This is a genomic window from Mycobacterium bulgaricum (assembly GCF_041287165.2).
Classification (GTDB): domain Bacteria; phylum Actinomycetota; class Actinomycetes; order Mycobacteriales; family Mycobacteriaceae; genus Mycobacterium; species Mycobacterium bulgaricum.
The window spans coordinates 57,672-115,342 of sequence record NZ_JBGGKV020000010.1; the positions used below are offsets into that span (position 1 = coordinate 57,672).

A 57,671-nucleotide genomic window follows, 5' to 3' on the forward strand; every position below is an offset into this window, starting at 1 on the left:
GCAGTACGAATTCGGTTGCAAGCGCCCGACTTATTCGAACTCGTACTACCGGATGTTCACCAAGCCGCACGTTCACCTGCAGGCCGCCGGTATCGAACGGGTCGAGGAGGACGGCATCGTCGCGTGCGACGGCACCAAAACCACGATCGACACTCTGGTGCTGTGCACGGGATTCGATTTGTGGGAGGCGAACATCCCGGCCATCGAGATCATCGGCCGCGATGCGAGGAACCTCGGTAAATGGTGGCGTGACAACGGCTTCCAGGCCTACCAAGGCGTCACCATTCCGGCATTCCCGAACTTCTTGAGCCTCGCGGGCCCCTACGCGTCCAGCGGCCTGTCGTTCTTCAACACCGTGGAATACCAGATGCGTCACATGGACCGGTTGTTCGGCGAGGTGCAGCGCCGCGATGCGACGACCTTCGAGGTGACGCCCGAAGCCAATGCGGCTTTCCGCGACCGGATGTCGAAGCTGTTGGGCAAGACGGTGTTCGGGCTCGGAGACTGCTCCCGGTCGCGGTCGTACTACTTCAGTCCGAGCGGAGAGACGCTGGTGCGGCCGGCTTCGACCAATCAAACGAACCGCGAGAACGACAACTTTCCGCTCACCGATTATTCGTTCAACTGAAAAGGCCAGCTCAGGGTCGGTTTTCGCGGAGTACTTCCAGCGATGTGACAGCATGTATTCATGCGGTTGAGGCGGATGTGGAGCGCGATCGGCGCGGCGGCTATGGCAGTCGCCGCAACCATTCCGACGGCAGCCGGGATTCCGTCGGCGAGTGCGCAGCCGTGCCCCGACGTCGAGGTCATCTTCGCGCGCGGAACCGGCGCTCCGCCCGGTCTCGGTTGGCTCGGTAACGCTTTCGTCGACTCGCTGCGAGCCAAGATGGGTGGCAGTTCCGTCGGCGCCTACGGCGTGAACTACCCCGCGAGCTTCGACTTCGACGTCTCCGCCCCGATGGGTGCAGCGGATGCGGCAGGCCGCGTGCAGTGGATGGCCGACAACTGTCCCGACACCAAACTGGTGCTCGGCGGCAATTCGCAGGGCGCAGGAGTCATCGACCTGATCACCGTCGACCCGAAACCGCTCGGCCGGTTCACGCCCACACCGTTACCGCCCCACCTCGCCGACCACGTGGCTGCCGTGGCCGTGTTCGGAAACCCGTTGCGCGACATCCCCGGTGGCGGAGCGCTGCCCCAACTCAGCGGCACCTACGGGCCCAGGACCATCGATCTGTGCGGTCTCGACGACCCGTTCTGTTCCTCGGGTCTCAACTTCCCCGCGCACTTCTCCTACATCAAGAACGGGATGGTCGACGAAGCGGCGAACTTCGTCGCGGGCCGGCTGCGGTGACTGGCGTCGGGCAACTTCACTAGCAAACCTATGCATCCAGTTTGCCCACGCGCGCTGAGATTGCCGGTGGTGCACGAAGAACCCCGGAATCCGGAAATTACGTTTCTAAATCGCGACACATAAATGTGCGCGACGCGTCGCCAGGGCACGGTACGCTGAGGCAATCAGCAAACGGTGCTGGCGTGGTCGACCGGGGAGATGTGCATGGCAAGGGGAGACAAGGCGACGGCGGCTCGTAAGCGCCGGCGTAAAGCGACGGCAGTGGCCGCGGCGGCAGCCGTGCCACTGATGGCGTTCACGGTCGCGGGGCCGGCGGGTCCGGTCGCCACGGCCGAGTTCAACTACTTCCCCGAAGAACCCACGCGGGTTCTGACCCTCAGCCTGTTGCCGGGCGGAAACGACGACGACCTGAGCGGCGTCATGTGTGAATCGCCGCGGACATGCAAGAACGTGCTGTACTCGCGGGCCAATTCGACCGCGGCGGTCGCCACGCTGAACCAGGCGGTGCGCGACGGGACCACTGGCAAACAGATCGTGTTCGCTTACAGCCAGGGTGCGCGGGTGGCGGGGCGGTGGCTGACCGAGAACGCCGGGACGGAGGGCGTCCCGTCGGCCCAGGACCTGAGCTTCGTGCTGATGGGCAATCCGAGCCGGAAATACGGTGGCTCGGACCGTGATTGGGAGACCACCTTCCCGATGACCGACTATCGCGTCATCGACGTGTCCCAGCAGTACGACATGGCCTCGGACTTTCCCGACAATCCCTTCAACCTGCTGGCCCTGCTCAATGCGAACGCGGGCTTCTTCTTCACCCATCAGGACTACGAGACCGTCGACATCTACGACGAGAAGAACTACGTCTGGGTCGAGGGCAACACGACGTATGTCTTCGTGCCCACCGAGAACCTTCCTCTGCTCAAGCCGCTGCGCTGGGTCGGGCTGGGTTTCCTGGCCGATGCGCTGAACGCCCCGCTGAAAGAGATCGTCGAGCGCGCCTACGACCGGTCCTACCTACCGGCGCAGCCGGGGTTGCCGTCCACGCCGGTTCCCGAACCCGAACTGCGGCAAGCGGACACGGTTGACGCGGTGCAGTCGGTGTCGGCCCGCTCCACGGCGTCGCCGTCGGAACCTGCGGCCGAGGACGACGAGATTCAGACCGTCGACGCGAGCGAGCCCGACGAAGCCGATGGGACCAAGGACTCCCCGCCGGATGCCGACAGCGGGGGCGATTCCGCCGGTGACGACGCCGAGGCTGTCGAGGACGACGACGCGGATCGGGACGGTGCTGAAGCCTCCGACGGGGACACCGGGACGTCGGACTCCGCCGGGCGTCATCGCCGGACGCAGAAGAGCGACGCGGACGCGCCCTCTCAGCGCGAGTCGTCGGAACGGCAATCGTCGGCCGGCGACTCCGACGGCGGTGGGACATCCGGCGACAGCGAATAGCCGGTCCGGCGGCGTTGCTTTTTCGTTCGATCGTGCGATGTGCTTGGCTGGCGGTATGGATGTCAGCGGCCTAGCACCGATCGAACAGACCGCGCTTCTCACCGAGTACTGCCGCGCTCTCGACTCGCGCTCGGCCACGCCCATCCTCGGCGATACCGTCGCCGACAGCACGGTGCGACAGATCGACCATGATTTCGCCGGCCTCGGCGCGAGTCCGAGCGTGGTCGCACTGGTGGCGCTGCGGGCGAAAATGCTCGACGAACGCATCCGGGCACACGTGGCCGCGAACTCCACCGCGGTTGTGGTGGATCTCGGTGCCGGTCTCAGCAGCGCGGTGTGGCGGGTAGATCCCCCGGAGACGGTGGACTGGTTCAGTGTCGATCTGCCCGCAGTGATGTCGGTGCGCGAGTCGCTGGTGCCCGCGCATCCGCGGGCACGGTCGGTGGCAGCCAGCGTGCTCGAAACGGACTGGGCGGCCGGCATTCCTGCCGACAAACCTGCGATGGTGTTCGCCGACGGACTGTTCGCCTTCCTCGACCAGGACGCGGTCGTCGGCATCCTGCGGCGGATCACCGAACACTTCGCTTCGGGCGTCATCGCGTTCAACGACTACGGAACGGTCAGCAAGGCCAATCAGATCGTCGGCCGGCTGGCGACCTCGAGCAAGTCGAATTCGCCGCACCGACAATGGAATTTCCCGGGATTCAAGGATGCCCGCACACCGGAAGCGTGGAACCCTGACCTGCGACTCCTCGAGGAGGCCAGCGCGATGCAGCGTCCTGAGGCCGCCCTGTTCCCGGCCGGTCTGCGCATCGCGAGTCGGTTGTCGCGCCGCGTACCGTCGATCGCCAGGAAAGCGCGAATTCTGCAGTACCGCTTCTAGCCACTGCTCTCTGCGACCGACACCGAATCGGTGCTTCGCTGTTGCGGCCTGTGCCGCCGGCGAACCACCGCGCGGCCGCCGCGACCCGGTGTCACCGTGACGCCGCGACTGTGCGGTTTCTCGTCGGGCTCGTCGGTCGGCTCGAGACGGAACTCGCGCAACATGGTGCGCAGCGTGACATCCATTTCCATCGTGGCGAACGACGCACCGATGCAACGCATCATGCCGCCGCCGAACGGAATCCACGCGAAAGGATTGGGCGGGTTGCCGACGAACCGGTCGGGATCGAACTTGTCGGCGTCGGGGAAGCTCTCCTCGGCCGCCATTGCGAGCTGGGTGCTGGCCATGATGGTGTCGCCTTCGGGAATCACCCACTCCCCCAGCCGAATCCGAGTCCTGGCGCGACGCAGGGCGGCGGTCAGCACCGGCCGGGTGCGCTGCGATTCGGCGATCGTCGCCGTCATCAGTTCGGAGCCGCCCGCATCCACCTCGTCCGAGAGACGCTGCAGCAGATCCGGATGACGCCGGATGCGCTCGATCGTCCACGCGAGCTGTGTGGAGGTCGTCTCGTGCCCGGCGACGAGCATCGTCAGCAGCTCGTCGACGATGAAGGGATCCGGAATCGGCTCGCCGTTGTCATAGCGGGCTTGCAGCAACAGCGAGAGCACGTCCCCGCGCTCGGCGAAGTTCGGATCCGAACGGGCGTCCGCGATCAACGAAGTGCAGATCTCGTCCATCCGTCGCCGGTATCGGGCGAACTTGCCGCCCGGGCTCCACGGACCCACGTCGCGGCGCACCACGGACGGCAAAAGCGCGATCTTGGAACCGAATTCGACCGCGGCCGGAATGACGACACGCAGCTCGTCGAGCTCGTCGCCCTTGGCCCCGAACACCGCGCGCAGAATGGTGTTCAACGTGATCCGCATCATCGGCTCGAGTGTTTCGAACTCGACGCCCTCGGGCCACGACGCCATTTCGCGCACCACCTCTTGTTCGGTGATGTCCTCGTAGGCGCGCATGTTCTTGCCATTGAAGGGGGGCAGCAGCAGCCGGCGGCGCGCGAGCAGCTCGTCGCCCTCCAGGTTGAAGATCGAACCGGGACCCAGCACGTCGCCGCCGAGATTGTTCTGCGGCCTCCCGACGAGGTCGCGACTGGTGCTGAAGAGGTCCTTGACGAGAACCGGGTCACTGATCACCACGGTCTCACCGAATACCGGCAGCTGCAGCGTGAACGTCGAACCGTAACGCCTGCCCAGCGCGGCGACCGAACCGTAGCGCGCGGCCAGCACTGCGGCACCCTGGATCAGTTTCGGGATCCGCGGGCCGGGCGGCAGCCGCACGGGATCGGTGGTGGCCGTTGCCATGTCGTCACCCCTTGGTGTCGGGTCGAGATGTGTGTTCGGTGGCTCGCGGGCCGCAGTGGCCCGTCAGGCCATCTCGTAGTGGCTCAGCGGAAAGCTGTCCTGCTCCTTGACGGCCTGACGGATCGACGTCGGGCGGAACAGCGGGGCTTCGCCGGAACTGTTGAACCAGTATGAGCGTGAATTCGCGCAGTTGCCCAGCGTGAACACCGAGTCGTCCAACAGGGTCAGCATCCGGTCGAGGAACTCCGCGTTGGCCTCCTCGGTGACCTCGAAGGTCCTGGCGCCGCGACGCTGCAGCTCGCCGAAAAGCCGATTCATGTGGCGCATCTGGTATTCAACCGTGTCGAACCACGACATCCCCACCCACGCATAGGGGCTCGCCTGGGTCAGCAGGTTCGGGAAGAGCGGCACCGCCAGTCCCTCGTAGGCCTGGAACTTGTTCTCGCGCCACCACTTTCCGAGATCGCGGCCTTCTCGGCCGATCACGGGGACGGCCGGCAGGTTCGACTCCCAAACGTCGAAACCCGTTGCGAGAACCAAGGTGTCGATCGTTCGTTTGGTTCCGTCCTTGCCCACGATGCCGTCGGGGTCGATCCGCTCGATGCCTGCGGTCTCCAGGTGCACATGCGGTTTGTTGAACGTCCGGTAGTAGACATTCGACAGCGTCGGTCGCTTGCAGCCGAAATCGTAGGACGGCGTGAGCTGGCGGCGCAGCCTTTTGTCCCTGATGGCCAGGAACCGGTGCAGCCGTCCGATCGCGGCCGCCGCCCGGTTCACCGGACGGAACTGGCGGAACTTCCACATCGCGATCGTCACCATGATGTCCATGAACATGTCACTGGACAACCGCAGGAACCGTTGCGTGGCAGGAACTTTGGCGAACAGCCGCTGAGCCCGAGGGCCGAACGAGAAGTCCAGCTTCGGCATGACCCAGATCGGTGTGCGCTGATACACCGTCAGTTCGGAGACGTCCTCGGCCAGTTTCGGGATCAGCTGCACACCGGTCGACCCGGTGCCGATGATCGCCGCCCTCTTGCCCTTCAGCGAGTAGTCGTCATCCCACTCCTGGGCGTGCAGCACGGTCCCCGCGAAGTCGTCGATCCCGGCGATGTCAGGCTTTTTCGGCTGACAGAGGTAGCCCGTGGCGAGGATCAGGAACTGCGTCCGCAGCGTCTCGCCGCCGACGAGCGACACCAGCCAGGTCTGGCTCTCCTCGTCCCAGCGGGCACCCTCGACGGTGGTGCCGAACCGCATGTAGCGGCGCAGTTCGTACTTGTCGGCGACGTGCTCAGCGTAGGTCTTGAGCTCCGCACCGGGCGCGTACAGACGCGACCAGTACGGATTCGGCTCGAACCAATACGAATACGTGGTGGACGGGACGTCGACCGTCAGTCCGGGATAGCGGTTGACGTGCCATGTACCTCCGAGGTCATCCTCGCGATCGAGGATGGCGATCTTCTGGTACCCCAGCCGATTGAGCTGGATAGCGGCACCCATCCCGCCGAATCCCGCACCGACGATGACGGCCTCAAACTGCTCCGTGCTCACGGGGCGATACTACGGCCTTTCGTGAGGCCTTTCGTGAGGCCCTTCCGACCCGTCTCAGTCATCGGCGCCGCCGCTGCCTCCGCTGCCGCTGCTGCCGCTGCCACCGCTACCGCTGCTTCCGGAATCGCTGTCACCGCTGTCGGCGGAATCGGTCGAGGACTCGGACTCCGACGCCGCAGCCTTCTTGGCGGCTTCGGCCTCGGACTTGTCGGCCTTCGTGGTCTTGCTGCGCGAGGGAGCGGCCTCTTCCGCGGCGTCATCCTCGTCGGCTGCAGGAGCTTCCTCGGCGGGCGTCTCGGTCTCGGTTTCCTCGGCCGGAGCTTCGGGCGCCTCTTCGGCAGGAGTCTCTTCGGCCGGAGCCTCCTCGACAGGAGCCTCCTCGACAGGGGCCTGCTGGAACTTGTCGAGCAGGTTCTGCACCGCAGTCGAGACGACGTCGGGCTTCTGCTCGTCGGCGTCCTCGGTGGTTTCCGTGGTCGAGTTGGTCTCGGCCTCGGGGGTTTCCTCCGTGGTCTCCTCGGGTGCCAGCTTGGCCAGGAGCGCGTTGACGCTGGTGTCCTCGGTGTCCTCGGTGGCGTCCTCGGTTGCCGGGATGTCGTTGAGGCCGGCCTTCTCGTTCCACTCCGCGATCTCTTCGTCGGTGAGGCCGTCGACCGGTTCGCCGATGTACTTGCCGGTCTTGGGGTCGTACTGATCCCTGACCGACGGCGGGATGTAGGCGCCCGGGTAGACGTCCAAGCCGACCTTCCAGTCCTCCGGCATGAACGGATCGACCTTGTTGCACTGCGGGCACAGGATCTTGGCGAACGGACGCGCGAGGTACGCGAACGGCGTCATCTTCGGATTCCACACGTAGCTCTTCGGCACGAACGGATTCCAGGTCGTGTTCAGGGCGCTGAGCAGGTTCGTGAACGACCCGATCTGGTCTTCCAAGGACGGTGTCTTGATGCCTTCCGGCTTCGACATCAGGTGCTCCCAGAACGACGTCGATTCCTGGAACGGCTCCAGGTGGATCGTCTCGCCGTACCATTCGACCTCGTCACCTTCGAGGCCGAGCTCCTGGCCCCAGAAGCCCTCCACCTTGCTGATCGGGTTGTACTGCGGGGTGATCGGGTCGGTGAAGGTGAAGCCTTCCTTGGCGAACAGGTCCCACAGCATGACCTTGAACATCTGGTCCGTGATGGCCGAGGGATCGTCGCACGGCGGGAAGCCGGTGCATCCGCCGTTCATCGGCAGGTTGGCGCGGGCCCAGTAGTCGGCGATCTCACCCAGGGGGCGGGAGATCGACGGGATCGCGATCAGGAAGTCGACGAATGCCCGCGTCATCTCCGGGTTCGCCGGGTCCCAGCCGAGCACGTTGACCGGGGTGTAGACCCACCAGCTGCCGCTGGCGCGCATGGCCTCGGCGAAGCGGTTGGTTCCCGCGACGGCGTAGTAGGGAATGTTGGCGATCGTCTCGGCCAGGTTGATCGGGATGTAGGACCAGCTCTTGTCGGGCGCGGCGATCGTCGTGTTCTTGATGCGGTCGTCGCGGTCGTACGCCTGCTCGATCAGGTACTGCAGGCCCGGGGTGAGCTCGTCGGCCAGCTGTCCGAGACCGAGCCAGCGCAGCGGCTCGACGATCGGAAGGGTCTTGGAGGGCACGAAGACGTACTCGATGCCGTCTTCGGTCCACGTGCTGTTCTCCTCGGCGTCGATGTCGACGTCCGAATAGCCCTTGCCGAGGTGGTTGGTGAAGAAGCCCATCGTGGCGTTGAGGACCGCCAGCGAGTTCAAGGTGTTCTTCGGCATGTCGACCGTCGGGTCGTACTGCTGCGCGACGTCGATGACCTTGATGCCGCTGTTCTCGGGCCAGCCCTGGCCCCAGACGGTGCCCGAGCCGCCGTACTTGCGGGTGGGGTTGCCGATGACGACGAACGTCAGGTTCTCGGGAGCCGGATATGCCTCGGGGTCCTCGAGATGCTTCTCCAACCACTGCGAGGCGACGACAGCTCCCTCGCTGAAGCCGAAGATCGTGGTCTCTTCACCCGGGTTGCCCGCGAGTGCCGCCCTGAGCGCTTCGACGCCGGAGCCGAAGTATCCGGGGTTCAGCGGGTCGGTCCAGATCGGCACGTACTCGAGCGCGTAGCAGGGGGTGCCGTTGCCGCCGCAGACAGTGCCGTTGAGCTGGTCGGCCATGTCCAGCGCGTCCGGCGACGGGTTGATCGTGACCACCCGCGCGGACAGGGTGACGTCCTGAGTGACCTGCTTGGTGGTGGTGGCGGCACCGAAAGCCGGCGCCGGCGGCGCGATCGGAGCGAGCGCGATCACGCTCGAACCCACAATGGCAAGGCCCGTCGTCATATACGGGCGGAGCGCTGAATGCATGTCGCAACCTTCCAGGTCGTTGCAATGTGATGACGATCCGATCACGGCAGAAGTGAGCGGAGATTATCACAGATTCACACAACGCAAGGAATTGCTGGACGAAATCGAGAACATCGCCGCAACCTGTGAGAGAAAACCGCTCCGGGCGGTGTCGGCCCTGATTTTCCTGGGTGCGTCCGGTGAATGTCACCCTCGGCAAAGCGGGGCGCATACCTCTGATGCGCACCCATGAGCAATCGGTGACGATGCGGTGACAAAGGCAATTGAGCAGCAGAATGTGGCGAGTACGGGTGTTGCAGCTATTTTGCCCCAACGCACTGTGGATAGCTGGTTACGGAACCGTAGCCACGGTGGGCACGGCTCGGCCGGCGGGTTGGCTCACCCGCCTTCCAGCAACATCGGTTGTCGACTGAAATGTGTTACAGAGCCTTTTGCTGGCTGCGTCAATTAGCCACGGACGCCCAGAACTCACCCGTTACATCCGTCGCACCGGCACCAGCCGCGGGGTCACAGACCGCGGGATCGAAGCCAGGAATCGATTCGCTCGGCGACGGCTTCCCACCCCGGTTCGATCATCATGTTGTGGCCCATGCCCGGGAAGAACTCGGGCTCGGTGCCGTAGGCACTGGCTGTCAACCTCACCTCGGCGGGAGTCACCGCCAGCGAGTCTTCGAGCGCGCCGAGGATCAACATCGGCGCACGTACCCGTGCGGGACGGGGTAGGTCGGTGACGCCGTCACGACCCGAACGCGCACTCTCCTCCTGGAGCCTGGCCGCGCACGCCGCGACGATCTCCTCCGGGGTGTGGGGAGAGAAGAACCGTTCCCTCGCCAGTTCTGGTGTGCTGACATACGCCAGCGATCTGCCGGTGGCGGAAAGCGTCAGGAAGTCCCGCGGATGCCGCCGCAACCAGCGGATGCCCGAAGCCAGATAGCCTCGCGGTGGTGCGGACGCCATCAGCACGCCGGCCGGGATGTCCCGGGACTCCAGGAACTTCTGGACGACGAAGCCGCCCATCGAGTGGCCGATCACGACCGGGGGCGTCGGCAGCGTGGCTGCCACCGTCGCGACGTCGTCGACGTAGTCCTTGATCGACAGAGTGCGAAGCGGTTTGTCCGACGGGCTGTTGCCGTGGCCGCGCAGGCTCAGGGCGAGCGCGCGATAGCCCTTGTCCGCGAAGAAGTTCAGAAAATGTTCATCCCAGCACCAGGCTGCATGCCAGGCGCCGTGCACAAAGAGCAGCGGAACCGGATGTGCCGGGCCTGCGCTCCCCTTGTCGATCACCTCGAGCGGCGCGGGTGCCATGACAGGGCCACAACCTTTGCGTTCGAGGGGTGGGATCTCCGGTCGGAGACGAGCACGGAAAACGTACCACTGACCACCCTGCGCCGATCATGTGACAACCGGGGGCCGGCGCTGCGGTAGTACGGTCGCTGATTATGACGTTTCGCGCGCGATCCGCCGTCTCGCCCTTCCGTTTCGGACTGCTCGACGGCATCGTGAACACCCGGATCTCGCCGACCCTGCTGCCATCGGCCAGCATGCTCACAGCGTCGGCGACCGGCGCCGACTCGTTCTGGGTCGGTGACCACATCAACTCGCTGGTGCCACGGTCGGTGGCCACCCCGGAGCATCTCGGCCTGGCGGCGAAACTGGTGCCCAAGGTCGACGCCATCCTCGAACCGTGGACGATGCTCGGGCACCTGGCTGCCCGCAATCGCTTGCGCCGGCTGCGATTCGGTGTCTGTGTGACCGATGCCAGCCGCAGGCACCCGGCCGTCACCGCGCAGGCCGCCGCCACGCTACATCTGCTCACCCGGGGGCGGGCGATCCTCGGGATCGGCGTCGGAGAACGTGAGGGCAACGAGCCGTACGGCGTCGAATGGACGAAGCCGGTTGCCCGATTCGTCGAGGCGCTGGCGACCATCCGGGCGCTGTGGGAGTCCGGCGGCGAGCCGGTGACGCGCGAATCGGAGTACTTCCCGTTGCGGCACGCGGTGTTCGACCTGCCGCCGTACAAGGGTCGCTGGCCCGAGATCTGGGTTGCCGCCCACGGGCCGCGGATGCTGCGCGCGACGGGGCGCTACGCCGACGGCTGGGTTCCGTTCGTCATCTCGCGGCCAGGCGACTATGCGCGGTGCCTCGAAGCGGTGCGCACCGCCGCCTCGGACAACGGCCGCGACCCGATGGCGATCACCGCGGCGGTGAACCGCACAGTGGTCGCGGGGCGCACCCGTGACGACGTCGACGAGGCGCTCGATTCGGTGATCGTGAAGTCGGTGGCGCTGGCCGCGCCGGCCGAAGCGTGGGCCAGGCACGGTGTCGAGCATCCCCTCGGCTCCGACTTCTCCGGCGTGCAGGATCTCGTCCCGCAGACCATCGACCAGGAGACGGCGCTGGCCTACACGGCCCGGGTTCCCGCGTCCCTGATGAAGGAGATCTGCTTTCACGGGACCGCCGACGAGATTCTCGACCAAGTGGCCGAGTGGCGCGACCACGGCTTGAGGTACCTCCTGGTGATCAACGGCAGCCAACTGAACCCGAAACTGCGCAAAGGAATAGCGGCGACGGCGCCGTACACGTCGGTTCTGCGAGGGCTCAAAAAACTCTGAGGTGTTTGCCGCGGAAAGGTCACCGCGGACGCGTGGGCGCTGCCGCACACGGCGCCCTCCGATGCAGCCCTGTCGAACGAGATGGTCCGCGTCCAGACCACTCGATCCGAGGCGGGCGTCGGCGAGGCTGCGCATATCACCGCGAAACCCCGCTGAGCACGGTCAATTTCGCAGGAGCGTCAATATCGGGTGTCCGCCCGCGAAGCGATTCGGCGTCAAGTCCTCGGTGAACGGGCCAGGACGGACGTACGCCGGGCCGATGACCCGCCGGCCACCGCGGTCTGTAGCGACAAAATGCGAATGTTTGCGGAAGGGGTGCGGTGCCGCGCCGGGCACAGGGTATGGTCGTCCGGTCGACCGATGTAACTGTCGGGGGGAAAGTTGGGTGTCATGCGAGTAGCCGTCAAACCGGTCATCACGACCAGCGTGGCCCTGGTCGGGGCGAGCGTCATCGCCGTGACCCCGATCCAGGCGCAAACCTCGACCGTGCGCGTCATCGAATCCGATGTCAGCCTGTCCGCGTCGTCGGTGGCCTATGTGCCGGTCAACATGATCCAGCAGGCTCTCAGCGCGCCGGCGAACATGGTCGCCGCGCTCGATCGGCTCGCCGCGGCGATGGTGATCAGCGGCAGCTGGAACGAGAACCACGCGAACAACCAGTGGGGCTGGGACGAGGCCAACCCGGCGATGTTGAAGGAACTGATCAACACGTTGATCCCGTTCCCGGCCTTCTCGGAGCCCTTCGGCAGGCACCTGAACTGGTGGGCCACCGCGAATCTGCCGATGTACGAGGGCTGCAATTACGACTGCCCCGATCTGCCCGGGATGCTCGACCGGATGTTCAAAGTCCCGATGAGCGAGTTCTACGACGAGGACGGCTACACCTTCCCCGTCGTCAAGACGCCCTTCAACGGCGTGGAAACGCCGTGGTCGGAAGAGACCGTCAAGCTGGATCCCGCCGAACCCATTCGCGCCCTGTGGGATTCGTTGACAGCCGAGCCCACGGGCGTCAGGACCACCACCTGGTGGGAGGTGGTCACCGCGGTCGCGAACTTCAGCGCGGCGATGCAGATCACCGGTCACATGCCGGACTGGGTCGCGGTGCGCGAGATCGAGCGCTTCTTCAAGCACTTCCTGCGCCCACCCGTGGAAGAAGAGGCCGAGGGTACCGAGGGCGCCGGGGGTGTCGAAACCCTGGCCGATGCACCGGATTTGGCGCTCGTCGCGAACACCGTCGCGTCGGAGGGCGAGGCGCTCGGCGGCCTGTCCCCCGCACCTGCGCTGCGCGCAGTAACCTTCGGCGCCACCGGCACGTCCGGCGCGGAGGATTCCGGCGTCGGCGAAGCGGAAGCCCCATCCGGTGCCGACGACACCGTCGCGGAGACCGATGCCGATCCGAACACCGGATCGCACACCGATTCTGACGCCACGTCGATCGTCGACACCGCGACGAACTTCCTCAAGGGCAAGTTCGCCACTGCCCAGCAGGACGAGGCCGAGCTTGAGAAAGCCGACGTCGAGGAAGCCGACGCGGCGGACGACGCCGACGCCGCGCAGGATGACGACGGCGCGGACAACGCGAAGTCCACCGGCTCACGTGGCTCGGCAGGCTCCGGTGGCTCGGATTCGGGTTCGGACAACGATTCCGACTCGAGCGACTCGGGGTCGGCTGCTGGCTCGAGCGGGTCCGGTGGCGGCGACTCCGGCGGCGACAGCTAGCCCGTACCCATCCACGGACGGTTGCCGTAGGTGTTGAGATGCATCACCTCGGCGGCCGGCCTGCGGGTCGTCGGACCGTAGCGGCCGCGCGGCCACCCCAGCGGTACAACGCAACAGGGTGTCACGGATACCGGGAGGCCGAGAGTTTTGCGTGTCGAGGTCACGCTCCACAGCGGCAGCGTGATCAGCGACGCGCCCAGCCCCATGGCGCGCGCCGCCAGCAGCAGGTTCTGCACGCTCGGGTAGATGGAACCGAAGAAACCCGACAGGGCGGCGTGGGGCATCGGCACGAACGGGATGCGGCCGTCCTTGGCGCCGAGACGCAGGCACGCCACGATCAGGACGGGCACCTCCGTGAAGTGGTCGACCTGCCACTGCACCGCGCGAGCCGTCTTGGCCATCGACGGGTCGCGCTTGGACACCCGGCGAATCACCGCGTGGTAGTACAGGTTCCACGCCTGCCGGTACCGCTTGGCGAGCTTTTTCTTCGTCGCGTAATCCTTGATGACGATGAATTCCCAGTTCTGCCCGTTGGCGCCCGTGGGTGCGTGAAGGGCGACTTCGATGCACCTCATCAGAATCTCGTCGTCGATCGGGTCGGGATAGACGCGGCGCACGGCGCGCTGGGTCATCATCACGTCGATCAGCGACATATCGAGGCGCGCAAGGGCTTCCGGCGTCGACGGAGGGGCTTCAGCCATTCTGTGCAATCCAATCCGAGGTAAAGCGTTGAAGTTGCGGGATCTCGGTGACGATCTGATCGCAGATGGCCTTCTCGACTCGGCCCCCCACGATCGGGATCTTCACCTCGACCGTGCCGGTGAAACGGAACTGCGAACCGTCCGGCGCCGCCGCGACCGTGGCGGTTCCCATCCCACTTCCCGGGACGCCGGATGCGGAGATCGTGACCGAGCCCTGCACTGACTCTGCGCCGGTCCGATGCCACGCCTCGGTCCGCACGACAGACAAGGTGCCCCTGAACACCTTTTTCAACGGTCCTGGCAGCAGATCGTTGCGAAGGTCCTGGGTGGTCGACACCGAAACCGCGCCGTCGGCATCCACCTCGAGCCTGTCCAACGTGGTTGCGCCGCCGCCGAACTCGGTGATCCGATCTCGCCAATAGCCTTCGTCGCCGAAAGCGGCGAAGACCTGCTGCACCCCGGCGGGAGAGTCTGTCTGGACGTCAAAAGGTGTGGGCACAGGACGTCCTCAACGCCCGGCGAACAGCCGGTCCGCCAGCCTGCCCGCGAACGCCCGCGCCTGATCCACTTGCGCGGCACTGATATTCGTCTGAGGGATCTTCACACCCAGATAGCGGTCCTTGTACTCGCCCGACCCCAGATAGCTGGTCAGCGACAGCATGGACTGCAGCTGCCCGCCCGGGTACTCGAAATGGATGCTGTCGACGAAGCGGCCGCCCCGCTTGTCGGCGAGTTCGCGGACCGCTTCCAGGTTCTCGCGCCAGTAGCGCCGGCACACCGTGAACACCGCGTAGGGCGTGCCATCGAGCACCGCGGCCTCGTCGGACTCGAGGAAGGACCGCAGCGGCATGCTCACCGTCCGCCACCAGGTCGGCGACCCGAAGATCACGAGGTCGTACTTCCCCGTCCGCACCGCGTCGGGCGTGCGGATCTCGCCGGTCTCGCCCTTGCCCTGCGCCTTGAACACGCTGAACATGTCCGGCCACACACTGCGCATCGGGAATCGGGTGAACGGCTCGGAGTACTGCGGGTCCACGAACTCGATGGGCGCCATGTGCACCTCGCACCCGCGGCCGCGCAACACTTCTGCGGCAGCGTCGAGGACTTTCTGCGTCTGGCCGGTATAGGAGTAGTAGACGAACAGGACCCGGCTCATCGGTGCCCTCCCCTGCGCGCTGCACGCTGTGCCGGTTCGCGTCGTGAATGCACTTCTGCTCCTTCCGGTGTGAGGCTGATTGTTCCCTGGCGGCGTTTACGCATAGCCTCTCCTGCATGACGGACAAGGTTTCCATCGATCTGACCGGACCGGCCCAGACGATGCTGACGACCCTCTATCTGAAAGCTCTGGACGCTGATTTCGAGCGCCCCGTGCTCGGCGACACATTCGCCAAGGAAGCGATCGAGCGCATCGACTACGACTGGAACGATCTCGGCGTCAACGGCGCGTGGGCGCCGATCGTCACCGTCCGCACCGCGCAATACGACATCTGGGCCAAACAGTTCATCGCCGCGCACGGCCCGTGCACCGTCGTGCACCTGGGCTGCGGGCTCGACAGCCGCGTCTTCCGCGTGGACCCCGGACCCGAGGTGCAGTGGTACGACGTCGATTTCCCCGGCGTCATCGAGTTGCGCGAGAAGATCTACCCGGCGCGGCCGAACTACCACCTGCTGCCGACGCCGGCCACGGAACTGTCCTGGCTCGACCAGATCCCGGCGGACAAACCGCTGCTGTTCCTGGCCGAGGGCATCAGTATGTACCTCACCGAGGAGGACGGCATCGCGCTGCTGCGTCGCGTTGTCGAACGTTTCCCGTCCGGCGAACTGCAGATCGACTTCTACAACTGGGTGGGCATCCGGTCGCAGAAGACCCAGACCCTCGTGCGTAAGACCGGGTCCACGCTGTACTGGGCGGTCAACAGCCCCGACGACATCCTGTCCAACGTCCCCGGAACCCGGCTGTTGGCGAGCGTGACGATCTTCACCGCGAGCACCGCGTCCCGCGCGTCGAAACTCTTCAAGGCGCTGGGACGCGCCATTCGCGTTGTGCCGCCGGTCCGTAACGCGCTGCAGTACCACCGCTACGGGTTCGGGCCCGTCAGCTGACATCGGCTCAGCCGACACGAACGGAGGCCTGACGCGCGGCGATGCCGCGCAGCAGCGACTCGATCGCCTGCACGGATTTCTCCGGTTGCGGCCCGTGTGAGTGGTATTCGATCATCAGCCGGCCCGCGAAGATCTTGCTGGTGTAGATCTCGATGCCGGCGCCGACGGCGAAATACAGCTCACCGTGGCTGGCCGCCAGCTCCATCTCGGGAGGCATCCGCATCGGGGGGACGATGCCGTTGTCGGTGAACATCACGACGTCGGGCAGCCCCGGCGGGTTGCCCACGTATTGCGGGCTGAAATGCAGGAAGCTCTGCTGGATCACGCCGTCGGCGATGTCCTTCTTGAAGGTGTCGTTGATGTCGCGGGCGAGGTCGACGACGTCGGTTCCGGGGTTGATCTCGGCGAGGTAGGTGGCGATACCGACGGGGTTGGTGCACTCGGTGGCCGAGACCGGCGGCGAGAGCAGATAGCGTAGATCGACCGGATACACATAGGGCACAGGGATGTTCGGCGTCTCGCGCAGCTGCCACTCCGCCATCAGGATGGCCGCGGACAACAGGCTGTTCAAACCGAGCTTGTTGGCCCGGCAGAACGCGATGATGTTGTCGGTCTCGGCTTCGGAGAGCTTGCAGAACTCCATTGGAACACGTTGCGGCAGAGCCGGGTTGGTCTCCGAGGGCGCCCGCCGCGACGGCGGCACGTCGTAGGCGAACATCGCTGCGAGCAACCGTTCCAGGCCGGACCGCAACTTCTTCTCCACCCCGCGGTTGGACAAAACGGATTCCAGCGACGTCGGCACGGGCGCCACCGGCGCCTGCCGCGTGGTGCCGTTCGTGACGAGGTCGGTGTAGGTCGAGAACAATTCCTCGACCAGGCTGAACTGATGATGGCCGTCGGCCAGGCTGTGGTGGATGTAGAGCGTCAGGTGCGTCTCGTCGTCGCGCCGGGTGAGACGGAGGTGCGTCAGCGCGGCGGTCTGGTCGAACAGCAGAGGCGGTGCTTCGGCGTCACCGCTGAGCTCCACGACCTCCAGCCCCTCGTGCATCAGGTCGTCGAGGACGATCTCCCACTTGCCGTCGGGCAGCTGCTCGAGGTGACCGTTGAGCACCGGATGGGCCTGCAGCAGTGCGTCGAAAGCCTCGGACAGGGCGTCGACGTCGACGGTGCCGCGCACGTGGGCGGCGAGGCCGACGAAGTTCTGCGTCTCGGCGAACATCTCCTCGCTGCGCGCGAGCTTCCTGATGCCCGATGACGGAAACATGAGTACCCAACTCCCTTGAGTGTGTTCGGCGGGTGTCAGCCGCGCTTGCTGGCCTTGCGGTAGCCGATCGCCAGCGGCACCGCGCAGACCGCGCCGATGCCCGCCGCCCACAGCACCGAGAACAAGACCGGTTGTGCGATCGGACCTTCCAGCGACAGGCCCTTCATCGCCTCGATCGTAGTGCTGATCGGCTGGTTCTCGACGAACGGCTGCAGCCACTCCGGGTACTGGTCGAGCGGTACGAACCCGATCGAGAAGAACATCAGGATCGCGATCACGATCTCGGTGGCCTGCGGAGCGATGGTGCTCGAGGAGAACAGCGCCAGTGTCAGCACCGCCGCCGACAGCGCCACCCCGAACAGAGCCGGCATGAAGACCCACAGGATCGCCGCGGGGACGCCCTGCTCGAACCGGAACCCGAGCAGCAGCCCCACCGACATGACGACCAGGGTGATGACCACGATGCGCACGAAGTCGGCGGTCAGCCTCGCCAGGAGCCCCGCCGCGCGGTGCACCGGAACCACCCAGAAGCGGGACAGCAGACCGACTTCGCGTTCCCGCATGATGCCGACCGCTCCGATGATGGAGCCGGTCATCCCGCCGACCAGGGCCACCAGCGGCACCTGGCCGTACAGTCCGCTGTGCCCGGTGACCTGCTCGATGACGTCGCCGAGGACGATGTCGAGAGCCACCAGGAACACCGCGGGCATGACCATCGACTGCACCAGCGTGGCCGGATCGCGGCTCCATCGGCGCAGGATTCGCGCGGTGAGCACCAGGACCTGCGGCAGCAGCCGCTTCGGCGAGTTCTCCCACACCTTCTCGCGGCGGTGCCTGCCGCCGGGGCGGTAGGGCGCAGCGGAGGACGGCTGAAGGGTCATGAGCGCCGCCGCTTCCCGCTCACCCACATGTGCAGGGCCAGCGCGACCACGATGCAGCCGACCGCCCACAGGATGCCGGGGCCCAGCACCGACCACGTCGCCTCGGGCGCCATGCCGGTGCTGTCGCCGGCCAGCGCCTGCAGACCGTAGACCCATTGCGACAGCGGCTGATTGCGCACGAAGCCCTGGATCCAGTCGGGGAACCGTTCGACCGGCTGAAGACCGACCGAGGCCAGACCCAGTGTCAGCTGCGGGATCAGCATCATCGGGGCGGTCGCCTCGGGGTTCTGGGTGGCGATGCCGATGAGGTCGCCGATGATGGCGAGTGCCGCGCCGATCAGAAGGACCAGCCCGACGAAGCCGAGCGCGTGCAGCACGCCGTTGTCGATTCGGAATCCGATCACATACCCGCAGGCCACCGACACCACCAGCGCGATGCAGCAGCGGTACATGCTCGCCGTCATCCGCGACGCCAGCGGGGTGATCGACGGGATGGGCATCGCACGGAATCGCCGGTTGATGCCCTGCACGGAATCGGTCGCCGACCGGAACGCCGCGGAGATCGCCGCGAACCAGATCGCCTGCAGGATGATCAGCGGGGTCAGGTACTGCGCGTAGCTGCTCAGCGGCTGCACCGCGCCCATCATCTGTTTGAGCGGCAGGTAGTAGCCGATCGTGAACACGATCGACCCGACGATCTGCGTGCCGAGCTCGCCGTTGCGCAGCGTCGGGATGATCATCCGGATCGTCAGCACCCACCACTGCTGGATCGCCGACACCGGGGGCCGTGCGGCGCGCGGAATCGCCACCGAACTCGGTGGAATCGCGGTCTGCTCTATCACGCGTACGCGTCCGCGTCCGCCGGGTGCTTCTCGGAGTCGCCCTCGAAGGTCTTCGGGTGGTCCCCGGTCAACGCGAGGAACACCTCGTCGAGCGACGGACGGCGCAGCGCGATGTCGGTCAGGTCGATGTCGGCCTCGCTGAGCAGGTGCAGTGCCTGCATCAACGTGCTCGGTCCGTCCGGTGCCGGCATCGAGATCCTGTCCGACGTGTCGGTCAGCGCTGCCCGGTGCGCGTCGGGCAGCAACGGACCGAGGATTCTGGCGACCTCCGGGATGTCGGAGAGCTGCCGGGGCACGATCTCGCAGTAGGTGCCGCCCGTGCGCTCCTTGAGCTGATCCGCGGTGCCCTCGGCGATGACGGTGCCCTTGTCGATCACGATGATGCGGTCGCTGAGCAGGTCCGCTTCTTCGAGGTACTGGGTGGTCAGCAGCGTCGCGATGCCGGCTTCCTTGAAGTCGGTGACCAGTTCCCAAATCGCCTGGCGGCTGCGGGGATCCAGCCCGGTGGTGGGTTCGTCGAGGAAGACCACCTCGGGCCGCACGACGAGCCCGCACGCGATGTCGATGCGGCGCTTCATGCCGCCGGAGTAGTTGCCCACCGCGCGGTCGCCCGCGTGCACCAGATCGAACTGCTCGAGCAATTCCTGGGCGCGCTGCTTGGCGACCTTCTTCTTCAGGCCCTGCAGACGCCCGAACATCAGCAGGTTCTCGCGGCCCGTCAGCAGGTCGTCCAGTGCGGCGTGCTGGCCGGTGAGCATCAGCGCCCGGCGGACGCCCGCCGGGTCGCTGACCACGTCGTGGCCGGCGATGAGTGCGCGCCCACTGTCCGGCTTGATCAGCGTGGACAGGATGTTGACGGTGGTCGTCTTGCCCGCGCCGTTGGGCCCGAGCAGGCCGAGGACCTCGCCGCGTTCGACTTCGAAGCTGACGTCGCGCAGCGCGGCCACCGCCCCGAAGGACTTCTTGATACCTGCGACGACGACAGCTTTCTCTGAGCTGGACATGCCCGCTCCCCTTCTACCCGCTCACGACAGATCGACCAGCGCCAGCTCTTCGCCGGCTGTGTCGCTGTCCGCCTCGGCCAGCGCTTCCCTGGTGATATCCAGGACCGCAGCCGAATACTGCCGGGCAAAGGATTCCACATCGGTCGGCCCGAGACGGCGATTGTCGTACCACCAGTCGATGTGGAGCACACCGGCGGTGCGGTAGACCCGCAGCTCGATGGCGTGTCCCAGCCCCGGCAACGTGTCCCGGATCGGCATCGCGGTGTCGGCGTCGAACCGCACCGGCGCGTCGTCGGGCTGCTCGGCGGGCACCTCGGGAATGGTTCCGACGTGGGAGAACAGGATGTCGGCGGGCCGCGTCGCGGCCAGCGTCCGCGCCGTCGGCGCGAACAGGTAGCGAAGCAGGCCGTACCCGATCCCGTAATGCGGCACCGCGTCCAGCGTCTCGTGCACCTCGGCCAGTGACTGGGCTGCGCGGTCCGACCTGCGGGCGTTCAGCACCACCGGGTGCAGCGTGGTGAACCATCCGACCGTGCGCTGCAGGTCGACATCGGGCTTGAGCACCGAACGGCCCCGGCCGCCCATGTCGACGGCCACCGCACCCTCGCCGACCGTCGCGGCCACGGTGCGGGCCAGCGCCGCCAGCAGAATCTCCTCGACAGGAAGCCGCAGACGTCTGCGGGCGTCGTCGATCTCACCCGTCTCGGCCGCCGACATCGCCGACGAGACGCGCGCGACGTCACCGGCGCCTGGACGACCTGACGCTTCCGCGCCGGCCACGCTGAGCGTCCGCTTGCCGGCGACCTCCAGCCAGTAGTCCCGGCTCTCCAGGACCGCCGGATGGCTGGCGAGCCCCGCGCAACGCTGTGACCATTCGCGCCAGGAGGCGGCGACGGGCGCGAGCACGATCTCCTCGCCCGCCATCCGCTGGTTGAACGCGGTGAAGATGTCGGTGAGCAGGATGTCGCGAGATGCCCCGTCGTCCCCGGATCCGCCTGCGGTGCCGTGCAGGCTCAGCGCCAGATACGACGCTCCCCCCGAGACACCCTGGACGAACGTCGCCGTCAGCGGAACGACGATCTGGTGTTCGCGGACCTGCTCGTCGAGGAAGCCCAACACCGCCTCGCGCTCCTGCGGGCTGCCCGCGGCCACCCCGTCGGGCAGCCGCCGTGTCACCAGCTCGGTGAACTCGCCCGGCTCGGCGATCGTCTGGTCCCACGTGCCGGAGCGCTCCACCAGATGCACTCTCAGCGCATCGTGCGCCGCGGTGACCGCGCTCAGCACCGCACGCACGTCGGCCTCGCCGACATCGGAGCGCAAGCCGAGGATCACCGGAATGCGCCAGCGGCCGACGTCGCCCAGCCCGTTCTCCAGGAAGTAGGCGACATTCGGCGGTACGGGCGGGTTCACCGAGTCGTCGAGCACCTGACGTGCCAGCCCGCCCTCTGCGTAGCGGGCCGTCAGCACCTTGGCCAGCGCGGCGACCGTCTGGTTCTCGTACAGATCCTGCGGGGTCAGGTCGAGACCTTCGTGGCCCGCGGTCATCGCGACGCTGATCGCGATCAGTGAGTCGCCGCCGATCTCGAAGAAGTTCGCGTTGCGTTCGACGGTGGTGACGCCGAGGCACTGCGCCCAGATCCGCTGCAATGAGGCCTCCACCGTGGAAGCCCCGCCGGCGGCCGCCGGCGCCGCGACGGCGCCCTGGCTGCCCGCACCGGCAGCGCCCGAGCCGTTGGTGACCCATGCCGCGCCGGCGTTGTGCTCGACCCAGTGGCGCTGCCGGGCGAACGGATAGCCGGGAAGCGTGACCAGTTCGTGCGCCACGTCGGCGCCCTGGTCCCAGTCGACGTCGACGTCTGCGGCCCACAGCTGGCCCAACGCCAGCAGGAACGTCTCGTGGTCGCCGCGGTTCTGAGCCTGGTGACGCATCAGCCGCACCGCCCGGTGGCGTTCCGACCACCGAGGGTGGCGGCCCGCCGACGACGTCAGCGTGCCACCGGGACCGACCTCGATCAGCACCCGGTCCGGTGTGGCCAGCAGCGCGTCGAGCTCGTCGGCGAAGCGGACGGTGGCGCGGATCTGGCGGGCCCAGGTGGCGGGGTTGGTCGCCTCGGCCGCCGTCATCGTGGTTCCGGTGATGTTGGACAGCAGCGGGATCTGCGGTTCGTGCAACGTCACCCGCGACAGGAACGCGCTGAACTCGGCCACCACGGAATCCATCAAGCGGGAATGGAACGCGTGCGACGTGCGCACCCGGCGCGCCGCGATCCCCTTCTCGGCCAGACCGGCCTGGAACGTGCGGATCGCCTCGTCACTGCCCGCGACGACGCAGCTGCCCGGATCGTTGACCGTCGCGATGTCGACATCGGCGGTGAGGTATTCGGCCACCGCTTCGGGGCTCAGCGGCACCGCGACCATCACACCGCGGGGAGCGGCGTGCATCAGTTTGGCGCGCATCGACACCACCTTGACGGCGGTCTCCAGGTCGAACACGCCCGCGATGGTCGCCGCCGGGTATTCCCCGATGCTGTGCCCGGCCATGATCGCGGGCTGCACACCGTAGGACTGGATCAACTTTGCCAGCGCGTACTCGACGGTGAACAGGGCGGGCTGGGCACGGTCGGTGTGCTCCAGATTGCGGCCGGCGCCGTCGAAGATCTCGGCCTTGAGGTCGTACCCCATCTCGGTGCTGAACAGGGTTGCGCACTCGTCGAAGTGCCGGGCGAACACCGGCTCGCTGTCGTAGAGGCCGCGCGCCATGCCGATGTGCTGGGCGCCCTGCCCCGGGAACAGGAACGCGACCCTGTCGGTGGAGCGCTCACCGTCCGGCAGGCCGGCGCCGACGAAGACGTTGTCGGTCACCCCGTCTGCCAGAGAGGCCGACAGGACGGCCGCGGCGTTCTGCTGGTCCTGCACGACGGCGGCGAGCCGGACCGGGTCCTTGCGGCGCCGGGTCAGCGTGTACGCCGCGTCGGCGAGGCTGACCTCGTCGCCCTCCCCCAGCTCGTCGGCCAGGGCCGCGCGCGACTGATCAAGCGTCTCTTGCGTTTTCGCCGACAGCACGAGCACCTGCGGGCGCGCGGGGACCGGTGCGGGGGCCGGCCGGTTCGGCGCTTCCTCCAGGATGACGTGGGCGTTGGTGCCGCCGACGCCGAACGAGCTGACGCCCGCGCGCCGGATACCGTCGGACTCCCACGGCCCGTACTGGCTGCGGATGCGGAACGGCCCGCGGTCGATGTGCAGCTCGGGATTGGGGCTGGTGTAGTGCAGCGTCGCCGGAATCGCCTTGTGCTGAAGGCACAGGATCGCCTTGATGATGCCTGCGATGCCCGCGGCCGTCTCGAGGTGACCGATGTTCGACTTCACCGAGCCGAGATAGCACGGCGCGTCCCGGGTTTCCTCGGCGAGGTCGAATGCCTGTCGCAGACCCTCGATCTCGATCGGGTCGCCCAGCGGGGTGCCGGTGCCGTGCGTCTCGACATACGTGATCGACGAGGCGTCCACCCCGGCGATGGCGTGCGCCTCGGCGATGACCTCGGCCTGGCCCAACGCATTCGGGGCCGCGTACGTCATCTTGGTGGCGCCGTCGTTGTTGAGCGCGGACCCGCGGATGACGGCGTGGATGCGGTCACCGTCGTCGACCGCGTCCTGTAGCGCTTTCAATACCAGGACGCCGACACCGCTGCCGAACACGGTGCCGTCGGAGCGCACGTCGAACGGCCGGCACTGGCCGGTCGGCGACACCATCGACCCCTGGGCATACCAGTAGCCCACCTTGTTGGGGATGCGCAGCGACGAGCCGCCGGCCAGTGCGATGTCACATTCACCGTTGAGGATCGACTGGCAGGCCAGATGAATCGCAACCAGCGACGACGAGCACGCCGTGGCGACCGAGAGCGCCGGGCCGCGCAGATCGTAATGGTGGGCCACGCGAGTTGCCAGGTGGTCTTTGTCGTTGGACAGCGACAGCGCCACCATGTCGAAGCTCGCGCCCTGCCCGATCACCATCATCGGGTCGTAGTTCGACATCAGGTTGTGCAGCAGGTAGCCGCTGGTCGAGCTGGTGCCGAACACGCCGACGGTGGCTTCGAGCCCCTTCGGGTCGTAGCCGGCGTCCTCGAACGCGTGGAACGCGGTCTGCAAGAACAGCCGGTGCTGCGGGTCGAGCGCCCTGGCGTCATACGGGGTGAACCCGAAGAAGTCCGCGTCGAACTCCTCGATGCCCGACATCAGCGCGGCGCGGCGGATGTAGGACCGGTTGGCCAGCGCCTTCTCGGTGACACCGGCGGCGAGCAGATCGCCTTCGGACAGGTCGACGATCGACTCGACACCGTCGCGCAGGTTGCGCCAGAACTCCGACACCGACGCGGCGCCGGGAAACCGTCCGGCCATACCGATGACCGCCACGGCGTTGTCGGGCAGTTCGTCCGTCACGATCGTGGTCCCACCTTCCGCCGCGATGCGGCCCGTTGGCGCGCGGCGGCACGCTGCTGTGCCCGGTCGCGCAGAGCATTGGGACGTTCGGAGCTGTCCTCCTCGGCAAGCCCGAGCTGCCGGATCAGGTCGAGCGCCACATCGCCCAGTGTGGCCCCCTGCAGCAACAGCGCCACCGGCGGCTCCACCCCGAAATCGCCGCGGATGGTGTTGCGCATCCGCACCGCCATCAGCGAGTCCAGCCCCATCTCGGTCAGCGGCTTGGCCGTGTCCACCGCGTTGTCGTCCGAATAGCCCATGACGCCGGCGATGCGACGGCGCAGGCGCGCCACCACCACGCGGTTGATCTCGGCGGCGTCGAGGTTCTTGAGGGCGTCGGCGCCCTCCCAGTCGTCGTCGGCGTCGTCGACGTCCAGCTCTCCGACCAGGTCGGCGAAGAAGCCGATCTGACGGATCTCCGGGAACGCCGCCGCGGCACGGTCCAACCGCAGCCGGGCGATACCGACCTGCGAAAAGCCTGCGGCGAGAACGCCGCCCAGCGCCTCGATGCCCTCGTCGGGGCTGATCGGGTCGAGCACCGAGAAGCGCAGCGAGCTCGCGAGGCCGACGTCGGCCCACTGTCCCCAGTTCACGGTCGTCGCGGGCAGTCCGGCGGCCTTGCGCCAGCTCACCAACGAGTCGAGCCAGGCGTTCGCGGCCGCGTAGGCCGACTGGCCGGGAGAACCGAGCAACGACGCCACGGAGGAGAACCCGACCCACCAGTCGAGGTCCCTGCCCGCCGCGGCCTCGTGCAGACGCCACGCGCCCAGCGCCTTCGGCGCCCAGATCCGCTCGACGCTTTCGCGGGTGAGGCCGACGACGAGCTCGTCGTCGAGCACGGCCGCCGAGTGGATCACGCCGCGCAACGGCTTGCCGGTCTCCTCGGCGGCCGCCACGAGCCGGGCAGCGGTGTCCGGCTGGGCCACATCGCCGGTGACGACGGAGATCTCGGCGCGGTTCGACAGTTCGTCGAGCACGGCCTGGGCCTCCGGCGACGCGGCGCTACGGCCGTTGAGCACCAGCCGTCCCGCGCCGTGGTCCACCAGCCAGCGCACCACGGCCAGACCGACACCGCCGAGGGCGCCGGTGACGACGTAGGAGCCGTCGGCACGCACCACGAGGCGGCCCGGTGCGGACGGAAGCACGGCCCGCGCAAGCCGTTCGACGTGGCGGGTTCCGCCGCGCCAGGCGATGACGTCATCGGTCTCGGCCGCACCGGTCGACGACTCGATCTCGGTGGCCAGGATCTCGCCGGTGTCGCCGTTGCCGACGTCGACCAGTGTCGTCCGCAGGTCTGGGTGCTCGTAGGCGAGCACGCGGATCAGCGCCTTCAGACTGCCGACGCCCGGGTTCCCGCCGCCGTCGGCGTCAGTGACCACCAGGCCCCCGCGGGTCACCACCCACAGGCGCGGCGGCTTACCGTGCCAGCTCCCGACGATGGTGCGCACCGTCGCGGCGATCTCCCACAGCGCGTCCTGCGCCGCCTCGACACTGGCGACCGCGTCGTTGCCGTCGAACGCAGGCAGGTCCACCAGGACGACGACGCCCGCAGGCGGCAGCGCGGCGTCGGACGTGGCCGACGCGAAGGCGTCACGTGCGGCGGTTTCGTCGCCGAGGTCGGCGGTGACCACCCGGCGTTGCGCGTCGCTGAAACGCTCGGAGAACTCGTCGGCGGCCGACCGGCCGTCCGCTCCAGAAGCCAGCACCAGCCAGCTCCCGGTCGCCGAACCTGCCGCAGGCGTCGGCTTCTCGATCCAGCGGGAATCGAAGATCTTCTGCGACAACGGAAGTGGCACCGTGCGGCGCTGAATGCGCTTTAGCGCCACGTCGTTGACCTGGGCCAGCACGGTGCCGGTGTCGTCGGTCAGCGTGACGCGACCGACAGCGTCGCCGCTGTCTTCGGAGACGCTGACCAGCTCGGCGCGGCACTTCGCGCGCCGGCCGATCTCACCGAACACCCGGATCGACGCGAAGCCCACAGGCAGATAGGTGACGTCGTTGGCGTCCGAGAGGGACTCATCGCCCAGTGCTGCGGCCAGCCCCTGCAGTGCCGCGTCGAGCATCACCGGATGCAGCGCGATGCCCCGGTGCGGGGTCGCCTCGTCGGGCAGCACGATCTCGGTGTCGGCCCTGCCGTTGGAACGCACGATGCGCGTCAGCGCCGCGAAGGCCTGTGCGTGGTGGGCGCCGGTGCGACGCAGGGCGGTGTAGAAGTCTGCCGGTGAAACCGGGGTGCCCTCGCCTGACGGCGCTTGTTTGGCCGGTGCGGCCGGCTGAGCCGGTTTGACCGTGCCTGCCGCATGCCGGGTCCACGACCCCGCGTCCGAGCGGGAATGGATCTCCACCCGCGAGATGCCGTCGTCACCGGTGATCACCTGCGTTGTCAGCTTCGTGTGCTCGTCCAGCGGAAGCATCTGCTCGACCTCGACCGAGACCTCGACGCCGGTAGCGGGCAGGCCCAGTGCCTCCTGCGCGGCGGCCAGAGCGATCTCGGCGAAGCCCGCGCCCGGCATGACCGGTAGGCCGTGCACGATGTGGTCGGCCAGCCACGGATGGGCGTCGAGTCCGACGTCGGACTGCCAGACGTGGCCCGCGCCAGCGGGCAGCTCGACGTGCAGGCCGAGCAGCGGATGCGCACCCGAGAACTGGTGGTTCCCCGAGCGGTCGGCCATCCAGTACGCGGTGTGCTGCCACGCCGTTGCAGGGACGTCCACGACACGTCCGCCGCTGCCCTCCGGGGCCTTCGCCGCGGGCGGCCGCACCGCCGACCGTTGCGCATGGAAGGCGACCGTCTCGGGGTGGTCGCGGTTCACGGTGCCGCCGACATGGAACTTGCGGCTCGTCGACTGCGCCGCGAGCGTGTCCGAGATCGCGTGCGAGAGCAGGGGATGCGGACTGATCTCGATGAAGTTGCTGTTGTCCGCGCTGGCTTCGTGCACCGCCTGGCTGAACCGGACCGGGTTGCGCAGGTTGGCCGCCCAGTAGTCGGCGGTGTACATCGGCGCGGACCCCGTGTAGGCGACCGTCGACACCAGCGGGATCTTCGGTGCGGCCGGGGTCAGATAGGCCAGCGCCTCACGCAGCTCGGGCAGCACCGGGTCGATGGTCGGGTGGTGTGACGCCACATCCACCTCGACGCGGCGGGCCAGCTTGCCCTGCCCGTCGACGATCGCGATGAGCTCGTCGACCTGGTCCGGCGGGCCCGCGACCACGGACTGCTTCGGGGACGCATACACGGCGATCGTCACGTCGGGCCGATCGGCGATCAGCTTCTCGGCCGCCTGGGCGTCGAGCTCCAGCAGCGCCATGGCGCCCTGCCCGGAGAGGCGCTTCATCAGCCGCGTGCGGGTCGCGATGATGTCGAAACCCTCGGCGGGAGTGAGGACTCCGGCGACCACGGCGGCGGTGGCCTCCCCCATCGAGTGACCGATCACGGCGTCGGGCTCGACACCGTAGGAGCGCCACAGCTGGGTGAGCGCCAGCTGCATGCCGACGAGCACCGGCTGGATGCGGTCGATGCCGGTGACCGGCTCGCCTGCCTCCAGAGTCTGGCGCAGCGAGAAGCCGACCTTGTCGACGAACGCGGGCTCCAATTCGTCGATCGCCGCGGCGAAGGCGGGCTCTTCGGCGAGCAGTGCCTTGCCCATGCCCGCCCACTGGGCGCCCTGACCGGAGTACAGGAACACCGTTCCCTTGCCGACCTTGGCGTCGTGCGCACCGATCACGCCCGGGGCCTGCTGACCGGCGGCCAGCGCGCGCAGTCCGGTGACGGCTTCGTCGTGGGTGCGGGCGCAGACCGTCGCGAGGGTGTTGTAGCGGCTGCGGTGGTGGTTGACCGTGTGCGCGACGTCGGTCAGCGGAACCGTCGCACCGTCGGCTTCGAGCCAGTCGGCCAGCGCCTTCGCCGACGCGGCGAGGCGGGCGGACGTCTTGCCGGACACGACGAGCGTGGCCACCTTCGGCGCGGGATCGACGCTGACGGGCGCCGGTTCGGGGCCCTGCTCCAGCACGATGTGGGCGTTGGTGCCGCCCATGCCGAACGACGACACCGCGGCGCGGCGAGGATGATCGGTCTTGGGCCAGTCGGCCCTCTCGGTCGGCACGAACAACCGGGTGCCCGACGGGTCGATCGTCGGGTTCCACTTCTCGAAGTGCAGGTTCGGGGCGATCGCGCCGTGCTGCAGGGTCAGCACGGTCTTGATGAAGCCGGCGATCCCGGCGGCGGCCTCGAGGTGGCCCATGTTGGTCTTGACGGCGCCCAGCGCACACGGGGTGTCACCCTTGCCGTAGACGGCGGCGAGCGCGTCGAACTCGATGGGATCGCCCAACGACGTTCCGGTGCCGTGGGTTTCGACGTAGTTGACGGTCCCGGCGGCGACGTCGGCTGAGCGAAGGGCCCGCGCGATGACGTCCTTCTGCGACGGCGCGTTCGGCGCGGTCAGGCCGTTGGAGCGGCCGTCCTGGTTGACCGCCGAGCCGCGGACGACGCCCAGGACGCGGTCCCCGTCGCGGACCGCGTCGGTCAGCCGCTTCAGGACGACGACGCCCGCGCCTTCGCCACGCACGAAGCCGTTGGCGCGGGAATCGAACGCGTAGCACCGGCCGTGCGGGGACAGCATCCCCCACTTGCCCAGCGCAAGTTGGGTTTCCGGCCGCAGGCTGAGGCTGACACCGCCGGCGAGCGCGAGGTCGCTCTCCCGCATGCGCAGGCTCTGGCAGGCCAGGTGAATCGAGACCAGCGACGACGAGCACGCCGTGTCGACCGCGACCGCGGGCCCCTTGAGCCCCAGCAGGTACGCGATGCGCCCGACGGTGACGCTGTGCGCGTTGCCGGTCGCCGAGTACGCGTCGATGGTGTCGGGATTGCCTGCCGAGGCGCTCTGATACTCGTTGTAGTAGACGCCGAGCATGACGGCGCCGCGGATCTCACCGAGGGCATCGGGTGCCAGGCCGGCGTTCTCCAGAGCCTCGTAGGCGACTTCGAGGACAACACGCTGCTGCGGGTCCATCGCGGCGGCCTCGCGCGGGGTGATGCCGAAGAATTCGGCGTCGAAGCCCTGCATGTCGTCGATGTAGGCGCCCCACTTCGACGGCATCCTGCCGGGCGCCGTCACGTCGGGGTCGTAATAGGCGTCGCCGTCCCAGCGATCGGCGGGCACCTCGGTGACCGCGTTCGTGCCGGACTCCAACACCTTCCAGTAGTTCTCGGGGCTCGTCGCTCCGCCGGGGAAACGGCACCCGAGACCGACGACCGCGATCGGCTCGGCGCCGGCCACCCGGGAAGCCTTCTCGAACTGCTCGGAGAGCTTGTCGCGCTGTTCGGCCGACATGGCCGAGATCCTGTCGAAGGTGGTCTTCATCAGTTTGAGCCCTCACTGCCGGCACTTGCCGACTCGACGGAATCAGATTCGATGCTGTCGAACAGCTCGTCGAGCAGGCCGAACGAGTCGTCGTCTGCGGTGTCCTCGGTGACCTCCGGCTCGACCTCCGCGGGGGGTTGCTGCGTAGGCGCCAGAAGGTCGGCGACGAAATCCGACATCTGAGCGATCGACGGGTGGTTCCACAGCATCGTGGCGGACAGGTCCACGCGGACCAGTTGCTTGGCGTCGCGGAGCAGGTTCATCGCCATCATCGAGTCGAGGCCGAGCTCCGGGAACGGCATGTCGACGTCGACCGCGGCGTCCGGCATCCCGAGCTCGCGGGCCAGGATGGCGCGCAACCGGGTGCGCAGCTCCGCCACGGTCTGCTTCCGGTCCATGGCCGACCAGTCGATGAACTCTGCTGCGGCCGAACTGGTTTCGACCACCGGGGCGGGTGCCGACTCGACAGGCGCGTAGGTGAGCCCGCGGACGTCGACCCACGTGGCACCGTCGGAACCGGTGACGAGGACGTCGACGACCAGTGAGTCGCCGCTGCTGTCGCGTCTGAACACCTCGATGACACCGCGCGAGCCTGCCGTCGCAGAGACCGCGAGGGTCTCGGCGCCCGCGGGCAGCAGCAGCTGGGCGTTGTCGGCGTCGGCGAGTCGTGCGACGTGCACGGCCGCGTCGACCAGTGCGGCTGTTGCGGATTCGGTCGGCTCGGGCAGTTCGACATCGGCGCGGGCACCTGCGACGGTGGCCGCGCACTCGGTGACCGTCCATTCGAACGGCTGCCCCTCGACGCCCCACGCGCGCTGCATGTCCGAGATCGCATTCCGATCGATCGCCTTGCCGCTCACGGTCTGATCGCCGGTCACGGTGCCCTGCGGGGCCGCGGACAGCTGCGCACTCGCGTGCCGGGTCCATCGCTGCTCGGGGCTGTCCGGCGCCGAGCTCGACCACACGGTCAACGCGCCGCCGTCGGCCACCACGTGGATGACCCTGGGCTGCTCGGCGACGATCGGATACTCGAACCGGACATCGCCGACCGCTGCTCCGTCGAGCTGTGCGGCGGCCGCCGAAAGCGTCTGCAGCAGAACCGAAACCGGAACCACCTCGACGCCCCGCACCCGGTGCGCCACCGGGTAGGACCGTTCGCCGGGCAGCAGGCGGGCCCGCCACACGTGCTCGTGCGGCGTTCCGGAGACCGGCTCGCCGAGGACGGTGCCCCATGCCGGCGGTGCGACCGCGTCGAGGTCGGCGATCTCACCGAGCGGAGTCACCAGATGGTCGAGCACCTTGACGGCGGCCCGCATCCGGTAGGCGTCGGCCAGGCGCCCCCAGTCGGCGCCGGCCACCACGGTGTGCACCGCGGCGTCGGGGCTCAGCACGGCGGGAAGCATCGTGATCGCCACGTCGTTGGGCATCGGCTCCAGGCCCGCCGCCTTCATCTGCGGCTGGGCGTCCGCCCAGGACTTCCACAGGCCCCAGTCCACGACCGTCGCGGGCAACCCCAGCGCGCGCCGCGCATAGGCGAACGCGTCGGCGAACGCGTTGGCGGCGGTGTAGTGCGCCACCGCCCGCGAGCCCAGCAGACCGGTGATCGACGAGAACAGCACGAACCGGCGCACCGGAAGGCGCAGCGAGAGCTTGTGCAGCACCGTCGCGGCGTCGACCTTGGATCGGAACATCGGCGTCAGGTCGTCGTCGGTCATGTCGGTGAGCAGCGCCTCACCGCCGGCGAGTGACGCCAGGTAGATCCCGTCGAGCGGGGGCAGGTCGGCGCCGAAGCGCGCGAACACCTTCGCCATCGACGCCTCGTCCGCCGCGTCGGCCGCGACCTCGACCAGCGTGGTGCCGCCGGCCGCCAATTCCTCGGCGAGCTCAGACAATTGGCCGCCGCCGCGGCGGGACGCCGCGACGATCGTCGACGCGCCCATCTCGGCGAGCTGGCGGATCAGGTACGGGCCGACGTTGCCGGTCGCGCCGATGACGAGGTGGCTGGTGCCGCTCTCCAGCCGGGTCAGCGACACGGCAGGCAGGGCGCGGGGTTCGAGCCGGGGCACGCGTCGCTCGCCGCCGCGGTACACCGCTTGATCGTCCCGGTCGGTGGTGTTGACGACGGATGCCTCGGCGCGCAGATACACCGCCAGCAGTTCCGGCGGCAGCGTCTCGTCAACGTCGACGAGGCCACCCCAGAACTCGGGGTGCTCCAGCGCCAGGGTGCGGCCCTGCCCCCACAGCACCGCGTGCGCAGGATGGGCGCGGTCACCCTCGGTGACGGGCTGCGCGTTGCGGGTGACGATGAACAACTTCGGCGCGTCCGCGGTGCCCGCGAGTGCGACGACGAGGCGGCGCAGCTGATGGAACGCGTCGTAACTCGGTGCGGCGTCGAAACGAGCCGACGACGTTGCGGGTGCGTAGACGACGTGCTGCACACCGGGCAGCGCGGCGCGGAGCGCGTCCGCGTCGTCGAGCACCGACAGCGGCAGGGCCTGCGAGCCGGGGCCCAGCAGCTCCGCGAGGCCGTCGTCGGCGCCGAGCACCAGCCAGGACACCTCGGCGTCGCCCGGGGGCAGTTCACGCACCGGCCAGGCCAGCTGGTGGAACCATTCGTGCTGCTCGCCTGCGGCCGGCGGCACGTCAGTCCGCTTGTGCGGCAACGGTTCCTGTGCGGCGGTGTGGATCCAGTGGTGCGCGTGGTGCCACGGGGTGGCCGGGAGCTGCACACGCGCGCCCCGTTGCGGCGTCTTCGGCGGCCGCACCGCATGGGTGGCATTGAGGTTCGTATGGAACGTGACCGTGTCGTTGGCGTCGCGCTGCAGCGTGGCGATGCTGCGGTGCGGGCCCGTGAGCGTGTCCTTCACCGCATACGCCAGCAGGGGATGCGGGCTCACCTCGACGAAGATCGACTTGTCGGCGGCCGCGGTGGCGACGGCGCGCGCGAACCGCACCGGGTTGCGCAGGTTGGCCACCCAGTGGTCGGCGTCGAAGATGTTCGTGCCGTCGGTCGGGCGCTGATCGGTGGTGACGATCACCGGGATGGCCGGCTTCTGCGGCTTCAGACCGGCGAGCTCGCTGCGCAGATCGTCGAGGATCGGGTCGATGATCGGGTGGTGCGAGGCTACGTCCACGTCGACCCGGCGGGCCAGCTTGTCCTGCGCGTCGACCACGGCGATCGCGGCGTCCACCTGATCGGGTGGGCCGGCGATCACCGTCTGGTGCGGCGAGGCGTAGACGGCCACGGTCAGACCCTCGTAGCCGGCGATCAGCTGCTCGGCGGCTTCGGCGTCGAGCTCGAGGAGCGCCATGGCGCCCTGGCCGGACAGCCTCTTCATCAGCCGCGACCGCGTGGCGATGACCTTGAGGCCGTCGGCCGGGCTCAACGCGCCCGACACCACCGCGGCGGTGACTTCGCCCATCGAATGACCGATGACGGCATCGGGCGTGACGCCGTACGACTTCCACAGCGCGGTCAGCGCCAGCTGGACGCCGACCAGAACCGGCTGGATGCGGTCGATGCCGACGACGGTCTCGCCGGAGGTCAGCACGTCGCGCAGAGAGAAGCCGGCCTGGGCGACGAAGTCGGGTTCGAGCTCGTCGACCGCGGCGGCGAACGCCGGTTCCTCGGCCAGCAACCGCCGGCCCATGCCCGCCCACTGGGAGCCCTGGCCCGAATACAGGAAGACGGTGCCCGTCCCGAGCGCCGGGTCGTTGGGGCCGACCACCCCGGGTGCCGGGTACTCCCCCGCCAGCGCGCGAAGCCCGGCGACGGCCTGCTCGCGGTCGGCCGCGGCGACGGTCGCGAACCGCGGGTACTGGGCGCGCCGGTGGTTCAGCGTCTCCGCCACATCGGCGAGACTCAGCCCGGCCGACTCGGGCGACTGCAGCCAGTCCGCCAGCCGACCGGCCAGCGACGCGATGCGTGCCGGCGTCTTGGCCGACACCACGAGTGTGCTCACCGGTGGTTCCGGTTGCGCCGCAACAACGTCGGTCTCGGGTGCCTGCTCGACGACGATGTGGGCGTTGGTGCCGCTGACGCCGAACGACGACACGGCGGCACGGCGGGTCTCGGTGGCGGGCCAGTCGAGCGGCTCCGAGGCGATACGGAACTTCTGCGCGCCCTCGCCCGCCTGCGGGGTGAGCTTCTTGAAGTGCAGCTGCTTGGGGATGGCGCCGTGGTGCACGCTGAGCACCGTCTTGATGAAGCCGGTGACGCCTGCCGCCGACTCGAGGTGGCCGAGGTTGGTCTTGACCGAGCCCAGGATCAGCGGCGCCGACTCCTTGCGGTCGCCGTAGACGGCCGCCAGTGCATCGAGTTCGATCGGGTCACCCAGCGAGGTGCCGGTGCCGTGCGCCTCGATGTAGTCGATGTCCGACGGTTCGAGCTTCGCGGTCTGCAGCGCCTTGCGCATCAGCTCCTGCTGCGCCGGGCCGTTGGGCACGGTCTGGCCGCTGCTGGCGCCGTCCTGGTTCACCGCCGAACCCCGAACGACCGCGAGCACCCGGTCACCGTCGCGCACCGCGTCGGAGAGCCGCTTGAGCACGACCACACCTGCACCCTCGCTGCGGACGTAGCCGTTGGCGTCGGCGTCGAACGTCTTGCACAGGCCGTCCGGGGCGAGCATCCCCCAGCGGGAGCACGCGATGTTGTTCTCCGGCGACAGGATCAGGTTCACCCCGGCGGCCAGCGCGTGGTCCGATTCGCCGCGGCGCAGGCTCTGGCAGGCCAGGTGGATCGACACCAGCGAGGACGAGCAGGCGGTGTCGCTGACGACGGCGGGGCCGCGGACGCCCAGAAAATAGGAAAGCCGGCCCGCCGCGAAGTTGGGGGCGTTGCCGAACGGGATGTAGGGATCGATGTCCTCGGGGGCCAACCTGCCGACGACCGAGTGGTAGTAGTCGTTGGTCGTCATGCCGATGAACACACCGGTCGACGTGCCCCGCAGCGTGCGCGGATTGATGCCGGCGTTCTCCAGCGCTTCCCACGTCACCTCCATCAGGAGGCGCTGCTGGGGATCCATCGCGGCGGCTTCGCGCGGGGCGATCGAGAAGAACTCGGCGTCGAATTCGTCGGGCTGCCAGGACGTCAGGAAGCCGCCCTCGCGGTTGCAGATGGTGCCGGGCACGGTGTGGTCGGGTGAGTAGAACTGGTCGGCGTCCCACCGGTCGGCCGGCACCCGGATGACACCGTTCTCACCGTCGGACAGGAACTTCCAGAACCGGTCTGCGTCGTCGACGCCGCCGGGCAGCCGGCAGCCGATGCCGACCACGGCGATCGGCTCGTTGTCGGCTTTCTCGGCGACCGCCAGACGGGCCGTCAGGTCGTCGATCTTGCGCAGGGCTTCGGTGATGATCGCCCGGCGATCCGGCGATGCAGGCGAACCTGACGCAGCAGTCATCTCAGTCAACTCAATCTTTCCGACAGTCTCGCCAGCAGCTCTTCCTCGGCGAGGTCGTCGTACGCGTCATCAGCCTCGTCGCTGATGACCTCCCCACCCTCGTTACCGGCGGTCTCGATTATCTCAGGAAGTACCGACGCCAAATAATCGGTGAGCGCTTCGACGGTCGGATAGTCGAACACCACGGACGCGGGCAGTGCCTCCCCGAGGTTTTCGCTCAGCGAGCGCTGCAATGTTACCGACATCAGCGAATCCATTCCGAACTGGAAGAAGCCCACCGTCGGATCCAGCGTGTGCGCCGAGGCGAGCCCCATCACCGCGGCAACCTGCGCGATCACGAAATCGGTCAGCAGATCGATGCGATGGCCGGGGTCGGCGTCTTTCAGCTCCTGGCGAAACTTCGTATCGCCGGTGAGCGGCTGACTCTGGGCGGCCTCGCCGGCGAGCAGGTCATCGAGGATGTGCAGCTGTGCCCGCGTGTGGTACGCGGCGGCCAGACGCGGCCAGTCCGCGGCGACGACCGTCGCCCGGGCCGGCGCCTGCGGTCCGATGAACGACCTCAACGCGGTGATCGCGACGGCGTCGTCCATCGGTTCCAGGCCCGATTCCTGCGTCGCCTGCGCCTCGAACCCGGTCTGCACGTCGGCCAGCGACTTCCACAGGCCCCAGTTGATCGCGCAGGCGGGCAGGCCGGCGGCACGGCGTGCGAACGCGAAGGTGTCGAGGAAGGTCGTGGTCGCCGCGTAGTGCGCGAGCCAGCGGGAGCCGAGCACACCCGAGATCGACGAGAACAGCACGAACTGCTCGACGGGGTGAGCGAGCGACAGCCGGTGCGCGACGGCGGCAGCATCCATCTTCGGGCGGAACATCGCCACGACGTCGTCGTTCGTCATGTCGGCCAGCGTCACCGGTCCGCCGCTCATCGCCGCGAGATAGATGCCCTTGAGCGGCGGCAGGTCCGCGCCGAAGCGGTCGAACACCGGCCGCAGCGACGCTTCGTCGGATGCGTCGGCTGCGACCGTGACGACAGTGGTGCCGGTCGCCTCGAGCCGCGCGGTCAGCTCGTCGAGGCGCGAGCCCGGATTGCGGGACACGGCCACGACGGTCCGCGCGCCCATCGACGCGAGCTGTTCGATGAGGCCGGGGCCGATGTTGCCGGTGGCGCCCACCACGAGGTGCGCGCCCTCGGGGTCGAGTGTCTCGGCGCCGACCGGCGCGGGCGGAAGCGCGTGCACGAGTCGCGCGACGAGTCGGTTGCCGCCGCGGTAGACGATCTGGTCCTCACCGTCGCCGCGGTGGGCCTCGGCGAGCAGCCAACGTGCCGCGACGACAGGCGGCACGGATGCGTCGGCATCGATGACGGCACCCCAGATCTCGGGATGCTCAAGGGCCAGCGTGCGGCCGAGGCCCCACAGCACGGCCTGCGCGGGGTCGGCCCGGTCGCCCACGTTGACCGGCTGCGCGTTGCGGGTCAGCAGGTACAGCTTCGGCGGCGACGTCGACGACGCCGCGGCCGACGCCACGGCGCGGCCGGTCTCGAAGATGTCGTAGCCCAGCTCATCGCCGCCCGTCGGCGCGTACAGCACGTGTGTCGCCGCGCCGACGTCGCCGACACCGCCGGTGGCCACGGTCGCGCCGAGGCGCTGCATTTCCGCGGCGAGCGCATCGTCCCCGACAATGAGCCAACTGGCAGCAGCATCTGGATCGGGTTGTCCGGCAAGCGGTTTCGCCGGCCACGTCAGCTCGCAGAACCATTCGGGGGGAACTGCGCTGCCTGCCGGAAGCGCACCCGAGCGTGCGACCCCGGCGCGCCGCGGCCGCACGTCCACCCAGTGCCGGGTGCGGTGCCACGGGGTGGTGGGCAGCGCGACGTGCGGTTCGGTGCCGTGCGCGGAGTGCGGCGGACGCGAGGTGTGGGTGGCGTTCACGTTCGCGTGGAAGACGACGGTGTCGTCGGCGTCGCGCGCGAGGGTGCCCACGACGAGGTGATCAGACGCATCGGCCAGCGTGGCGACAGTGTCGGTGACCGCCTGGCCCAGCGTGGAGTGCGGGCTGATCTCGATGAAGGTGCCGTTGTCCGCGGCGGCCGCGGCGACGGCCTGGCTGAACTTGACGGGCCGGCGCACGTTGGCCACCCAGTAGTCCGCGTCCAGCACAGGCGAATCCGCGGGATCGGTGACCGTGGACAGGAACGGCAGGGTCGGGATGCTGGGGTCCACGTCGGCCAGCGCCGAACGGATGTCGGCGAGTACCGGCTCCATCAGCGCGGTGTGCGACGCGACGACCATGTTGACCCGGCGGGCGAACGTGTTCAACGACGTGACCGTCGCGATGACGGCGTCGACCTCGTCGGGCAGACCGGCCACCACGGTCTGGCGCGGTGACAGGTAACCGGCGATCTCGACGCTCGGATGGCCGGCGATCAGGGCCTCGCACTCGTCGGCCTCCACGTTGAGCAGCGCGACCGCGCCCTGCCCGGCCAGCCGCGACATGATCGAGGAGCGTGCCGCGATGACCTTGAGCCCGTCGGCGACGCTCAGCGCGCCGGCGACGACGGCCGCGGTGACCTCACCCATGGAGTGGCCGATGACGGCGTCGGGGTGCACGCCGTAGGAGCGCCACAGCTCGGTCAGTGCCAGTTGCAGGCCCATCAGCACCGGCTGCACCTGCGCGTCACCGCTGACCGCGTCGCCGCCGGCGAGGATGTCGCGCAGCGAGAAGCCGACCTGCTCGACGAAGACGGGCTCGATGTCGGCGATCGCCTGGGCGAAGGCGGGTTCGTCATCGAGCAGTCGGCGGGCCATCCCTGGCCACTGCGATCCCTGACCGGAATAGACGAACACCGTGCCCGGCTTCGGTGTGGCGGCCGCGGGTCCGACGACCCCCGGCGCCGACTGCCCTGCGGCCAGCGCCCGCAGCCCCGCGATCGCCTGCTCGGTGTCACGGGCGACCACGGTGGCGAACCGCGCGTGCTGCGCGCGGTGATGGTTGAGCGTGTGGGCGACCTCGCCGAGCGGCACGTCGGCGTCGGCCATCCAGTCGGCCAGCACGGCGGCCTGCGACGCGATCCGCTCGGGCGTCTTGCCGGACACGACCAACGTCGTGACGGCCGTCGCCGGTTCCTCGGCAGCGGCGGCCACGGTGACCGGTGCCTGCTCGATGACGACGTGAGCGTTCGTGCCACCGAAGCCGAACGACGAGATGCCCGCGCGGCGCGGCCGGCCCGCGGGTGCCCAGTCGGTGTGCTCGTCGACGACCTTGAGCCGGAGCTTGTCGAACGGGATGTGCGGGTTCGGGCTCTCGTATCCGCGGTTGCCCGGAATCGTGTTGTGCTGCAAGGCCAGAACTGCTTTGGCGAACCCGGCGACGCCGGCGGCGGCCTCCAGGTGCCCGAGGTTGGACTTGACCGCGCCGATCAGCAGCGGCGAGTCGGCGGGACGTCCCTTGCCGAGCACCGTGCCCAGCGCCCGCGCCTCGATCGGGTCGCCCAGCAGTGTCCCGGTGCCGTGCGCCTCGACGTAGTCGACCTCGCGGGGGTTGACGCCGGCCGATGAGTAGGCGGCCCTCAGCACCGCCATCTGCGCCGACGGGTTCGGCGCCATCAGACCGTTGGAGCGGCCATCCTGGTTGACCGCCGAACCCCGGATCACCGCCAGCACCCGGTCGCCGTCGCGCTGCGCGTCCGACAGCCGCTTGAGCACCGCGACACCGCAGCCCTCGCCGCGCACGAAGCCGTCGGCGCTCGCGTCGAACGCGTGGCACTGGCCGGTCGGCGACATCGCCTCGGCCTGGTCGAGACTGCGCGTACCGGCGGGCGAGAGCAGAAGGTTCACGCCGGCGGCCAGCGCCAGGTCGGAGTCGCCGGTGCGCAGACTCTGCACGGCGAGGTGGATGGCCACCAGTGACGACGAGCAGGCGGTGTCGATGGTGACCGACGGGCCGCGCAGATCGAAGACGTAGGAGACGCGGTTGGCGATGATGCTGATCGAGCCGCCGGTGCCGTACCACGCGTCGACACCGCTGAGGTCGGTCGAACCCATCTGCGCGTAGTCGCCGGCGCTGGCGCCGGCGAAGACGCCGGTGCGGGTTTCGGCCAGGGAGTCCGCGGCGATGCCCGCGTGCTCGAGGGCCTCGTGGGTGACCTCGAGGAGCAGCCGCTGCTGCGGGTCCATCCGGGTGGCTTCGCGCGGGATGATCTCGAAGTACTCGGCGTCGAACGCGTCGATGTCGCGCAGGAACGAGCCCCACTTCGTGGTGCCCGCGAGCGCCGCCGCCCCTTCGGGGGTGCCGTCGTCGAACCACGACCAGCGATCCTCGGGAACCTCGCGCACCGACGATCGGCCCTCGGTGAGGAAGTCCCAGTAGGCATCGGGACCCTCGATGTTGCCGTCCAGGTCCTCGCCGCCGGGCAGGCGCAGGCCCAGACCGATGACGGCAATGGGTTCGTCCAGGCCCGCCGCGCGCGTGACCTCACCGTCGGTGACCGGCTCGACCTCACCACCGGTGAGGAACTTCGCCAGCGCGTCCACCGTCGGGTACTGCCAGAAATCCACCGGAGACACGGTGCGGCCCAGGAACTCCGACAGCACGCCGGTGAGCACGACGGCGTCCCGCGACCCCACTCCGAGGTCGTGCATCGAGGCGCCGCGTTCGATGTGCTCCGGACTGCAACCGTTGTTCGTGACCAGGTAGTCGATCAACCACCGACGAACAGCAGCCTCGTCGAAAGCAGAGGTCATGTACTGGCGTCCAGACGGCTGAACTTGTCATTGCGATAGAGCTCCACGCTCGACGCGCGGCGCACCTTGCCGCTGGTCGTCAGCGGCAGCGAACCGGGTCCGACGAGGACGAAGTCCGACAGGCGCACGCTGTGGGTCATCGAGACCGCGGAGGTGACCTGCTGCTTGACCGATTCCAGCACCGGGGCGTCGAGTTGCTTCTTGAGCTCCGCGATCACCACGAGTCGCTCGCTGGCGTCGTCCGGCACCGACACCGCGGCCACGCGGCCGCCGGTGAACTCCGCGACCGTCGCCTCGATGTCGTCGGGATAGTGGTTGCGCCCGTCGACGATCAGCAGGTCCTTGATCCGGCCGACGATGAACAGCTCGTCGTCGAACATGACGCCGAGGTCGCCGGTGCGCAGCCACGGACCCTTCGGGGTTCCGGCGGTCGGCTCACCGAGCTGCGCGGCGAACAACTCGCTGAGTTTGGGGTTGTGCCAATAGCCGCCGGCGACGTGCTCGCCGTGCAGCCAGACCTCGCCGATCTTGCCCGCCGGATTCTCGATCAGCGTGTCGGGATCGACGACCCGGGCGGTCGTCGACCGCACCGCACCGCAGCCGATCAGCTCGGTGCCGTCCTCACCCTCGCAGCGCTCGGCGTGGCCCGCGGCCAGCTTCTCGACGTCGAAACGCACCGCGGTCGGCGGACGTCCGCCGTGCGAGGCGGCCACGTACACGGTGGCCTCGGCCAGGCCGTAGGAGGGCCGCATCGCCCAGTCCGGCAGCCCGAACGCCGCGAAGCGCTCGTTGAACCGGCGCACGGTGGAGCCGTGGACGCGTTCGGCGCCGTTGATCATCACCACGACGCTGCTGAGGTCCTTGCCTGCGAGGTCCTCGTCGGTGGTGCGCTTGACGGCCAGTTCGAACGCGAAGTTCGGTGCCGCGGTGAACGCGCTGGTGTTCGATCCCAGCAGCTGCATCCAGCGGGCCGGCTTCTGCATGAACGCCACCGGGCTCATCAGCACCGCAGGCCTGCCCAGCATCATCGGGATGAAGACACCGACGATCAGGCCCATGTCGTGATAGAAGGGCAGCCACGACACGATCGTGGTGTCTTCCGGCGCACCGTCCGGGTACGCCTCGTAGTAGTCGCCGAGCAGTTCCTCGACGTTGACGACGACGTTCTTGTGCGACACCACCACACCGGCTGGCGCACGTGTGGAGCCCGACGTGTACTGCAGGTATGCCGTCTTCGGCAGCGAGGCCAGCGGTGCGGACTTCGGCGGCGAGTCGAAGTCCAGCGTGTCGACCTCGAGGAACTTCGGCGGGCGCTGCTTCGGGTCGGCCTGCCCGTACTTGCGGACGTCGTCGACCACCGCCGACGTCGTCAGCACCACGACGGGGGTGGAGTCGGCCATCGCGCCCGTCACGCGTTCGTCGTGGTGACGCGTCTGGGGCATCGACAGCGGGACGGCGATGAAACCGGCCTGGATCGCGCCGAGGAACCCGACGATGTACTCCAGGCTCTGTGGCGCCAGGATGACGGCGCGGTCTCCGGGCGACCCGATCTTGGCGAGCTTCTCGGCGACGATCAACGAGCGTTCGTACACCTCGGACCAGGTCAGGCTGTCGGTGATGCCCGCCGGATCGGCCTCGTAGTCGACGAATGTGTAGGCGGTGTCGTCCGGCTGCTGCTGCGCCCTGTCGGCAAGTACCGCCGGGATGGTGGCTTCCGAAAGTGCCATCACAATCGCTCCTTACATCCGACCAAACCTACAAAATTCCACACTCAGACCCATCGGACCGCTTCCGACATGGTCTCCCCTACCGGGCCGATTTGAGAAATCAGTTCTCGACGCTGTCGAAGAGCGAATCGAGCAGGCTGTCGCCGGCATCGTCCTCGTCCTCGCCGCCGCTCTCCGCGCTGGTCTGCGGGGCCACCTTCTCGGCGAGGTGGGCCGCCAGCGCAGCGATCGTCGGGTAGTTCCACAGCATGGTGGCGGACAGCTCGATTCCGGCGAGCCGCTCGACCTCGCGCCGGATCGACATGGCCATCACCGAGTTCAGTCCCATCTCGGCCAGGGGGCGGTCTGTGTCGACCTCGTCTTGCGAGATCCGCAGTTCGGTCGCGAGGATGCCGCGCAGCCCGGTCTCCAACTCGGCGATCACCTCGTCGGCCGACATTTCCGACCACGCCCGCTCGGGGGCGCGGGCCACCCCGGCGTCCTCGTCGGAGTCGTCGTCGGTCAGCGTCGGCGCCATGACGACGTGGGCGATGTCGAACCTGCTGGCGTACTCCCAGGCGGCGAACGCCTCGGCCGGGGTGACCGGCCGCGACCCCTGCCGCTCGAGCTCGTCGATGACCACCTGGGCGTCGGATCCGAACCCGAGTCCACGCCAGGCGACCCAGTCGAGGCTGGCGGTGATCCCGCCCTGGCGGTGCCGGGCACGCGCCAGCCCGTCGAGGTAGGCGTTGCCTGCCGCGTAGGCGCCCTGACCGGGAACGCCGAACACGGTGCCCGCCGAGGCCGTCAGGTACAGGAAGTCGACAGTGTCGACCGGGAAGACCTCGTGGAGTGCCTGTGCCCCAGCCACCTTCGGCCAGAGTGTGGTGCGCAGCCGATCGTCGTCGATGTCGGTCAGCAGCTGGCTGTCGGTCAGGCCCGCACCGTGGATGACGCCGCGGATGGGCGGTGCGCCCTGCTCGTCTCGCCGGGCCAGCAACGCGGCCAGGTCGTCGCGCGATCCGATGTCCAGCGCCGCGGTCTCGACGGCCACTCCGCGCAGTTCGAGCGAGCGGATCGCGTCGATCTTCTCCCGCACGTCCTTGCCGAGATCATCGGCATCCCACCGGCTGCGCGGAGGTAGCGCCGTGCGTCCTGCGAGGAGCACGCGGCGGGCACCCCGGTCGGCGAGCCATTCGGCGGTGACCAGTCCGAGCGCGCCGAGCCCGCCGGTGATCAGGTATGCGGCGTCGGGGCGGCACCGCAGCGGTTCGCGGACCGTCTGCGAGGAGATGGGCGCGAGCGCAGGCGCAGAGAACCGGCCGTCGCGCAACGACAGGATCGTTTTGGCGCCGACCGGCAACACGCCGGCCAGCGCCGTCGCGGCGCCGCCGAGGTCCGCGCCGGACTCGAGGTCGACGAGCCCGCCCCACAGCTGGGGCTGTTCGGCGCCGACGACACCGGCGATGCCCCACAGCGTGCTCTGTCGCAACGACTGCGCCGTGTCGGCGTCGCGAACACCCTCGGTGACGATCCACAGGCGTGGTTCCTCGCGGTCGGTGCGCTGCGCCAGCGTGCTGACCAGGCCGGCGACCTCACCGGAGAGCCGGACTGCGGCGGCGAGGTCGTCGGCGTCGGCCCTGTCGGTGTCGGGCACGTAGAGCACACACCGCGCGGTCGCCTCGTCGGCGGCGGTGTATCCCGCGGCGACGAGGCTGTCGCGCAGTGCGACGGCGGTCGGGCTGCTTCCGATGACGGCCAGCGTGGTGGGCTCGGCCGTGGCCGGCGCCTCCCATGGCTGCCATTCGAGTTCGTGGGCGACGGTGCGCGGATCGGCCGGTGCCGACTCCGACGGGCCCGCCTGAACGTCGACGTAACGCAGGCCGCGGATGTCCACCCGGGCGCTGCCGTCGGGGACGGTCACCGAGATGTCGAGGACGAGCGCATCGCCTCCGTCAGGCCTGCGCCGTACCGCCACGGTTCCCGAGGTGTCCGCCAATTCGCCTGTGGCGGAAAGCCCTTCGACACCAGCGGGCACGAGCAGCCTGCTGTCGTTGATGTCGGCGAGGCGGGCGATCTGCACCGCGGCGTCCAGTAGCGCGACCGCGGACGCGTCCTGCCAGGACACCTCGGCGAGCACGCCGTCGGTCGTGGCGCGGCACGACGTGATCGACCACGGGAAGGGCTGCCCTTCCACGCCCCACTTGGCCTGCAGCTCTTCGACGGTCGACCTGTCGTAGTCGGTGGCTCCGGTCACGTCGACCGCGCCGACGGCACCCTGGGTCGGCGCCGACGAGATCCGGGCCACGGCATGGCGCACCCAGCGGTTGGCGGGGGCGTCCGCGGACGGCGCCGAGGCCATCGTGATGCTGTCGCCGTTGCTGACGACCTGGATCACCTGGGCCTGGTCGACGACGACGGGGCGGTCGAACGAGATGTCGGACAGGGCTGTCGCCCCGGATTCGGCGGCGGCCAGGGTCAGGGTCCGCAACAGCACCGACATCGGGACGACCTCGACGCCCTGGATCCGGTGGAAACCGGGATACGGCTTGGCCTCGCGCACCAGTCGCGCCTGCCACAGATGAGTGGGAGGGCTGGTGGCGACCGAGGTGAGATCCCCGAGCAGTGTGCCGACGCGCGGCGCAGCGGGGCCGTGCCGGTCCGCGGTCGTCGCGGGCACCCAGTGCCGGGTGTGGTGCCACGGCGTGGTGGGCAGCACGGCGTGCGGTTCCGGCGCGTGTCCGGAGACCGGCGGCTTCGTGGTGTACGTGCTGTTGAGGTTGGTGTGGAACGTCAACGTCTCGTCGGACGTCTCGCCGGCCCGGCCGTCGGCCTCGCGCAACAGCGTGGGCACTGCGTGATGATGCGTGGTGCCGAGGGTGTCGCTGATGCCGAAGGTCAGCAACGGGTGCGGGCTCACCTCGATGAACGTGCCGATCTCGGCGCCTGCGGCTTCGACGGCCTGCCGGAACCGCACCGGGTTGCGCAGGTTGTCCACCCAGTAATCGGCGTCGAACACCGGCTCGGGGCCGTCGTGTTCCCGCGTGGTGATCACCATCGGGATGTTCGGGGAGGCCGGACGCAGGTCCTGCAGCGCCTCGCGCAGATCGGGAAGGATCGGATCGATCGTCGGGTGGTGCGACGCGACGTCGACCTCGACTCGACGCGCCAGCCGGTCCTTGGCCGACACCACGGCGATGACGGCGTCGACCTGGTCCGGCGGTCCCGCGATGACGGTCTGGCGCGGCGACGCGTAGACAGCCAGGGTGACGTCGGGATACTCGGCAATCAATTCGGTGGCGGACGCGGGATCGAGTTCGATCAGCGCCATCGCGCCCTGCCCGGACAGCCGTGACATCAGTTTCGACCGGGTGGCGATGACCTTGAGCCCGTCGGCGACCGACAGCGCGCCGGAGACCACGGCCGCGGCGACCTCGCCCATCGAGTGGCCGATCACGGCGTCGGGGTGCACATCGTAGGAACGCCAGAGTTCGGTCAGCGCCAGCTGCATACCGACGAGCACCGGCTGGATGCGCTCGATACCGGTGACGGTCTCGCCGCCGGCGATGATGTCGCGCAGCGAGAAACCGACCTGTTCGACGAAGACCGGCTCCAGCTCCCCGATCGCGGCGGCGAACGCGGGTTCGTCGGCCAGCAGTCGCCGGCCCATTCCCGTCCACTGCGAACCCTGCCCCGAGTAGACGAACACCGTGCCGGGGCGGCACGCACCCTGGTGCGGCGGCACCACACCGGGGGCCGACTGACCCGCGGCGAGCGCTTGCAGCCCTGCGAGGGCTCCCGCGCGATCGCGGGTGCACACCGTCGCGAACTTGTTGTGCTGGGCCCTGTGGTGGTTCAGCGAGTGTGCGACCTGATCCAGCGGGACCTGCGCACCTGCGCCGGCCATCCATTCCGCGAGGGCTCCCGCCGTGGTCGCGATCCGCTGGGCCGACTTCCCGGAAACGACGAGGGTGGTGACGGCCGACTCGGTGGCGACGTCGTCGCGGTCTGGCCCGGCGCCGACTGTGCTGGGCGCCTGCTCGAGGACGACGTGGGCGTTGGTGCCACCGAAGCCGAACGACGACACCCCGGCGACGCGCGGTCTGCCCGCGGGCTCCCAGTCGGTGGGCTCGTCGACGACCTTCAGACGCAGGTTGTCGAACGCGATGTGCGGGTTCGGCGACTGGTAGTCCAGATTGGCGGGGATGCGTCCGTGCTGCAGCGCGAGCACGGCCTTGGCGAAGCCGGCGACGCCTGCCGCCGCTTCGGTGTGCCCGAGGTTTGACTTGATCGCGCCGATCAGCAGCGGCGCGTCGGCGGAACGCCCGCGGCCGAGCACGGTCCCCAATGCGCGCGCCTCGATCGGGTCGCCGAGCAGCGTTCCGGTGCCGTGGGCTTCGACGTAGTCGACCTCGCGGGGTTCGACGCCCGCGGCGGCATAGGCCGACCGGAGCACGGCCATCTGCGCGGCCGGGTTCGGGGCCATCAGGCCGTTGGACCGGCCGTCCTGGTTGACCGCCGATCCGCGCACGACGGCCAATACGCGGTCGCCGTCGCGGACGGCGTCGGAGAGGCGCTTGAGCACCGCGATGCCGCAGCCCTCGCCGCGGACGAAACCGTCGGCGCGCGCGTCGAACGCGTGGCAGCGGCCCGACTGCGACATGGCCTCCGCCTGGTCGAAGCTGCGCGTCACCGCGGGAGACAGGATCACGTTGACACCGCCGGCGAGGGCGACGTCGGAATCTCCGGTGCGCAGGCTCTGGCAGGCCAGGTGGATCGCGACCAGCGACGACGAGCACGCGGTGTCGAGCGCCACGGACGGGCCGCGCAGGTCGAAGTAATAGGACACCCGGTTGGCGATGATGCTCAGCGCGCCACCGGTGCCCGAGTACGCGTTGACCTCGGCCAGGTCCCTGGCCGCCATGACGCCGTACTCACCGAGGCAGGCGCCGACGAACACACCGGTCTGCGTGTGGCGAAGGGAACTCGGTCGGATTCCCGCGTGTTCGAGCGCCTCGTGCGTGACCTCCAGCAGCAGTCGCTGCTGCGGGTCCATCTTGTCGGCCTCGCTCGGCGAGATCTCGAAGAAGTCGGCGTCGAACTGGTCGATGCCCGAAAGGTAGGAGCCCCAGCGGGTGGTGCCCGCGAGTGCGGCGGCGCCCTCGGCTGATCCGTCGTCGTACCAGGACCACCGGGTCGGCGGCACCTGACTGACCGCGGACCGGCCGTCGGCCAGAAAATCCCACAGCTCGTCGGGGCCATGAATGTCGTCGCCGTCGCCCGGGAACCGGACACCCAGTCCGACGACCGCGATCGCGTCCTCGGCGATGCGGTGGGTGGGGGTCACCTCATCGGCCGTGTCGACCTCGCCGCCGGTCAAGAATTTCGCCAGAGCGTTGATCGTCGGGTACTGCCAGAACTCGACCGGAGACACAGTGCGGCCCAGCAACTCCGACAGCTCTCCGGTGAGCACGACGGCGTCACTGGATCCGACGGCGAGATCGTTCAGTGGGGCATCGAGATCGATCTCATCAGGACTGCATCCGATGTTGGTGACCAGATAGTCGACCAACCAGTGCCGAATTGAGTCCTCGTCGAACTCAGAGGTCATGTGGTGACGTCCAGGCGGCTGAACTCGTCGAGGCGGTAGCGATCCACACAGGCCGAGCGCCGAATTTTTCCGCTGGTCGTGATCGGGATGGAGCCCGGCGCGACGAGAACCAGATCGGAGACGCGCACGCTGTGGGACTTCTTGATCGCCGAGGCGACCTCGCGCTTGACGGCGCGCAGCTTGTCGAGGGCCTCCGCCTCGGAGGTGCCCTTCTTCTTCATCTCGACCACGGCGACCAGCTGCTCGCTGGTGTCGTCGAGCACCGAGATGGCCGCGACGCGACCGCCGGTGATCTCCTGGATCGTGGCCTCGATGTCATCCGGGTAGTGGTTGCGGCCGTCGACGATCAGCATGTCCTTGATGCGGCCGATGATGAACATCTCGCCCTCGCTCATCACACCGAGGTCGCCGGTGCGCAGCCACGGGCCCACCGGGGTGCCGTCGGAGGGGTTCACGATCTCGCCACCGAACGTGCGCTCGGTCTTCTGCGGGTCGCGCCAGTAGCCCATCGCGACCTGATCGCCGTGCACCCAGATCTCGCCGACCTTGCCGTCGGGATTCTCGATGCAGCTCTCCGGATCGACGATGCGTACGGTCGACGACCGCGGCGCGCCATAGCTGACCAGCTCGGTGCCGGCGTCGGTTCCGCAACGCTCCGCGTGGCCGGCAGCCAGCTTCTCGTAGTCGAAGCGCACCGTGGCCGGGGTGTGGCCCATGGGGGCGGAAATGACGTACAGCGTCGCCTCGGCGAGGCCGTAGGACGGAAGCACCGTGGTCTCGGGCATACCGAACTTGACGAAGCGCTCGTTGAAGCGGCGGATGGTAGCGACATGGATGCGCTCGCTGCCGCTGATGATGCCGAGCAGACCGCTGAGGTCCATGCCCTCGAGGTCGGCGTCGGTGGTCCGGCGCACGGACAGCTCGAAGGCGAAGTTCGGCGCAGCTGACCAGGCGCACGGATTGAGCGCGAGCTGCTGGATCCAGCGGGCCGGCTTCTGCAGGAACGCCACGGGGCTCATCACGATCGCGGGACGGCCGTGCAACTTGCCGCCGTCGTCCTCGTTCGGGGTCAGCAGCGAGGCGAACACGCCCTGGATGAGGCCCATGTCGTGGTAGAAGGGCAGCCAGGACACCATCGTGATGTCGCGCGGGGGAACACCGTTGCGGTGCTCCATGTAGTCGTCGAACACCTGCTTGACGTTTGCGATGACATTGGCGTGCGTCATGATCACGCCGGCCGGAGCACGGGTCGAGCCGGAGGTGTACTGCAGGTAGGCCGTCTTGGGCAGCGGGCCCACATTGACCTCGGGCGTCTCGGGCGAGTCGAGGTCCAGAGCGTCGACCTCCACGACCGCAGGCGGGTTTCCGCCGGGCAGGCTGCCCACGTAGTTGAGGATCTCGCCGACGACGGCGGAGGTCGTCAGGACGGCCACCGGCTGGCAGTCGCGCAGTGCGCCGCTGACGCGCTCGTCGAGTTGGCCCATGGCGGGCACCGGCAGCGGCACCGCGATCATGCCGGCGGCCATCGCGCCGTAGAACGCGACGATGTATTCGAGACCCTGCGGCGCGAGGATCGCGGCGCGATCGCCCTTGCTGCCGTGGCGCAGCAGCTCGGCGGCGACGACCTGCACGCGATGATGGACCTGGGCCCATGTCAGGGACTCGGCGAATCCCGCGGGGTCGACGTCGAAGTCGAGGAAGGTGTACGCGACATCATCGGGCTGGGTACGCGCGCGATCAGCGAGCAAGCCAGGAATGGTCAACTCCAGCAACGGCATGCGACGTCGTCCTTTCACTAACTTCTGCGCCCCGGCCACACTGCCGTGGATGGCAAACCAGTTCGCAGCACTAGGCCGCGCATTCCCCCGCTCGCCGGAAGGCTAACACCGACCCGTAATAAATGTCGTGCAATCCGACGAAGGATTAGATCATGTATTGCTTGCCAGAGGGAAGCGGGCTGCTGATGACCGATTTCGCGGAGAGTGTATCGGCACCCGTGCCCGAACCGTTACTCACAGCCCGTTCACAGTTTTGCCAGAGATTGCAAGAGCCCACATAGTTAGGAGGTCTCGCGTTGCTCAGCCTTGCGACGCCCGGATGAGCGAGTACGCGGCCGCAGGCACTGAACTCAGTGCTCGTTTCGTCTTGACGCGCTCGTAAAGCGTTTGCTCATATTGCACGCTGGCGTCAATATACCACCTGACTTGCCGGTAAGAAGCAGGTCCGATGGCGTCTTCGGGGGTGGCTCCATTGTGGAATCGGTCCGCACCGCAATGTGCTCGCCGCCGGTCACGGCCACAGGGGGTGTGGCGAACACCACACGAAAACGCAACTACCTGCGCAGCCGCGACCAGATCTTGTCTTCGACATCGGGCACGAGGTCGCCGAGATGGTCGTTCAGGTAGAAGTGGTGGCCTTTGAAATCGCGAGCGGTGAAACCGGCGGTCGTCCTCTCCGCCCACGGCATCACCTTGTCGGCCGTCGCGATCTGGTCGTCGTCCCCGTAGTAGGCGTGGATGGGGCTCGACAGTTTCGTGTCCGGCGGGCACCGGTAATTGGCGATCGATTTCAGCCCCCGCAGGGTGGGCAGGATCGCCGCAGCGAACTCCGGGCTCTTCATGAATTCCGGATCGGCCCCCGTGATCGTGCTGACCGCGGCGAGCAGGCCCTCGTCGGTGTCGGGAATGTCGTCGTATCCGACCAGTCCCGGCGCGGCCACCGCCGACACGAACAGCGCGGCGATCGGCCGCCCGGCCTCCTCGAAACGACGGGCCACCTCGAAGGCCAACAGACCGCCCATGCTGTGCCCGAAGAAGAAAAGGGGAGCATCGTGCGCCCCGCCTTCCCTGTCCGGCGACACCATCTTGGTCACCTCGTCGGCGAGCGCAGGCAGGCTCGTGAACGTCTCGAAATCCTGCTTGCCGCCCTGCCGGGGGTACTGCACCGCCGTCCGCTTGACGTCCGTCGTGAACGTCTTCGCGAACGGCACGTAGTACTGCGGCGTCCCCCCGGCATGCGGAAATATGAACAGCTTCGGCTGCATGCCGGTCACCCTATCGCCCGTCAGGCGAAGGCCTCGACGGGCGGGCACGAGCAGATCAGGTTGCGGTCGCCGTAGGCGCCGTCGATGCGGCGCACCGGCGGCCAGACCTTCGGCCGGAAACCCTTGCCCAGCGGATACGCCGCCTGCTCGCGGGTGTAGGGATGCTCCCACGTGTCCACGAGCAGGCTCTCGGCCGTGTGCGGGGCACCGCGCAGCGGATTGTCCTCGACAGACCACTCCCCGGAACCGACCTTGTCGATCTCGGCGCGGATCGCGATCATCGCCTCGCAGAAGGCGTCGACCTCGGCCAGCGATTCGCTCTCGGTGGGCTCCACCATGAGCGTGCCCGCGACGGGGAAGCTCATCGTCGGTGCGTGAAAGCCGAAGTCCGCCAACCGTTTTGCGACGTCGTCGACGGTCACGCCGGTGGCTTTGGTGATGCCACGCAGGTCGAGGATGCACTCGTGGGCGACCATGCCGTTCTCGCCGGTGTAGAGCACCGGGTAGTACTCGTCGAGCCGGCGTGCGACGTAGTTGGCCGACGCGATCGCCACCAGCGACGCCGACCGCAGGCCCTCGGCGCCCATCATGCGGATGTAGGCCCACGTGATCGGAAGGATCGACGCCGACCCGTACGGCGCCGCCGACACGGTGTGCTCGTCGGCGAGTTCCTCGGCGAGGGGGTGCCCGGGCAGGTACGGCGCCAGATGCGAACGGACCGCCACGGGACCCACGCCCGGGCCCCCGCCACCGTGCGGGATGCAGAACGTCTTGTGCAGATTGAGATGGCTCACGTCGCCCCCGAACCGGCCGGGACGGGCCAGGCCGACGAGCGCGTTGAGGTTGGCGCCGTCGACGTAGACCTGTCCCCCGGCGTCGTGGACGGCGGCGCAGATGTCGGCGATGTCGTGCTCGTAGACGCCGTGGGTCGACGGATAGGTGATCATCAGCGCCGAGAGCCGGTCCGCGTGCTCGGCGACCTTGGCGCGCAGGTCATCGAGGTCGACGTCACCGTTGGCGCGGCAGGCGACGACGACGACCTTCATGCCGACCATCGCGGCCGACGCGGCGTTGGTCCCGTGCGCACTCGACGGAATCAGGCAGACGGTGCGGTCCCGGTCGCCACGCGCATGGTGGTACGCCTGGATCGCGAGCAGACCCGCGTACTCCCCCTGCGAGCCGGCATTGGGCTGCAGTGAGATCTCGTCGTAGCCGGTTATGCCGGTGAGCCAGGACTGCAGGTCGGCGATGAGCCGCCGCAGGCCCGGCGTGTCGGACGCCGGACCGAACGGATGCTGACGGCCGAACTCGGGCCACGTGATCGGCTCCATCTCGGCGGCGGCATTGAGCTTCATCGTGCACGAGCCGAGCGGAATCATGCTGCGGTCCAACGCGATGTCCTTGTCCGCCAGCGAGCGCAGGTATCGCATCATCTCCGTCTCGGTGCGATACCTGGCGAACGCCGGGTGCGTCAGGAACTCGGTGGCCCGCGTCGCGATCGAGGGCCCGTCGAAGTCACCGGAAGCCGCGGACGCCGAGAACGCGGCGAGGACGTCGGCGATGTGGGCCTCGGAGGTGGCCTCGTCGCAGGCCACCGAGACGTGGTCGTCATCGACCAGCCACACGTTGATGCCCCGCTCCTTGGCCGAGGCGCGCAGCTCACCGGCGCGGCCGGGCACCCGCGCGAGCACGGTGTCGAAGAACGTGTCGTGCACGACCTCGACCCCCGCGCTCGACAATCCCGCCGCCAGCGCGCGGGCATGACCGTGCACGCGGTGCGCGATCCCGCGCAGGCCATCGGGGCCGTGGTAGCTCGCGTACATCGCAGCCATCACGGCCAGCAGCACCTGCGCCGTGCAGATGTTGCTGGTCGCCTTGTCGCGGCGGATGTGCTGCTCGCGGGTCTGCAGCGCCAGCCGGTAGGCCGGCGAGCCGTCCGCGTCGACCGAGACCCCGACCAGGCGGCCCGGTAGCTGCCGGGCCTGCTTGGAATGCACGGCGAGGTAGCCCGCATGCGGACCGCCAAATCCCATTGGCACACCGAAGCGTTGCGTGCTGCCGAAAGCGACGTCGGCGCCGATCTCGCCGGGCGGACTCACCAACGTCATCGCGAGCAGGTCCGCGCCGACGGCGACCAGTGCGCCGCGGTCGTGGGCCTGCTCGACGAGGCGGCTCCAGTCGTTGACGCACCCGCTCGCGCCGGGCAACTGGACGATCACACCGAAGAAGTCGCCGTCAGGCAGCCCGTCGCGCAGGTCGGCCGTCACGATTTCGATGCCCAGCGGCTCGGCGCGGGTCGCCAGGATGGCCGCCGTCTGCGCGTACACGTCGGCGTCGACGGCCAGCTTGTTGGCCGGACCGCGGACCGCGCGGTGCATCAGCGTCATCGCCTCGGCCGCGGCGGTGCCCTCGTCGAGCATCGACGCGTTGGCAACCTCGAGCCCCGTCAGGTCGGTCACCATCGTCTGGAAGTTGAGCAGCGCCTCGAGCCTGCCCTGGCTGATCTCGGGCTGGTAGGGGGTGTAGGCGGTGTACCAGGCCGGGTTCTCAAGGATGTTGCGGCGCAACACCGGCGGGGTGAGCGTGTCGTAGTAGCCCTGCCCGATCATCGACACCGCGACGGTGTTGGAGTCCGCGAGCGCCCGCAACTCGGCCAGCGCCTCGTGTTCCGTGGCGGCCGGGGGCAGATGCTCCAGGCCGGGGGCGACACCGTCGGCGGAGAGCCGGTCGAGGATCACCGCCGGCAACGCCTTGTCGGCGAGTTCATCCAGCGATGCGACGCCGATGGTGCTCAGCAGCGTTTCGACGGCTTCGGCGTCGGGTCCGATGTGCCGGTCGACGAAGCGGGGAACGGACGGGGATGACGACTGATCGGACACGAGGCTCCAGGGGGCGCAGACGAACGCGGCTCCTCCCCCTCTGTCGTCGGCCCTCAACCGGGCTGCCTGAGAGATTCGGCCCGCCCGCATGGCGCGCAGGTGGAGCCTTTCCCCATGGGCGGGTGCGTGCACCGCTTTCCAGAGGCATCGGGGCCTTGCGCGGTCCTGGGGGCCTGAGAGGTTGACGGAGAGGTGTTGCTCCTTCGGCGTCCGTGACTGGCGGTCACGGAACTCTCCCGCACAAGGGCGATGCGGGGCTGAGTCTACCCGCCGACGCTCCGAGAGGCCTCGTCAGCCGACTCCGGCTATCTAATCGGCTCAGCCGACTCCGGCTATCTGATCGGCTCAGCCGACTCCGGCTATCTGATCGGCTCAGCCGATCTTGCGGTCGCGGTGCTTGCGCCGCGACGCCAGCTCGTCCTCGGGGGCCGAGATCGATTCGCCGCCGTCGGCGCGTTCACCCGGGAAGTCGGCGATCGCTCCGGTGAGTTCACGCATCGCCCCGGAGACCGCGATGCCGAACACGCCCTGGCCGCCCTGCAGCAGATCCACGACCTCTTCAGCCGACGTGCATTCGTACACCGTGGTGCCGTCGGAGAACAGCGTGATGTTGGCGAGATCCTGAACTCCGCGCTGCCGCAGGTGATCCACCGCGACGCGGATGTTGTGCAGCGAGATGCCGGTGTCGAGAAGACGCTTGACGATCTTGAGGACCAGGATGTCCTTGAACGAGTAGAGACGCTGACTGCCAGAGCCGGCCGCGCCCCGGATCGACGGTACGACGAGCGACGTGCGGGCCCAGTAGTCGAGCTGGCGGTAGGTGATACCCGCGATCTGGCAGGCGCTGGGACCGCGGTAGCCGACCAGTTCGTCGGGCACCGAATCGTCAGGGAACAGACCCGCCTGCACTGGCTCGGCTGCGACCCTGGGAAGCGCATCCGCCTGCGGCGTGGTCAGGTCCAGCTGTTCCTGGCGTGGCGTGTCTCCCACTTGTCGAATCCTCTCGCCGATCGAACCGCGTCGTGACCTGCGTGGGCGCACCTAACCGCTGCTTACACCCTGCTCGAGCCTTGTTCGAGCATACGCTTGAGGGCGTTCTCTGACTGCCCGTCGGCAACAAGTATGGCTGCCCGATTCGCCCGGAAAGAAAACCTGACCCGCGTGTCGAACCCGACGAGACGCATCCGTGACCAACGGGTCAGGCGGCAGTTCAGGTGGCTTTGAAGTCGTCGGGTGAGACGCTGTCGAGGAACTCCTTGAACTTCTCCACCTCGTCCTCGCGGACCGCTCCCCCGGTCGACTCCTCGTCGCTCTCGTCGGGGATCAACAGACCCGCCTCGGCCAGCACTGCTTCCTCGACGTAGATCGGCACGCCGACCCGCAGCGCGATGGCCACCGAGTCCGACGGCCGCGCTGAGACCTTGATGTCGCGGTCGAAGATGAGGTCCGCGTAGAAGGTGCCCTCCTGCAGATCGACGATCCGTACCTCTTTGAGCGAATGGCCAAGGGCGGCAATGACATCGCGGAACAAATCGTGGGTCATCGGACGCAGCGGCTCGACTCCCTGCTGCTCGAGGGCGATCGCGGCGGCCTCGGCCTGGCCGATCCAGATCGGCAGGTAGCGATCGCCGTTGGATTCCCGCAGCAGCAGGACAGGCTGGTTCTGGGGCGGCTCCACTCGAATGCCGATCACACGAACCTCACCCATATGTGCCTACCCTCCGCACCGGTGTGTTGCTCAGTTCCACCAGGTTTGACCAAGGTCTGCGCCGGCGAAATCCCGTCACGGCGAGTCTAGTCCTCAGCGATCCAGAACGTCGCGCACCGCCGACTTGATCAATGACGTGTGCAGCGTGATCGCGAGCGCCGCCACCTCGCGGGCCAGGTCGTCGGCGCGGTCGCGGGCACCGGCTTTGCCGCCCTTGACGACGGGGCCGGCGATCTGGGCGATGAGGTCGGACTGACGGTCCGCCGCGGACCGGAAGGCACGCAGGTGGCGCGGCTCGACACCGTAGTCGGCCAGCGCCCGTGCGCACTGCGCGATCACCACGGCGTGTTCGTCGAAGAACGCCGTCCCGGCGCCTTTGAAGATCGGCGTGATGACCCCGGCCTTGACCAACGACGTCAGCAGTTCGTCGTCGACACCGGAGCGTTCGAGGAGATCGCCACGACTCAGACGAACCTGGGTGGGCCCCACCGGTGCCGCGGTGTGGTCGGTGCCCTCCGGCACCGACACCAGCCGCGGTGTCCCGTACGCCGAAACACTCTGCGGCAGCTCGCCATCAGGCTGCGCGTCCAGCTGCGCCTTGATCACCTTCAGCGGCAGGTAGTGGTCGCGCTGAGCCGTCAGGATGAACCGCAGCCGGGCACAGTCGTAGGCCGTGAACCGCCGGTACCCCGACGCGGTGCGCTCAGGCGTGACCAGTCCCTCGGCCTCCAGGAAGCGGATCTTGGAGATGGTGACGTCGGGAAAGTCGCCGCGCAGCAGGTCCAGGACGACCCCGATCGACATCCCGTTGAGTGCGGGTGTCTCGGGTTGTGTCATCTGTGCGTCCGGCAGGCTCGTGGTGTCGGTGGCGGAATGCCGTGTCGGCTGACGAAGGTCAGCCGGCGGCGCCGTCGTCGCCCTTCGGTCCCGTCAGGAAGACCAGACGGAACTTGCCGATCTGCACCTCGTCGCCGTTGGCGAGGACGGCCGAGTCGACGGGTTCGCGGTTGACGTAGGTGCCGTTGAGGCTGCCGACGTCGACGACCTGGAACTCGCCGCTCTCGAGGCGGAACTCTGCGTGCCTGCGGCTGACGGTGACGTCGTCGAGGAAGATGTCGCTGTCCGGATGCCGGCCCGCCGACGTCGTCGGCTGGTCGAGCAGGAACCGCGAGCCGGCGTTGGGGCCGCGCTTGACGACCAGCAGCGCCGAACCGACCGGTAGTCCTTCCACACCCGAGACCGCGCTCTCGCCGCTGGCGGCGGGCGGAGCGTCGAGCTCGTTGAGGAAGTCGGCGCGGAATACCGAAGTGGTCTCCACGGTGACTTCGTCAGAGTCGGCCCCAGAGTTGAAGTCCTTGTCCGTCACCCGCTGCTCCTCACTGGCTGCTGTGGCGATATGCGGTCGGATTCCAGCCGTCACGCCGCTGGTGTCGACCGTACCGCGCAAACGACCGCGTTGTGTCCACCACTGCCGGATCCGCTGGGTGCGTCCCGGTCTTCTGTCGCAACGACCCTAACAACACCTCAGTCGGCGACGTGGGCGCGGTAGCCATCCGCGTCGAGCAGGTCGGCCAGCCCCGCGTCCAGCGTGCTCGCATCCACCTGCAATTCGACCAGCCATCCCTCGCCGTACGGATCGGAATTGACCAGCGCAGGATTGCTCTCCAGATCACCGTTCACCGCAATGACTTTCGCGGTCAGCGGCGCGTAGAGGTCCGACACCGACTTCGTCGACTCGACCTCGCCGAACGACTCGCCGGAGGCGACCTCGGAGTCGACGTCGGGGAGCTGGACGAACACCACGTCTCCCAGCGCGGCCTGCGCATAGTCGGTGATGCCGACCCGTACCGTGTCGTCACCGGTCCGCTGCACCCACTCGTGTTCGGTGGTGAAGGACAGGTCGGCGGGGATCTCGCTCACGGCGCTCCTTGATCGGTGTCGTTATCTGACGGGCTGAGCGTATTCACGCGGTTTCGGTTGCCGCAAGGCGGTGACGTCGACGCGGTCGGACTGTTCTATCACCATCGTGCCGCCCACGCGTTCGATGCTGTCCATCGCCCCGCCCGGGATGTTCATGGCGGCGGCCAGGGTCGGCGGATCCCCAATCGCGAGAACCGAATACACGGGACCCAGCGTGGTGTCGTCGACGTCGAGCGCGCCGGGACTGCCGGTGATCCAGGTGTCGACGCCGACCCGCACGGCGATCTGCTGGCCGCTCTGCTGACCGCGGATCTCCATCGCCTCCGCGCCCGCGGCGCGCAGTTCGTTGATCACGTCGAGCATCGCCTCTGCGGCCACGCCGTTGGCGGGGTCCTCGACGGTGAGTGTCACGCCGGGGCCGGTCGCCGCCACGCTGCCGATCAGGATCGACAGTGCCGCCAGCCGCTCCCTCGCGTTCTCGATGGCGGCCTGGTCGCTGCTACCCGACGCCTCCAGCTGGGTGAGTGTGCGCTGCAGTTCGGCGACTTCGCTGTTGAGCGCGGCTTCCCGCTGCTGCAGCGAGTCCAGCAGCACGAGCAGGTCGGCTGGCCGCGCCGAGTCCAGCGAATCACCGCTGTCGGTCTGGCGGACCTGTGTGGCGATCGCGACGCCGAGCAGCAGACACAGCAGCACCGCGAGAACCCCGAACACCGACCGCCCGCGCCGCGGCGCGGACTCGGGC

General features: G+C 68.4%; 33 protein-coding genes and 1 riboswitch (2 of these 34 cut by a window edge). Of the genes, 7 read left to right on the forward strand and 26 right to left on the reverse strand.

Going from position 1 to position 57,671, the window contains the following annotated elements:
• The 4 genes from ACAG24_RS22825 to ACAG24_RS22840 form a co-directional block, all read left to right on the forward strand.
• Positions 1 to 628, forward strand: partial view of a flavin-containing monooxygenase gene (locus ACAG24_RS22825; RefSeq protein ID WP_370474665.1) — the end only. The gene continues 854 nt to the left of window position 1, outside the view; the window shows 628 of its 1,482 coding nt (coding positions 855–1,482); its start codon lies beyond the left edge, outside the window; its stop codon occupies positions 626 to 628.
• A gap of 60 nt (positions 629 to 688) precedes the next feature.
• Positions 689 to 1,354, forward strand: a complete 666-nt coding sequence (locus ACAG24_RS22830; protein ID WP_370474666.1) for a cutinase family protein — start codon at positions 689 to 691, stop codon at positions 1,352 to 1,354.
• Between the two features lie 204 nt (positions 1,355 to 1,558).
• Positions 1,559 to 2,800: a PE-PPE domain-containing protein gene (locus ACAG24_RS22835; protein WP_370474667.1), complete on the forward strand. Its 1,242-nt coding sequence runs from the start codon at positions 1,559 to 1,561 to the stop codon at positions 2,798 to 2,800.
• 55 nt (positions 2,801 to 2,855) lie between these two features.
• On the forward strand, positions 2,856 to 3,683 hold the full coding sequence (locus tag ACAG24_RS22840; RefSeq protein WP_370474668.1) for a class I SAM-dependent methyltransferase: 828 nt from the start codon (positions 2,856 to 2,858) through the stop codon (positions 3,681 to 3,683).
• On the opposite strand, the gene ACAG24_RS22845 is transcribed toward ACAG24_RS22840, so the two are convergent.
• The 4 genes from ACAG24_RS22845 to ACAG24_RS22860 all read right to left on the reverse strand — a co-directional run bounded on the left by ACAG24_RS22845 (position 3,680) and on the right by ACAG24_RS22860 (position 10,267).
• Positions 3,680 to 5,047, reverse strand: coding sequence for a cytochrome P450 (locus ACAG24_RS22845; RefSeq protein ID WP_370474669.1), 1,368 nt, complete (start codon positions 5,045 to 5,047; stop codon positions 3,680 to 3,682). The genes ACAG24_RS22840 and ACAG24_RS22845 overlap by 4 nt on opposite strands.
• A 63-nt stretch (positions 5,048 to 5,110) precedes the next feature.
• Positions 5,111 to 6,595: a flavin-containing monooxygenase gene (locus ACAG24_RS22850; RefSeq protein ID WP_370474670.1), complete on the reverse strand. Its 1,485-nt coding sequence runs from the start codon at positions 6,593 to 6,595 to the stop codon at positions 5,111 to 5,113.
• A gap of 54 nt (positions 6,596 to 6,649) precedes the next feature.
• Complete coding sequence (locus ACAG24_RS22855) at positions 6,650 to 8,962, reverse strand: PE-PPE domain-containing protein (RefSeq protein ID WP_370474671.1); 2,313 nt, start codon at positions 8,960 to 8,962, stop codon at positions 6,650 to 6,652.
• A gap of 507 nt (positions 8,963 to 9,469) precedes the next feature.
• Positions 9,470 to 10,267 (reverse strand): alpha/beta hydrolase, encoded by a 798-nt coding sequence (locus ACAG24_RS22860; protein WP_370474672.1) that lies wholly within the window; start codon positions 10,265 to 10,267, stop codon positions 9,470 to 9,472.
• A gap of 236 nt (positions 10,268 to 10,503) precedes the next feature.
• Here ACAG24_RS22860 and ACAG24_RS22865 point away from each other — a divergent pair, with 236 nt between their 5' ends.
• A complete protein-coding gene (locus ACAG24_RS22865; protein WP_370474782.1) occupies positions 10,504 to 11,574 on the forward strand; it encodes an LLM class flavin-dependent oxidoreductase in 1,071 nt (356 codons plus the stop codon).
• Positions 11,575 to 11,964: 390 nt separating this feature from the next.
• Positions 11,965 to 13,293, forward strand: a complete 1,329-nt coding sequence (locus ACAG24_RS22870) for a hypothetical protein (RefSeq protein ID WP_370474673.1) — start codon at positions 11,965 to 11,967, stop codon at positions 13,291 to 13,293.
• On the opposite strand, the gene ACAG24_RS22875 is transcribed toward ACAG24_RS22870, so the two are convergent.
• From ACAG24_RS22875 to ACAG24_RS22885, 3 genes are read right to left on the reverse strand one after another with little or no spacing between them, the layout of a single operon-like run.
• Positions 13,290 to 13,994 carry a nitroreductase family protein gene (locus tag ACAG24_RS22875; protein WP_370474674.1) on the reverse strand — a complete coding sequence of 235 codons (705 nt, stop codon included), beginning with the start codon at positions 13,992 to 13,994 and terminating at the stop codon, positions 13,290 to 13,292. The genes ACAG24_RS22870 and ACAG24_RS22875 overlap by 4 nt on opposite strands.
• Positions 13,987 to 14,493, reverse strand: a complete 507-nt coding sequence (locus ACAG24_RS22880) for a DUF2505 domain-containing protein (protein WP_370474675.1) — start codon at positions 14,491 to 14,493, stop codon at positions 13,987 to 13,989. The genes ACAG24_RS22875 and ACAG24_RS22880 overlap by 8 nt, the downstream gene beginning before the upstream one ends.
• A 9-nt stretch (positions 14,494 to 14,502) precedes the next feature.
• Positions 14,503 to 15,150, reverse strand: coding sequence for a flavodoxin family protein (locus tag ACAG24_RS22885; RefSeq protein WP_370474676.1), 648 nt, complete (start codon positions 15,148 to 15,150; stop codon positions 14,503 to 14,505).
• Positions 15,151 to 15,266: 116 nt separating this feature from the next.
• On the opposite strand from ACAG24_RS22885, the gene ACAG24_RS22890 reads away from it, so the two are divergent.
• Positions 15,267 to 16,097 carry a class I SAM-dependent methyltransferase gene (locus ACAG24_RS22890; protein WP_370474677.1) on the forward strand — a complete coding sequence of 277 codons (831 nt, stop codon included), beginning with the start codon at positions 15,267 to 15,269 and terminating at the stop codon, positions 16,095 to 16,097.
• Between the two features lie 7 nt (positions 16,098 to 16,104).
• Here ACAG24_RS22890 and ACAG24_RS22895 read toward each other — a convergent pair whose 3' ends face one another.
• The 19 genes from ACAG24_RS22895 to ACAG24_RS22985 form a co-directional block, all read right to left on the reverse strand.
• A complete protein-coding gene (locus ACAG24_RS22895; protein WP_370474678.1) occupies positions 16,105 to 17,361 on the reverse strand; it encodes a phthiocerol/phthiodiolone dimycocerosyl transferase in 1,257 nt (418 codons plus the stop codon).
• Positions 17,362 to 17,396: 35 nt separating this feature from the next.
• Positions 17,397 to 18,242 (reverse strand): ABC transporter permease, encoded by an 846-nt coding sequence (locus ACAG24_RS22900; protein WP_370474679.1) that lies wholly within the window; start codon positions 18,240 to 18,242, stop codon positions 17,397 to 17,399.
• Positions 18,239 to 19,084 (reverse strand): ABC transporter permease, encoded by an 846-nt coding sequence (locus tag ACAG24_RS22905; RefSeq protein WP_370474680.1) that lies wholly within the window; start codon positions 19,082 to 19,084, stop codon positions 18,239 to 18,241. The genes ACAG24_RS22900 and ACAG24_RS22905 overlap by 4 nt, the downstream gene beginning before the upstream one ends.
• The gene (locus ACAG24_RS22910; RefSeq protein WP_370474681.1) at positions 19,081 to 20,088 is read right to left on the reverse strand and encodes an efflux ABC transporter ATPase subunit, DrrA-related; all 1,008 of its coding nucleotides are present in this window, start codon (positions 20,086 to 20,088) and stop codon (positions 19,081 to 19,083) included. Before ACAG24_RS22910 ends, ACAG24_RS22905 begins: the two co-directional genes overlap by 4 nt.
• A gap of 21 nt (positions 20,089 to 20,109) precedes the next feature.
• Positions 20,110 to 24,522 carry a type I polyketide synthase gene (locus tag ACAG24_RS22915; protein WP_370474682.1) on the reverse strand — a complete coding sequence of 1,471 codons (4,413 nt, stop codon included), beginning with the start codon at positions 24,520 to 24,522 and terminating at the stop codon, positions 20,110 to 20,112.
• Entirely contained in the window at positions 24,519 to 29,921 is a 5,403-nt protein-coding gene (locus ACAG24_RS22920; RefSeq protein WP_370474683.1) for a type I polyketide synthase, read from the reverse strand. The genes ACAG24_RS22915 and ACAG24_RS22920 overlap by 4 nt, the downstream gene beginning before the upstream one ends.
• The gene (locus ACAG24_RS22925) at positions 29,921 to 35,323 is read right to left on the reverse strand and encodes an SDR family NAD(P)-dependent oxidoreductase (protein WP_370474684.1); all 5,403 of its coding nucleotides are present in this window, start codon (positions 35,321 to 35,323) and stop codon (positions 29,921 to 29,923) included. The genes ACAG24_RS22920 and ACAG24_RS22925 overlap by 1 nt, the downstream gene beginning before the upstream one ends.
• Positions 35,324 to 35,328: 5 nt before the next feature.
• Positions 35,329 to 40,062, reverse strand: a complete 4,734-nt coding sequence (locus ACAG24_RS22930; protein ID WP_370474685.1) for an SDR family NAD(P)-dependent oxidoreductase — start codon at positions 40,060 to 40,062, stop codon at positions 35,329 to 35,331.
• Positions 40,059 to 41,789, reverse strand: a complete 1,731-nt coding sequence (locus ACAG24_RS22935; RefSeq protein ID WP_370474686.1) for an AMP-binding protein — start codon at positions 41,787 to 41,789, stop codon at positions 40,059 to 40,061. Before ACAG24_RS22935 ends, ACAG24_RS22930 begins: the two co-directional genes overlap by 4 nt.
• A gap of 100 nt (positions 41,790 to 41,889) precedes the next feature.
• Complete coding sequence (locus tag ACAG24_RS22940; RefSeq protein WP_370474687.1) at positions 41,890 to 47,379, reverse strand: acyltransferase domain-containing protein; 5,490 nt, start codon at positions 47,377 to 47,379, stop codon at positions 41,890 to 41,892.
• Positions 47,376 to 49,157 (reverse strand): AMP-binding protein, encoded by a 1,782-nt coding sequence (locus ACAG24_RS22945; protein ID WP_370474688.1) that lies wholly within the window; start codon positions 49,155 to 49,157, stop codon positions 47,376 to 47,378. Before ACAG24_RS22945 ends, ACAG24_RS22940 begins: the two co-directional genes overlap by 4 nt.
• A gap of 554 nt (positions 49,158 to 49,711) precedes the next feature.
• On the reverse strand, positions 49,712 to 50,422 hold the full coding sequence (locus tag ACAG24_RS22950) for a thioesterase II family protein (protein WP_370474689.1): 711 nt from the start codon (positions 50,420 to 50,422) through the stop codon (positions 49,712 to 49,714).
• A 20-nt stretch (positions 50,423 to 50,442) separates the two neighbouring features.
• On the reverse strand, positions 50,443 to 53,301 hold the full coding sequence (gene gcvP, locus ACAG24_RS22955) for an aminomethyl-transferring glycine dehydrogenase (RefSeq protein ID WP_370474690.1): 2,859 nt from the start codon (positions 53,299 to 53,301) through the stop codon (positions 50,443 to 50,445).
• A 150-nt stretch (positions 53,302 to 53,451) separates the two neighbouring features.
• A riboswitch (glycine riboswitch) is annotated at positions 53,452 to 53,550 on the reverse strand.
• Between the two features lie 123 nt (positions 53,551 to 53,673).
• Positions 53,674 to 54,291, reverse strand: a complete 618-nt coding sequence (locus tag ACAG24_RS22960) for a MerR family transcriptional regulator (protein ID WP_370474691.1) — start codon at positions 54,289 to 54,291, stop codon at positions 53,674 to 53,676.
• A 220-nt stretch (positions 54,292 to 54,511) separates the two neighbouring features.
• Entirely contained in the window at positions 54,512 to 55,009 is a 498-nt protein-coding gene (locus ACAG24_RS22965) for a bifunctional nuclease family protein (RefSeq protein WP_370474692.1), read from the reverse strand.
• A gap of 93 nt (positions 55,010 to 55,102) precedes the next feature.
• Positions 55,103 to 55,846, reverse strand: a complete 744-nt coding sequence (gene ftsR / locus ACAG24_RS22970; RefSeq protein WP_370474693.1) for a transcriptional regulator FtsR — start codon at positions 55,844 to 55,846, stop codon at positions 55,103 to 55,105.
• Positions 55,847 to 55,904: 58 nt separating this feature from the next.
• Positions 55,905 to 56,375, reverse strand: coding sequence for a glycogen accumulation regulator GarA (gene garA, locus ACAG24_RS22975; RefSeq protein WP_370474694.1), 471 nt, complete (start codon positions 56,373 to 56,375; stop codon positions 55,905 to 55,907).
• Between the two features lie 158 nt (positions 56,376 to 56,533).
• Entirely contained in the window at positions 56,534 to 56,929 is a 396-nt protein-coding gene (gcvH, locus tag ACAG24_RS22980) for a glycine cleavage system protein GcvH (RefSeq protein ID WP_370474695.1), read from the reverse strand.
• A 21-nt stretch (positions 56,930 to 56,950) separates the two neighbouring features.
• On the reverse strand, positions 56,951 to 57,671 hold the 3' portion of the coding sequence (locus ACAG24_RS22985; RefSeq protein WP_370474696.1) for a DUF881 domain-containing protein. It continues 35 nt past the right edge of the window; 721 of the gene's 756 nt are visible here — the last part of the coding sequence; its start codon lies beyond the right edge, outside the window; the stop codon is at positions 56,951 to 56,953.

What these genes read in the sequence shown, in the direction of transcription:
- ACAG24_RS22885 (WP_370474676.1), bottom strand. Translation starts at nt 15,150, where the DNA reads ATGAGCCGGGTCCTGTTCGTCTACTACTCCTATACCGGCCAGACGCAG.
- ACAG24_RS22855 (WP_370474671.1), bottom strand. Translation starts at nt 8,962, where the DNA reads ATGCATTCAGCGCTCCGCCCGTATATGACGACGGGCCTTGCCATTGTG.
- ACAG24_RS22890 (WP_370474677.1), top strand. Translation starts at nt 15,267, where the DNA reads ATGACGGACAAGGTTTCCATCGATCTGACCGGACCGGCCCAGACGATG.
- ACAG24_RS22845 (WP_370474669.1), bottom strand. Translation starts at nt 5,047, where the DNA reads ATGGCAACGGCCACCACCGATCCCGTGCGGCTGCCGCCCGGCCCGCGG.
- ACAG24_RS22925 (WP_370474684.1), bottom strand. Translation starts at nt 35,323, where the DNA reads ATGACTGCTGCGTCAGGTTCGCCTGCATCGCCGGATCGCCGGGCGATC.
- ACAG24_RS22940 (WP_370474687.1), bottom strand. Translation starts at nt 47,379, where the DNA reads ATGACCTCTGAGTTCGACGAGGACTCAATTCGGCACTGGTTGGTCGAC.
- ACAG24_RS22950 (WP_370474689.1), bottom strand. Translation starts at nt 50,422, where the DNA reads ATGCAGCCGAAGCTGTTCATATTTCCGCATGCCGGGGGGACGCCGCAG.
- ACAG24_RS22935 (WP_370474686.1), bottom strand. Translation starts at nt 41,789, where the DNA reads ATGGCACTTTCGGAAGCCACCATCCCGGCGGTACTTGCCGACAGGGCG.
- ACAG24_RS22865 (WP_370474782.1), top strand. Translation starts at nt 10,504, where the DNA reads ATGCTCACAGCGTCGGCGACCGGCGCCGACTCGTTCTGGGTCGGTGAC.
- ACAG24_RS22875 (WP_370474674.1), bottom strand. Translation starts at nt 13,994, where the DNA reads ATGGCTGAAGCCCCTCCGTCGACGCCGGAAGCCCTTGCGCGCCTCGAT.
- ACAG24_RS22900 (WP_370474679.1), bottom strand. Translation starts at nt 18,242, where the DNA reads ATGACCCTTCAGCCGTCCTCCGCTGCGCCCTACCGCCCCGGCGGCAGG.
- ACAG24_RS22945 (WP_370474688.1), bottom strand. Translation starts at nt 49,157, where the DNA reads ATGCCGTTGCTGGAGTTGACCATTCCTGGCTTGCTCGCTGATCGCGCG.
- ACAG24_RS22965 (WP_370474692.1), bottom strand. Translation starts at nt 55,009, where the DNA reads ATGGGTGAGGTTCGTGTGATCGGCATTCGAGTGGAGCCGCCCCAGAAC.
- ACAG24_RS22870 (WP_370474673.1), top strand. Translation starts at nt 11,965, where the DNA reads ATGCGAGTAGCCGTCAAACCGGTCATCACGACCAGCGTGGCCCTGGTC.
- ftsR (WP_370474693.1), bottom strand. Translation starts at nt 55,846, where the DNA reads ATGACACAACCCGAGACACCCGCACTCAACGGGATGTCGATCGGGGTC.
- ACAG24_RS22840 (WP_370474668.1), top strand. Translation starts at nt 2,856, where the DNA reads ATGGATGTCAGCGGCCTAGCACCGATCGAACAGACCGCGCTTCTCACC.
- ACAG24_RS22910 (WP_370474681.1), bottom strand. Translation starts at nt 20,088, where the DNA reads ATGTCCAGCTCAGAGAAAGCTGTCGTCGTCGCAGGTATCAAGAAGTCC.
- ACAG24_RS22860 (WP_370474672.1), bottom strand. Translation starts at nt 10,267, where the DNA reads ATGGCACCCGCGCCGCTCGAGGTGATCGACAAGGGGAGCGCAGGCCCG.
- ACAG24_RS22920 (WP_370474683.1), bottom strand. Translation starts at nt 29,921, where the DNA reads ATGAAGACCACCTTCGACAGGATCTCGGCCATGTCGGCCGAACAGCGC.
- ACAG24_RS22895 (WP_370474678.1), bottom strand. Translation starts at nt 17,361, where the DNA reads ATGTTTCCGTCATCGGGCATCAGGAAGCTCGCGCGCAGCGAGGAGATG.
- ACAG24_RS22830 (WP_370474666.1), top strand. Translation starts at nt 689, where the DNA reads ATGCGGTTGAGGCGGATGTGGAGCGCGATCGGCGCGGCGGCTATGGCA.
- ACAG24_RS22930 (WP_370474685.1), bottom strand. Translation starts at nt 40,062, where the DNA reads ATGACCTCTGCTTTCGACGAGGCTGCTGTTCGTCGGTGGTTGATCGAC.
- ACAG24_RS22835 (WP_370474667.1), top strand. Translation starts at nt 1,559, where the DNA reads ATGGCAAGGGGAGACAAGGCGACGGCGGCTCGTAAGCGCCGGCGTAAA.